The sequence below is a fragment of the Streptomyces sp. NPDC060035 genome, from assembly GCF_042736635.1.
In the GTDB taxonomy this organism is placed as follows: Bacteria; Actinomycetota; Actinomycetes; order Streptomycetales; family Streptomycetaceae; genus Streptomyces.
On sequence record NZ_JBHWVO010000034.1, the window covers coordinates 1 to 57,671 of the forward strand.

At 69.5% G+C, this 57,671-nt stretch carries 44 protein-coding genes, 1 pseudogene and 1 riboswitch (1 of these 46 running past the window's edge); of the genes and pseudogenes, 31 read left to right on the forward strand and 14 right to left on the reverse strand.

Annotated features, from left to right (window positions below):
- Positions 1-59: 59 nt before the first annotated feature.
- Positions 60-275, reverse strand: coding sequence for a DUF6243 family protein (locus tag ACFWBQ_RS33955; RefSeq protein WP_385506211.1), 216 nt, complete (start codon positions 273-275; stop codon positions 60-62).
- 581 nt (positions 276-856) lie between these two features.
- Here ACFWBQ_RS33955 and ACFWBQ_RS33960 point away from each other — a divergent pair.
- The 3 genes from ACFWBQ_RS33960 (at position 857) to ACFWBQ_RS33970 (ending at position 2,666) form a co-directional block, all read left to right on the forward strand.
- Positions 857-1,156 (forward strand): transposase family protein, encoded by a 300-nt coding sequence (locus ACFWBQ_RS33960; protein WP_385506214.1) that lies wholly within the window; start codon positions 857-859, stop codon positions 1,154-1,156.
- A 157-nt stretch (positions 1,157-1,313) separates the two neighbouring features.
- A complete protein-coding gene (locus ACFWBQ_RS33965; RefSeq protein WP_385506217.1) occupies positions 1,314-1,694 on the forward strand; it encodes an FKBP-type peptidyl-prolyl cis-trans isomerase in 381 nt (126 codons plus the stop codon).
- Positions 1,695-2,117: 423 nt separating this feature from the next.
- Positions 2,118-2,666 (forward strand): DUF4262 domain-containing protein, encoded by a 549-nt coding sequence (locus tag ACFWBQ_RS33970; RefSeq protein WP_385506219.1) that lies wholly within the window; start codon positions 2,118-2,120, stop codon positions 2,664-2,666.
- A gap of 45 nt (positions 2,667-2,711) precedes the next feature.
- Here the strand turns inward: ACFWBQ_RS33970 and ACFWBQ_RS33975 are convergent, their stop codons facing one another.
- Together ACFWBQ_RS33975 and ACFWBQ_RS33980 are read right to left on the reverse strand one after the other, a co-directional pair.
- Positions 2,712-3,620: a transposase gene (locus ACFWBQ_RS33975; protein ID WP_385506223.1), complete on the reverse strand. Its 909-nt coding sequence runs from the start codon at positions 3,618-3,620 to the stop codon at positions 2,712-2,714.
- A 182-nt stretch (positions 3,621-3,802) separates the two neighbouring features.
- Entirely contained in the window at positions 3,803-4,240 is a 438-nt protein-coding gene (locus tag ACFWBQ_RS33980) for a TetR/AcrR family transcriptional regulator (RefSeq protein ID WP_385506225.1), read from the reverse strand.
- On the opposite strand from ACFWBQ_RS33980, the gene ACFWBQ_RS33985 reads away from it, so the two are divergent.
- Positions 4,220-5,020: an oxidoreductase gene (locus tag ACFWBQ_RS33985; RefSeq protein WP_385506227.1), complete on the forward strand. Its 801-nt coding sequence runs from the start codon at positions 4,220-4,222 to the stop codon at positions 5,018-5,020. The two genes, ACFWBQ_RS33980 and ACFWBQ_RS33985, sit on opposite strands and share 21 nt — an antisense overlap.
- A 66-nt stretch (positions 5,021-5,086) precedes the next feature.
- On the opposite strand, the gene ACFWBQ_RS33990 is transcribed toward ACFWBQ_RS33985, so the two are convergent.
- Positions 5,087-5,878: an amidohydrolase family protein gene (locus tag ACFWBQ_RS33990; RefSeq protein ID WP_385506229.1), complete on the reverse strand. Its 792-nt coding sequence runs from the start codon at positions 5,876-5,878 to the stop codon at positions 5,087-5,089.
- Between the two features lie 371 nt (positions 5,879-6,249).
- A complete protein-coding gene (locus tag ACFWBQ_RS33995; protein WP_385506231.1) occupies positions 6,250-7,269 on the reverse strand; it encodes a LacI family DNA-binding transcriptional regulator in 1,020 nt (339 codons plus the stop codon).
- A gap of 213 nt (positions 7,270-7,482) precedes the next feature.
- Between ACFWBQ_RS33995 and ACFWBQ_RS34000 the strand changes: the two genes are divergently transcribed.
- Positions 7,483-8,322, forward strand: a complete 840-nt coding sequence (locus ACFWBQ_RS34000) for a phytanoyl-CoA dioxygenase family protein (protein ID WP_385506234.1) — start codon at positions 7,483-7,485, stop codon at positions 8,320-8,322.
- A 56-nt stretch (positions 8,323-8,378) separates the two neighbouring features.
- Here ACFWBQ_RS34000 and ACFWBQ_RS34005 read toward each other — a convergent pair whose 3' ends face one another.
- Both ACFWBQ_RS34005 and ACFWBQ_RS34010 read right to left on the reverse strand, forming a co-directional pair.
- Positions 8,379-10,730, reverse strand: coding sequence for an AbfB domain-containing protein (locus ACFWBQ_RS34005; RefSeq protein ID WP_385506237.1), 2,352 nt, complete (start codon positions 10,728-10,730; stop codon positions 8,379-8,381).
- A gap of 85 nt (positions 10,731-10,815) precedes the next feature.
- Positions 10,816-13,119, reverse strand: a complete 2,304-nt coding sequence (locus ACFWBQ_RS34010) for a beta-L-arabinofuranosidase domain-containing protein (protein ID WP_385506239.1) — start codon at positions 13,117-13,119, stop codon at positions 10,816-10,818.
- Positions 13,120-13,609: 490 nt separating this feature from the next.
- On the opposite strand from ACFWBQ_RS34010, the gene ACFWBQ_RS34015 reads away from it, so the two are divergent.
- The 7 genes from ACFWBQ_RS34015 to ACFWBQ_RS34045 all read left to right on the forward strand — a co-directional run bounded on the left by ACFWBQ_RS34015 (position 13,610) and on the right by ACFWBQ_RS34045 (position 22,928).
- Positions 13,610-14,695, forward strand: a complete 1,086-nt coding sequence (locus ACFWBQ_RS34015; RefSeq protein WP_385506241.1) for an ABC transporter substrate-binding protein — start codon at positions 13,610-13,612, stop codon at positions 14,693-14,695.
- A gap of 99 nt (positions 14,696-14,794) precedes the next feature.
- Positions 14,795-16,402, forward strand: coding sequence for a sugar ABC transporter ATP-binding protein (locus ACFWBQ_RS34020; protein ID WP_385506242.1), 1,608 nt, complete (start codon positions 14,795-14,797; stop codon positions 16,400-16,402).
- Positions 16,399-17,400 carry an ABC transporter permease gene (locus tag ACFWBQ_RS34025; RefSeq protein WP_385506244.1) on the forward strand — a complete coding sequence of 334 codons (1,002 nt, stop codon included), beginning with the start codon at positions 16,399-16,401 and terminating at the stop codon, positions 17,398-17,400. The genes ACFWBQ_RS34020 and ACFWBQ_RS34025 overlap by 4 nt, the downstream gene beginning before the upstream one ends.
- A complete protein-coding gene (locus tag ACFWBQ_RS34030; RefSeq protein ID WP_385506247.1) occupies positions 17,397-18,452 on the forward strand; it encodes an ABC transporter permease in 1,056 nt (351 codons plus the stop codon). Before ACFWBQ_RS34025 ends, ACFWBQ_RS34030 begins: the two co-directional genes overlap by 4 nt.
- 56 nt (positions 18,453-18,508) lie before the next feature.
- Positions 18,509-19,546, forward strand: a complete 1,038-nt coding sequence (locus tag ACFWBQ_RS34035; protein ID WP_385506250.1) for a LacI family DNA-binding transcriptional regulator — start codon at positions 18,509-18,511, stop codon at positions 19,544-19,546.
- On the forward strand, positions 19,546-20,610 hold the full coding sequence (locus tag ACFWBQ_RS34040) for an aldose epimerase family protein (RefSeq protein WP_385506252.1): 1,065 nt from the start codon (positions 19,546-19,548) through the stop codon (positions 20,608-20,610). The genes ACFWBQ_RS34035 and ACFWBQ_RS34040 overlap by 1 nt, the downstream gene beginning before the upstream one ends.
- Positions 20,611-20,903: 293 nt before the next feature.
- Positions 20,904-22,928: a GTP-binding protein gene (locus ACFWBQ_RS34045; RefSeq protein ID WP_385506254.1), complete on the forward strand. Its 2,025-nt coding sequence runs from the start codon at positions 20,904-20,906 to the stop codon at positions 22,926-22,928.
- A 43-nt stretch (positions 22,929-22,971) separates the two neighbouring features.
- Here the strand turns inward: ACFWBQ_RS34045 and ACFWBQ_RS34050 are convergent, their stop codons facing one another.
- A complete protein-coding gene (locus tag ACFWBQ_RS34050; protein WP_385506256.1) occupies positions 22,972-25,998 on the reverse strand; it encodes a carbohydrate binding domain-containing protein in 3,027 nt (1,008 codons plus the stop codon).
- A gap of 280 nt (positions 25,999-26,278) precedes the next feature.
- On the opposite strand from ACFWBQ_RS34050, the gene ACFWBQ_RS34055 reads away from it, so the two are divergent.
- The gene (locus ACFWBQ_RS34055; protein ID WP_385506258.1) at positions 26,279-26,701 is read left to right on the forward strand and encodes an acyl-CoA thioesterase; all 423 of its coding nucleotides are present in this window, start codon (positions 26,279-26,281) and stop codon (positions 26,699-26,701) included.
- Between the two features lie 14 nt (positions 26,702-26,715).
- Here ACFWBQ_RS34055 and ACFWBQ_RS34060 read toward each other — a convergent pair whose 3' ends face one another.
- Both ACFWBQ_RS34060 and ACFWBQ_RS34065 read right to left on the reverse strand, forming a co-directional pair.
- Entirely contained in the window at positions 26,716-27,306 is a 591-nt protein-coding gene (locus tag ACFWBQ_RS34060) for a YdeI family protein (protein ID WP_385506261.1), read from the reverse strand.
- A 97-nt stretch (positions 27,307-27,403) separates the two neighbouring features.
- A complete protein-coding gene (locus tag ACFWBQ_RS34065) occupies positions 27,404-30,598 on the reverse strand; it encodes an alpha-L-rhamnosidase (RefSeq protein WP_385506263.1) in 3,195 nt (1,064 codons plus the stop codon).
- Between the two features lie 351 nt (positions 30,599-30,949).
- On the opposite strand from ACFWBQ_RS34065, the gene ACFWBQ_RS34070 reads away from it, so the two are divergent.
- The 17 genes from ACFWBQ_RS34070 (at position 30,950) to ACFWBQ_RS34150 (ending at position 52,812) form a co-directional block, all read left to right on the forward strand.
- Positions 30,950-32,137, forward strand: coding sequence for a S8 family serine peptidase (locus ACFWBQ_RS34070; RefSeq protein ID WP_385506266.1), 1,188 nt, complete (start codon positions 30,950-30,952; stop codon positions 32,135-32,137).
- Positions 32,138-32,530: 393 nt separating this feature from the next.
- Positions 32,531-36,820 carry a discoidin domain-containing protein gene (locus ACFWBQ_RS34075; protein WP_385506268.1) on the forward strand — a complete coding sequence of 1,430 codons (4,290 nt, stop codon included), beginning with the start codon at positions 32,531-32,533 and terminating at the stop codon, positions 36,818-36,820.
- Positions 36,821-36,946: 126 nt separating this feature from the next.
- Positions 36,947-37,942 carry a LacI family DNA-binding transcriptional regulator gene (locus ACFWBQ_RS34080; protein ID WP_385506271.1) on the forward strand — a complete coding sequence of 332 codons (996 nt, stop codon included), beginning with the start codon at positions 36,947-36,949 and terminating at the stop codon, positions 37,940-37,942.
- Between the two features lie 187 nt (positions 37,943-38,129).
- The gene (locus ACFWBQ_RS34085) at positions 38,130-39,554 is read left to right on the forward strand and encodes an extracellular solute-binding protein (protein WP_385506274.1); all 1,425 of its coding nucleotides are present in this window, start codon (positions 38,130-38,132) and stop codon (positions 39,552-39,554) included.
- Between the two features lie 88 nt (positions 39,555-39,642).
- The gene (locus ACFWBQ_RS34090; RefSeq protein ID WP_385506277.1) at positions 39,643-40,602 is read left to right on the forward strand and encodes a carbohydrate ABC transporter permease; all 960 of its coding nucleotides are present in this window, start codon (positions 39,643-39,645) and stop codon (positions 40,600-40,602) included.
- 15 nt (positions 40,603-40,617) lie between these two features.
- Positions 40,618-41,565: a carbohydrate ABC transporter permease gene (locus ACFWBQ_RS34095; RefSeq protein WP_385506279.1), complete on the forward strand. Its 948-nt coding sequence runs from the start codon at positions 40,618-40,620 to the stop codon at positions 41,563-41,565.
- A gap of 106 nt (positions 41,566-41,671) precedes the next feature.
- Positions 41,672-43,300, forward strand: coding sequence for an alpha-amylase family glycosyl hydrolase (locus ACFWBQ_RS34100; RefSeq protein ID WP_385506283.1), 1,629 nt, complete (start codon positions 41,672-41,674; stop codon positions 43,298-43,300).
- A 95-nt stretch (positions 43,301-43,395) separates the two neighbouring features.
- The gene (locus tag ACFWBQ_RS34105) at positions 43,396-43,713 is read left to right on the forward strand and encodes a cupin (protein ID WP_385506287.1); all 318 of its coding nucleotides are present in this window, start codon (positions 43,396-43,398) and stop codon (positions 43,711-43,713) included.
- A gap of 112 nt (positions 43,714-43,825) precedes the next feature.
- Positions 43,826-44,722 carry a YihY/virulence factor BrkB family protein gene (locus tag ACFWBQ_RS34110; RefSeq protein WP_385506291.1) on the forward strand — a complete coding sequence of 299 codons (897 nt, stop codon included), beginning with the start codon at positions 43,826-43,828 and terminating at the stop codon, positions 44,720-44,722.
- Between the two features lie 47 nt (positions 44,723-44,769).
- Positions 44,770-45,414: a GNAT family N-acetyltransferase gene (locus ACFWBQ_RS34115; RefSeq protein WP_385506294.1), complete on the forward strand. Its 645-nt coding sequence runs from the start codon at positions 44,770-44,772 to the stop codon at positions 45,412-45,414.
- Between the two features lie 54 nt (positions 45,415-45,468).
- Positions 45,469-46,350 carry an ABC transporter substrate-binding protein gene (locus ACFWBQ_RS34120; protein ID WP_385506297.1) on the forward strand — a complete coding sequence of 294 codons (882 nt, stop codon included), beginning with the start codon at positions 45,469-45,471 and terminating at the stop codon, positions 46,348-46,350.
- A gap of 103 nt (positions 46,351-46,453) precedes the next feature.
- Positions 46,454-47,401 (forward strand): carbohydrate kinase, encoded by a 948-nt coding sequence (locus tag ACFWBQ_RS34125; protein WP_385506300.1) that lies wholly within the window; start codon positions 46,454-46,456, stop codon positions 47,399-47,401.
- A gap of 49 nt (positions 47,402-47,450) precedes the next feature.
- On the forward strand, positions 47,451-49,358 hold the full coding sequence (locus ACFWBQ_RS34130; RefSeq protein ID WP_385506303.1) for an acyl-CoA dehydrogenase: 1,908 nt from the start codon (positions 47,451-47,453) through the stop codon (positions 49,356-49,358).
- A 23-nt stretch (positions 49,359-49,381) separates the two neighbouring features.
- On the forward strand, positions 49,382-49,537 hold the full coding sequence (locus tag ACFWBQ_RS34135) for a hypothetical protein (RefSeq protein WP_385506306.1): 156 nt from the start codon (positions 49,382-49,384) through the stop codon (positions 49,535-49,537).
- Between the two features lie 107 nt (positions 49,538-49,644).
- Positions 49,645-49,829, forward strand: a riboswitch (cobalamin riboswitch).
- Positions 49,830-49,859: 30 nt separating this feature from the next.
- Positions 49,860-50,924, forward strand: a complete 1,065-nt coding sequence (locus ACFWBQ_RS34140) for an ABC transporter substrate-binding protein (protein ID WP_385506309.1) — start codon at positions 49,860-49,862, stop codon at positions 50,922-50,924.
- Entirely contained in the window at positions 50,921-52,003 is a 1,083-nt protein-coding gene (locus tag ACFWBQ_RS34145) for a FecCD family ABC transporter permease (RefSeq protein ID WP_385506312.1), read from the forward strand. The genes ACFWBQ_RS34140 and ACFWBQ_RS34145 overlap by 4 nt, the downstream gene beginning before the upstream one ends.
- Positions 52,000-52,812 (forward strand): ABC transporter ATP-binding protein, encoded by an 813-nt coding sequence (locus ACFWBQ_RS34150; protein ID WP_385506313.1) that lies wholly within the window; start codon positions 52,000-52,002, stop codon positions 52,810-52,812. Before ACFWBQ_RS34145 ends, ACFWBQ_RS34150 begins: the two co-directional genes overlap by 4 nt.
- A gap of 79 nt (positions 52,813-52,891) precedes the next feature.
- Here ACFWBQ_RS34150 and ACFWBQ_RS34155 read toward each other — a convergent pair whose 3' ends face one another.
- Positions 52,892-53,884, reverse strand: a complete 993-nt coding sequence (locus ACFWBQ_RS34155; RefSeq protein WP_385506315.1) for a PRC and DUF2382 domain-containing protein — start codon at positions 53,882-53,884, stop codon at positions 52,892-52,894.
- A gap of 242 nt (positions 53,885-54,126) precedes the next feature.
- Here ACFWBQ_RS34155 and ACFWBQ_RS34160 point away from each other — a divergent pair.
- Positions 54,127-54,851: pseudogene (locus ACFWBQ_RS34160) on the forward strand (adenosylcobinamide amidohydrolase).
- 149 nt (positions 54,852-55,000) lie between these two features.
- Here the strand turns inward: ACFWBQ_RS34160 and ACFWBQ_RS34165 are convergent.
- The 3 genes in view from ACFWBQ_RS34165 to ACFWBQ_RS34175 are tightly spaced (at most 37 nt apart) and all read right to left on the reverse strand, a layout consistent with a single transcriptional unit that may run on beyond the window.
- A complete protein-coding gene (locus ACFWBQ_RS34165) occupies positions 55,001-56,260 on the reverse strand; it encodes a sulfite oxidase (protein ID WP_385506318.1) in 1,260 nt (419 codons plus the stop codon).
- 37 nt (positions 56,261-56,297) lie between these two features.
- Positions 56,298-57,455, reverse strand: coding sequence for a homoserine O-acetyltransferase (locus ACFWBQ_RS34170; RefSeq protein WP_385506344.1), 1,158 nt, complete (start codon positions 57,453-57,455; stop codon positions 56,298-56,300).
- Positions 57,452-57,671, reverse strand: partial view of a bifunctional o-acetylhomoserine/o-acetylserine sulfhydrylase gene (locus tag ACFWBQ_RS34175; protein ID WP_385506320.1) — the 3' portion only. The gene runs 1,142 nt beyond the window's last position; only the last 220 of its 1,362 coding nucleotides appear in the window; its start codon lies beyond the right edge, outside the window; the stop codon is at positions 57,452-57,454. Before ACFWBQ_RS34175 ends, ACFWBQ_RS34170 begins: the two co-directional genes overlap by 4 nt.

A 57,671-nucleotide genomic window follows, 5' to 3' on the forward strand; every position in this document is an offset into this window, starting at 1 on the left:
ACCGCGTGCCGCGGTCCGGGCCCTGCTGCCGTGCGGTGCCGCCCTGCGGCGGCGGTGCGTCAGCTCTGTGCGGTGTCGTCGCCCGCCTGCCCGGCGCCCTCAGCTGCGCCTGCCTTCTCGCGCATCTTGCGCACCAGCTCCGCCTTCTTGTCGGCTGCACCCTGGCGGTCGAGGTTGCGGTGCGGACCGTTGTTCTGCCGTTCGGCGCGGGACAGCTTCTTGCGCTGGCCGCCGCCCATGCCCACGGGGTTGTTGATGTTCTTGCTCACGGTCACGGGTTCTCCCGGTAATGATGTGAAGTGATCTACGGATTCATCGGTGGGGGACGGGCGGCGACGTCGAAGGACGTCAGCGGGGGCCCATCACGCTCTCACTCGTAAATCGGCGTCTGGAAGAACATGATAATGACGTTACCCGGTTCCGTCGGCCCCGCCTACCAACCTTTTCGCCGCCCCGGGGCGGGCCGGGCCTTCGGCGAGCGCCCGGGGTCAGCCGTTTCCTTCCGGGAATCTCAGCACCGCCAGCACCCGCCGCCCGCCGGGGGCAGGTCCAGATGGGCGTTACTGGGCCGCCGCGGGCGCGTTGTCAGTGGTCGCGAGCACACTGACGGCATGAGAGATCATCTCACATGCGCCCCCACCGTTACGGGACAACCTTTAGGTCCACGAGTTGCGAGAATTGGGTTCTGGCACAGATCTTGGGGAGCCGTTGCGGAGCGTTACCCCGACGTTCGATTGCCAGGGACTGGCTCGTGTGAGGCGGCGTACGCCTTGTCGTTTGACAGTCGGAAGTGACGCTCCCTCTGGTCTCTGCCGGCCGTTGCTGCGGCCGGTTGTGAGCGGTGATGGTGCTGGTCATGCAGACCCGTGCACCGTTCTGGGACTCGCTGGTGTTCGAGGGGATCGACGATGTGGACGTCGAGGCGGTTACGGCTGCGTTCGGCACGGTCGAGGTGGTGGCGAGAGGCCGCGCGGCCCGGGCGGTGTGTCCGGGCTGCGGGCGCTTCTCGGACCGAGTCCACGACCGTTATCAGCGCAGGCTGAAGGACCTTCCGCGCAGCGGGCCACGCGCCACCGGGCGACGCCCAGGAGCCATACCCGCGGACGCGGGGAGCAGGGCCTCGCCATCATCGAGTACGGGCGCAGCGTACCGATGACGTAGCACGCCCCGTCACGCTGAGCATCGTGCTCCGTTGGGCTTGATGCGCTCCAGGAGATCAGCGTTCACGGCAGCATGATGATCTACTGCATAGAGTGACCATGCGCCTGGCTGGTCTGTAGGAGGGCTTCCGGCGGCGAGCGAATGAGGCTGCAATGAGTGAACTGACGAAGCCCGAGATCGACCTTCCGGAGGGTGACGCTCCCACCGAGCTGACAATCCGCGACCTCGTCGTCGGGGACGGGCTTGAGGCGAAGCCGGGCAGGGTTGTCCAGCTTCACTACGTCGGGGTCACCTTCGAGTCCGGAAAGGAATTCGACACCTCCTGGGACCGGGGCCAGACGTTCAAGTTCGCCGTGGGCGGTGGCAAGGTCATCAAGGGCTGGGACCGCGGGGTCAGAGGGATGAAGGTCGGCGGCCGGCGCGAGATCATCGTTCCCCCGCGCCTCGGCTACGGAAACCAGTCACCCTCGTCGTTGATCCCGGCGGGCTCGACACTCGTCTTCGTGGTGGACCTGCTCTCCGTCGCAGTCTGAGGCCTTCTGCTACCCGGCCTCTCCGCCCGCAATCAAGGCCGGGCAACACCTGCCGGCCGACCGCGACACCACACCCGTGCACCCTTCACCCGCAGCCACGGACAGAGGCACGCGCCGGCAACAACACGCATCGGTGCCCGTGATCCACAAACGGCAGACACCCCGGTAACGGGCCTGAACCCCAGCCCGGACCGCTGGCCGGCGGCCGGGGTGCCGGCGGCCATGAACCCCGCGAAACGAATCATCCGCGCGGCGACCTCACGCTGCCACTTCTGGTGGTCGCCGGGTCCCGCCCCTCGATCGCAGCCGGGACTCCTCGTCCGCTCCCAGCCGCCGCTCCCGGACCGACGCTGCCGTTCGATTGAACGGGTGGTCACGAACCCCGGCTGCCCGATTCAGCCGCTCACCTCGTAGCCTCCGCACATGACTGATGATCCGTTCCAGTGCCGCTGCGTCCTCTGCCATGACTACGGTGACCGAGACGAGGCGGACCGCGCGGATCTGACGATCATCGAGAATGTGCAGCAGCACGGATGGCACGTCCAGATGGTTCCCGAGGACGAGATCGGTCCTGGATTCGCCTACACGATCGGCCTCGCGCACACGCATGGCGGACCTGAACTCGCCATGTTCGGACTCGATATCCACGCTATGCACCGCATGCTCAACAGGCTCGGAGCGAAGTCCGCCGCGGGTGCTGTATTGGCTGCAGGCCAGAGGCATCCTGAGGTTGTCGACGGTCACCAAGTTGCGCTCAGGCAGGTCGATCTCCGCTGGTACCGGACCTTCTTCGGGCGGGCCATGGGGTTCTACCGGCAGCCTCCGTTGCCTGTGCTGCAAGTTGCGTGGCCCGATGTGAATGACCGTTTCCACTGGGAAGATCAGGCTGAGGAGAGGCATCGGGAGTCGCAGCCTCGGTTGTGGCTGCCGCCGAGGGAGCACCCTGTCGGGGTCTGGACGACCGAACTCTGACCTCTCACGTGCCAACCAGCGACAGACCAACACTGTCGCGAGGAGCTACTGGAGCAAGATCGTTTTTCGGAGTAGTTCGAATCCGGCTCGACCGTAGAGCTGCCTCTTGATCTTCTTGATGCGGTTCACGGCGCCTTCGATGCTGCCGGAGCTCCAGTCCAGGGTGAGCCCGGCCGTTACAGCGTTGAGGTCCCGGAACAGGTGGAGTGCGAAGCCGGTGAGACCGGGTAGCTGGCTGGCATCGACTGCGTCGGTCCAGGCAGAGAGCGTGCTGCCGAGGCGGTCGCTGAGTATCTCGCCGAAATCGCGGACGTGTCCGGAGGCCGTGGCCGGTTCGGGGCAGCGGGTCAGAACGTCTTTCAGGCCGGCGCGGTCCTTCTCGGTCAGGGCGTTGGGGTGACGGGTGAGCCAGCCGGTCACCTGCCGCACCGTCGGCGACCGGGGCGGCGCCTGGGACGGAGCCCCGCGCAAGGTGGCGATGTGGGCGCGGGCCATGGCGTGGGTGTCGGGAGCGTGCTCGGCAGCCAGCTCGCTGTGCAGTCGGGTGACGTTGGTGCATCCCGCGGTGAATCGCCGCTCCAGGTAGGGCTTGTAGGGGTCCAGCCTGCTGGGCCGGGGAGGGTTCTCGCGGAAGGTGTCCTGCCGGCGTGCGGCGGTCGCGGTCGCGTATCGGAGCTCGGTGTTGAGGCCCCAGCCCAGGTGCCGGGCGATCGCCCGGCGTGAGTGGCCTTGGGCGAGCAACTCGGGGACCAGTGCATGTGCTGCCTTCTTCCGCTCGGCCCGCCGGCCGACGGGCTCCGAGTCGTCCTGCGGCCGACCGGCAGCCAGTTGGGTGCCCTCCGGAAGCATGCCGCTGGGCGACGGGTTGCGCAGGCAGTCGCGGTGGGCTGCGACGCAGGTCTCCACGGCCCGGCCGAGGCCCTGCCACAGATGGAACCGGTCAGCGACCTGCAAAGCGTCGGGGGCACCGTGCCGGGGCCCTCGGCACAGGCGCCCGCCCGGTCCCGGCAGATGATCTCCACGCCGGGGTGGCGGATCAGCCAGGCGGCCAGCGGCCCGGCTTCACGTGGCGGCACTGGGTGGCTTGCTGACGTCCTGCTGCCGAACGCTTCACGGGCGCCCGCGCCTCCCCGTCCTCAGCCTGAAGGGCGGGCCTGGGTGGTCAGTCCTGGAACGACGAGGGTGAGCCAGCGTGCGCGGGCGACGGGGGGTTGCTCGGTGGGGGCGGTGGAGAACAGCAGGTAGATGTCGTTGACGGTGACGTCGGGGTGAACGTCACCGTCAGCCTGGCCGGCATGAATGAGGGTGGCTACGGCTTTGCCCGCGCGGTCCTCGTCGGCACGGTCGCCGGGCTCGGTGCCGAGGGCCTGGGCGGCGGCTTTGACGGCGCGGTCGGTCACGGACGCCTCGATGACGCGGCCGAGGAGAGTGGTCAGCTCGTCCAGGGCGCGGGCGCCGGCGGTGACGCGTGCGAGTGCAGCCTCGGCGTCGTCGGCGACACGGGCGACGTACTCGGCGACGGCGGCCGCGACCAGGTCGGTTTTGGTGGGGAAGTGCCGGTACAGGGTGCCCACGGCCACGCCCGCGGCGGCGGCTATCTCGGCTACACCGTGTACGGGGCCGCCCGCCGCGCTGATCGCCTCCAAGAGCTCGCCGACCGCGGTATCCGCCCGCTGGCGATGGACGTCACCGACGATGACTCCATGCGCGCCGGCGTCGACCGCATCACCGCCGAGACCGGCCGCATCGACGTCCTGGTCAACAACGCCGGCTACGGCTCCTACGGCGCCCTCGAGGACGTCCCCCTGGACGAGGCCCGGTACCAGTTCGAGGTCAACGTCTTCGGCGCCTTGCGTCTGGCCCAGCTCGTCCTGCCCCACATGCGCACCCAGCACTCCGGCACCGTCGTCAACGTCACCTCGATGGGCGGCAAGATCTACACCCCGCTCGGCGGCTGGTACCACGGCACCAAGTTCGCCCTCGAAGCCCTCAGCGACTGCCTGCGCCTGGAGGCAAAGCCTTTCGGCATCGACGTCGTCGTCATCGAACCCGGCGGCATCGCCACCGAATGGGGCGCCATCGCCGCCGACAAGCTGGAGAATTCCTCCGGCGACGGCCCCTATGCCGCCCAGGCCGCCGCCGTGGCCTCCTCCCTGCGCTCCGAGGCCAACGCCAGACGCAACTCCCCGCCCACCGTCATCGCCGACGCCATCGCCAAGGCCGTCACCGCCCGCCGACCCAAAACCCGCTACGCCACCGGCTTCGGCGCACGCCCCCTCATCGCCCTGCGCCGCATCCTCCCGGACCGCGCCTTCGACACACTCATCGCCCGCGCCGTCGGCCTGCCCCGCTGAGCGAACCGGGGGTACCCGCTACGCGCCGGGCGCCGTTGAATCTCGCCCGGCGCTGACCCGGCGAGGTCAGAGGCGAAAGACTCGTCGTGCGTTGCCGGACAGGAACAGCTCGGTGGCTTCCTCGTCCAGGCCCAGCTCGCTGATGTGTTCCAGCGCCTGGCCTGGGGTGATCATGGGGTAATTGGTGCCGAACAGCACCTTCCTGCGGCCACGCCCGCGCACGTAGCCGATGAGCTCGGGCGGGTAGCGGCGGGCGGTGTAGGCGCTGGTGTCGATGTAGACGTTGGCGTGCTTGTCGGCCACCGCGATCATCTCCGTGGTCCACGGGTAACCGATGTGTCCGCACACGATGGTCAGCTCTGGGAAGTCGAGCGCGACCTGGTCGATGTAGGGAATGGGACGGCCGGTCTCGGACGGGCGCAGCGGGCCGGTGTGCCCGACCTGGGTGCAGAAAGGGATGCCGAGGTCGACGCAGGCGGCGTACAGCGGGTAGTACAGCCGGTCGGTGGGCGGCAACTCCCACAGCCAGGGCACGATGCGCAGGGCTACGAAGCCGAGTTCCTCCACGGCTCGGCGCAGCTCCCGCACGGCCTGGACCGGACGGGTGAGGTCCGCACCGGCCACTCCGCGCAGCCGTCCCTCGGACTGCGCGACGAACTCGGCCACTTCGTCATTGCTGATCAGCGGCCCTTGAGGGCCGTACCAGGCCGCCGAAAGGCCGATCTCGACATCGGCCGCTGCCATCGCGGCCATCGTCACCTCGACCGGCAACGGCTCCTCCAGTAGCCCCTGCCCCGTCCACCGGCGCAACGACTCGAACATCTCGTGGTTGGAGTGACGGAGTGTGGGGTGCTGCATCCACGCATCGATGACCGGCATCAGATCTACTGCCTCTCTCCCGGCGCCACGGCCGTGCTGCAGCCACAGCGGCTAAGCGATCGCTTACCTGGAGACTAGTCGGTACGTGTCGTTGACAACTACCCCTCGAGTAGTCCCACTCCATGCGTCAAGGAGGCGGGCCCTGGCCGGGCGGCCACCTGCCCTTCGGTCTACTGGATGTCCTCGTGCGCTGATGGGGCGCCTTCAAGGCATCCAGCCATGAGGGCGCGGGCGGCTTCCGTGTGGCGAACGGCCGTGAGTTCCGACAGTCCGAAGATCGCGGCGAGGCGTCCCTGCCCGGCGCACGGTCGAACCGCCGTTGCGTGTGCGTGTCGGCCGCGCTCCGGCCGTCACACAGGGGAGAGTGCGGCGCCGGTGCTCTCCCGGGCCACCACGCGGTGCGGGACCACGATCCGGCGGGCGGGCAGCGCCTCGAGCCGGCCGAGGACGCGCTCGGTCAGACACTGCACCGCGCGTTCGGCGATCTGCTCCCGGTCCGGGGCGATCGTGGTGAGGGACGGGGCGGCGAATCGGCCGTCCTCAATGTCGTCGAACCCCATCAGCGCCAGGTCCTCCGGCACCCGGACACCCTGCTCGGCGGCTACGCGCAGTGCGCCCAGGGCGAGTTCGTCACTGAAGCAGAAGACGGCGTCGACGGAACCGGGCACCCTCAGCAGTTCACGCAGAGCCCGTGCCCCTTCCGCCCGGTGCAGATCGGCCACCTCCACCTCGGCCACCGGACTCAGGCCGGCCTCCCGCAGCCCCTGCCGGAAACCCTCGGCGCGCAGTTCGGCCGTACCGTGGCCCAGCCCGGACTGCAGGCCGATCGCTGCGATGCGCCGGCGGCCCCGCAAGGCCAGATGGAGAGCGGCATCCCGTGCGGCCCCCACGTTGTCCAGCGCCACATGGTCGATGGACCCGTCCGGCTCCAGCTCACCCAGGACGACGAGAGGCAGACCACCCGCGAGCGAGGCCAGTTCGGACGGGGACGTCGACCACGGGCTGATGATCATCCCGTCGACCTGGTGTCCCTCCGAGCCGTCGAGAAGGCGCCGCTCCAGATCCGCCCGCCCCCCGGTCCGCTCCAGGAGTACCGTCCACCCGCGCTCCTGTGCCGCGTCGATGAGCAGACCGGCCAGTGCGCCGAAGTAGGGGGAGTGGATCTCGGGCACGACCACCCCGATGAGTCCGGTGCGCCCCTGCCGGAGGTTGCGGGCGGCGAGGTTGGGGCGGTAGCCCAGTTCCTCGACCGCCGCCATGACCCGGGCGCGCGTTCCTGGCGCGACGGCCGCTGCGTTGCTCACGACATTGGAGACGGTCCGGACGGACACGCCGGCGAGCGCGGCGACGTCCTTGAGTCTCGCTGCCACGGTCGGTGGGCTCCTGTTCCTCCGTGCGGGGCGGCCGTTGGTCGCGGCCTCTGCGCTGAGCACGGTAACAGTCCCCGATCACCACCGTACGCACTCGCTATTGCCTCGTTGATTGCAACGTTGCAATATGAGTGTCGACAGGCTGGTGCGAGAGGAACGCGCTCTTTTGGGGCGGCGTTGTCCCCGCCGCCCACCGACGAGAGGACCACTGCCATGACCGAGGCCGCGACCACCGCCGCCCTGGCCCCACACCTCGACGCAGCTGTTCAGGACCTGTACACCGCGGGCATCACCGCGTGCCGGGGTGCCTTCGACCCGCAGTGGGCCGACGTGATGCGCGAGGACATCGAGAGGGCCTTCGCCGAGGCGAGGAGCCGGGAGGGCGGAGCGGTCGGGAGGGGCCCCCACCGCTTCTACGTCGAGATCCACCCCGAGCAGTTGCGGAACTTCGTGGACCTGGTCGACCATCCATGGGTGCGTGCGGTGTCCGAGGCCGTCCTCGGGCCCGATTACCGCATCGTCGAGCTGGGCTTCGACGTTCCGCTGGCCGGAGCGGTGAACCAGCCTTGGCACCGGGACTTCCCCATGCCGGACGCCACCCGGCACGGGCGCCGGCTGACGTCTCTCGCCTTCAACCTCACTGCCGTGGACACGCGCGAAGACATGGGCCCGTTCGAGATCGCGCCCGGCACCCAGTGGGACGACGACCCGCGCTTCGGCCACGGGATGTTCCCGCCCCGGGACGCCTACCCGCGCTATGCCGCCCTCGCCGAGCGCAAGTTTCCGAGGCGCGGGGACATCTCGGCCCGCTCCGCCCTGACTGTTCACCGGGGCACGGCCAACCACTCGTCCGACGCCCGCCCGGTCCTGGTGCTGGGCGTCGACGCCCCCGGCGCAGGCAACGACGCCCAGCACGACATGGCGGTGACCCGCGCGTACTGGGCTTCCCTGCCCGGGCAGGTGCGGGCCCATCTGCACTGCCCGGTGGTGGAGGAACTGACTCCCATCGTCCAGAAGCACACCATCGAAGGCCTGGTCATGGGCGACGCATGATGCCCCGAGCCCGGCGGCCTCCGGACAAGGCCGACCGCCGGGCTCAGTGGCTCACCTCAGGGCGCCCAGGGGCCGTCCACCGCCCAGGTCGTGTCCTCGGTGAAGGTGGCCGCGTTGTCCCACGCGTGACCGCCACCGGGAGTGGCCAGCCACACCTCGGAGCCGATGTGGCGCATATAGCTGCCGGGCAGATTGGCGCTCGACAGTCGTACCCCGCCCTGACCCCCGACCGCGCACCAGGTGGCATCGGCCTTGAAGAGCGCCGAGCCGTCGCTCGGGTCGCGGCGGACCCGGAAGTCCCGGTGGCGCAGGTACTCACCGGGATAGTTGCGGGACTCGAACGAATAGCAGTTGCTGTTCGCCAGGCCCGTGACGACCTTCCAGGTGGCGTCGTTCTTCAGCAGTGCGCTGCTGGCGCTGTCGACGACTGCCGTGTAGGCGAGCTCCTCGGAGTGGCGCAGGTACTTGGTCGTGTGCCCCGGAGTGGTGACCCGGAGCGACTTGTACTGGCCGGTGGGCAGGGTGACCGGCGGCGCGGGGTTCTTCGACGCCTGGATGAGGGCCTGGTTGGCGGCCTTCACCCGTGCGGTGTCGACCTTCACCACCTGGCGGTCGTAGGTGAGCAGCCCGTTCGCCTCGTTCTCGACGTCGGTGATCTCCGTGTAGACGGAGGCCGACAGCCCGGCCGGCAGCTGGCCGATGCGGATGCTGTCGAGCAGCCCGACGAACCGGTTGTTCAGCGCGGCGACGCTCGCCTGGTCCTCGTAGCTGAAGCCACCGCCCGGGTACCACTCGTGGCCCGGGACCTTGTATCCCAGCCCGCCGAACTCGCCCAGGACGGCTGCCCGGGTCGCGGTGGGGGCGGTGTTGCCGGGGCCGACGTAGATGTGGTTGTCGATCACATCGCCGTTGCCGCCGTCGACGGAGCCGCAGCAGTTGACCCCACTCATGTTGTTGACCAGCCGGGACGGGTCGTAGGCCTTCACCTCATCGGCGATCCTGGCCTGGTCGTACTGTCCCCAGCCCTCGTTCTGGTTGACCCACATGACCACGGAGGGTGAGCTGCGGTGCTGGTCGATGATCGCGTGGTACTCGGCCTCCCACTGGGTACGGGCGGCGCCGTCGGGGGTCTTCCCGGTGTCCATGGCGGGCATGTCCTGCCAGACGAGGAGGCCCAGCTTGTCCGCCCAGTAGAACCAGCGCTGCGGTTCGACCTTGATGTGCTTGCGGACCATGTTGAACCCGAGGTCCTTGTGCGCCTGGAGGTCGGACTTGAGGGCGGCGTCGGTGGGTGCCGTGTAGATGCCGTCGGGCCAGTAGCCCTGGTCGAGCGTGCCGCTCTGGAAGACGAACTTCCCGTTGAGGACGGGGCGCAGGATGTTGTCGACCTTCGCGACGGCGATGGAGCGCATGCCCGCGTAGCTGCCCACCGTGTCCACCACGGTCGTCCCGTCGAGCAGCTCGGCGCGTACGTCGTACAGGAACGGGTCGTCCGGGCTCCACAGCCGGGGATTCGGCACGGGCACGGAGATGTCGGTGCCGGGTGCCCCGGTCGCCGTACCCACGACGGTGCCTCCGCCGGAGACGGTGACCCGTGCGGTCCGGCCGCCGGCGGCTGCCGCCTGCACCTTCACCCGCAGCGTGCTGTTGCCGAGGTTCGGCGTCATGTCCAGCCGCGTGACGTGCGACGCCGCGACAGGCTCCAGCCAGACCGTCTGCCAGATACCGGAGGCCGCGGTGTAGAAGATGCCGCCGCCCTCATGCGGGTTCACGTCATTGATGCGCTGCTTGCCGACGGCCTGGCCGCCGGTCTGCGTCGGGTCGTAGACGGAGACCACGACGGTGTTCGTGCCGCCGTTGAGCTGGGGCGTGATGTCGTACGCGAACGAGTCGAACCCGCCCTTGTGGGCGCCGACCTGGGTGCCGTTGACCCAGACGGTGGTCTGCCAGTCGGAGGCGCCGAAGTTGAGCTCGACGCGTCGGCCGTTCCAGTTGGACGGGACCGTGAAGCTGCGCTTGTACCAGAGCTTGTCGTTCTCGGTGATCTTGCGCTTGATGCCTGAGAGCGCGGACTCCGCGACGAAGGGGACCCGGATCTGATCGGGGAACGCCGCGGGCTGCCCGGCATCGCGGCCGGTCACCGCGAAGTCCCAGATGCCGTTGAGGTTGGCCCAGTCGGGGCGGGTGAGCTGCGGGCGCGGGTACTCGGGGAGAGGGTTGTCGACGGGCACCTGGTCGGTCCAGGGCGTGGTCATGGGGGAGGGCTTCGGCGTCCACGCCGCGGCAGCGGCGCCGGAGGGGGAAGCACCGACACCCACCAGCGCCGTGGCGACGAGGGCCGGAATCCCGATGGCGGCAGCTAACCTGCGCCACCAGGGCCCGCGGCCGGGGACTCGTAGGGAGTTCATGGGTCGGATCTCCTTCACAGGGGGAAGCTCCCCCGCACCGGGCCGGTGCGGGGGAGCGGTGCATCAGCTGCGCCAGGAACGCGTGTCAGAGCAGCTGCCAGAGGTGGTCGTCGGTGCCGTTGTCGGCGAACTGGACGACGTGGGCGCTGTCGGCGGTGGACATGTTGTCGACGCCGAGGACCTTGCCGGAGTGACGGTTGCGGATGCGGTACCAGCCGTCGCCGTTGGGTACGAGCTGCCAGAGGTGGTCGTCGGTGCCGGTATCGCCGAACTGGACGACGTGGGCGCTGTCGGCGGTGGACATGCCGTCGACGCCGAGGACCTTGCCCGAGTGCAGGTTGCCGATCCGGTACCAGCGGTCGGCGAGCCACGGAGTCCCCTGCGGGTCTGCGGTGGGGAACGAGGTGATCCGCAGCCGTGCCGCACCCATGGGGACGAGGGTGACCTGCTCCACCGGCTCCGAGCTGCGTGCCGGGCTGCCCTGCAGCGGCGCCACCACGTGCTCGCCGTCCGCGGTCCACTCCGGGATCCGGCGGGCCCGGGCAGTCATGCTCAGCGGGGTTCCCTCGAGCGTGAACGGGTTGTCGCCGGGCGCCCTCCGCACGGCGTGGTGGCGCAGTGAGGAGGACGGCTTCCCCTCGTCCAGGACGAGCCCGTAGTTCCAGGCGCTGGTGGCGTGGACCTCGTACTCCGGGAACTGCTCGGTGCCACCGATACGCCGGTAGTCCTCGCCGATCCGGAGCGAGTAGGTGAGCGGTCCGCGGTCGACGCTCACCGAGCCGTGGTTGTCGGCCCAGGTGCGTACCGTGGTGCGCTGCGGGAAGTGCAGGGTGACCTTGTCGCCGTCTGCCCAGGTGCGGTCGATTCGGGTGAAGGCGGGGCCCGCCGGCGCGGCGATCCTGCGCCCGTTGACCTTGATGTCCGGCTCGGTGCACCAGGCGGGAACCCGTAGGACCAGGGGGAAGCGCAGGCTCTTCGGCGAGCTGAGGGACAGCGAGACGGTGTCCGTGAACGGGTAGCCGGTCTCCTCGGTGAAGGTGACCTCCGTACCGTCCGCGACCTTCGCGGTGACCTCGCAGGCCGCGTACATCGCCGCGGCCAGCCCGCCGTCCGGAGTGGCGAGCCAGAGCTCCTCGACGAAGTACGGCCAGCCCATACCGTAGTTGTGCGGGCAGCAGCGGTACTGGTCGACGCCCGGCAGATACGCCTGCATCGCGAAGCCGTTCTGGAACTGCCGTCCGTTCTTGGGCACGTTGTCCAGATCGACGCTGTTTGCGCTGGTGACGTAGTGAATCGCCTTGCCCGACGGGTCCAGCGAGGCGGGCAGCGAATTGAAGGCGAGCTCCTCGCAGCGGTCGGCCCACAGCGGGTCGCCCGTGATCCGCGTGAGCAACTGGTGGCTCGCCATGTACTCGACGATTCCGCAGGTCTCGAAGCCCTGCCGGGGGTCTCCGTGCCCTGGGCGGGCGTTCTCGTCCCCGGCGAAGCCGCCGCCCGGGAACTGCCCGTACTGGTCCATGGCCTTGCCGTACGTCCCGTACGTGTCCTGGGTGTCCTGCGGGGAGCCGCTGCGCAGGGCGTACTGGGCGGGTTCCCGGAAACCCTGCGCGATGTTGACGTTGTGCAGATTGACCAGGTTGTCGCCCCAGTCGGCACCGTACCGGTGGATCTTGTCGGCGAGATCGAGCAGGAAGGTGTCGCCGGTGCGGTTGAAGAGCCAGAAGACGCTGTCGAGGCCGTCGCCCCAGCGCAGCGCGATCCAGCTGGTGTTGAACGCCCCGGGCCCCTGGGCGTTCATGTAGCGGAAGAACCTGCTGAGGAACGGGATGATCCGGTTGTCGTCGCTGTACTCCTGCCAGGAGCGCAGGGCCTGGATCAGGGGCAGGAAGGGCCAGAAGTCCGGGCCTCCGTTGAGCGAGGTCCGCAGGGACGTCGGGCCGAAGAAGCCGTCGGACTGCTGGGTCGTGAGGATCGCGTCGATCCAGCGGCGGGTGGCTGCCAGCGCCGGCGCGTCACCGGTCACGATCGCCAGGTCGGCGTACCCGCGCAGCCAGTACGGGACCTCTTCCCATCCTCCCCGGTCGGGGCGGACCCAGCCGGATGCGTTGAAGTCGAGGAAGTGCGAGAACTCCTCGTAGCGGCCGCAGAGTCCGTCCAGCTGGAGCTGGAGCTGGCCGGCGAGCCAGCCGCGGGCGGTGACCTGCCCGGGCGGCAGCTTCAGGAAGGCTGTCGGGTGCAGCGGAGCGGCATTGGGGGAGTAGTGGCCGCCGTGCGCGGCCGCCACCTTGCTCGCGGCGGCGGTCGCGGTGGTGGCCCAGCGGCCTCCTGCGGTGGTCGCGGCAGCTGTGACCAGGGCGCCGGTCATGAGTTGTCTGCGGTTCAGGGGCATCGGTGGGGACTCCGCTTCTGCTCTGCCGGACAAAGAGGGATGCGACCGGCCCGGACTGCTCCGGCGCATGGCGAAGACGGCTGTCGCCTAGGGGGTGCCGACGCGACAACTCGCTTGCAACGTTGGAAAATTGATGTCGGCGGTATGACAGCACGCCGTCAAGCCGGTGTCCATAGGTGGCGCAACAGCTGATGCCGTACTGCCCCGCCGGCTGTGCGCCACGGACCGCGACCCGGGGCGACACATTTTGGAAACGCATCGACAACGCTCTTGCCGCCTGCGCCGCCTCGCCTATATAACGTTGTAAACCTGAGCCGCCGAGAGGCCGCACAGGCTCTCACGACCACAGTTTGCGCAGCTAGAGCCCGTCTCTGAAGCGGGTCGTGAGGAATGCAGTGCCATCTGCCGCCGAGCGGCCGATCCACCGTCCAGCCATGCCCGACCGCACGCCGAACGGCGTGCCGTCATCCCGCCAAGGAGCGTCCCGCGCATGATGACCCAGCGTCGATCCCGTACCCTCGCCGCGGCCTGCCTGCTGGCCGCCACCGCCACGCTGGCCGTTTCCGGCTGCTCGAAGTCGGAGACCTCGAACAACGCGGGCGGTGACAGCAGCCAGGGAGCCCAGGCGGCCAAGACCCCCGAAGCCAGTTCCGGTGCCGGTTGCTCGCTGCAGAGTTACGGCGCGCCCAAGCTGGACCTGAAGAACGCGGTGGTCGGCTTCTCCCAGTCGGAGAAGGAGGCCAACCCGTTCCGTATCGCCGAGACCCAGTCCATCAAGGACGAGGCCAAGAAGATCGGCGTCAAGAAGCTCCTCACCACCAACGCACAGTCGCAGCTCTCCAAGCAGATCAGCGACATCCAGGACATGCTGTCCCAGGGTGCCCAGTTCCTCATCATCGCCCCGCTGAACTCCGACGGCCTCGAGCCGGCGCTCAAGGCCGCAGCGGCGAAGAAGGTCCCGGTCCTCACCATCGACCGCAAGGTCAACTCCACGGCCTGCAAGGACTACGTGGCCTTCCTCGGCTCCGACTTCGTCGAGCAGGGCAAGCGTGCCGCCGACGCGATGATCAAGGCGACCGGCGGCAAGGGCAAGGTCGCCATCCTCCTCGGCGCCTCCGGCAACAACGTGACCACCGACCGCACCAAGGGCTTCGTCGACCAGATCAAGGCCAAGGCGCCCGGCATCGAGATCGTCGCCCAGCAGACCGGCGAGTTCGCCCGTGACAAGGGCCAGCAGGTCATGGAGCAGCTCATCCAGTCCAAGCCCGAGATCACCGCCGTCTACGCGGAGAACGACGAGATGGGTCTCGGCGCCGTCACCGCGCTGAAGGCAGCCGGCAAGAAGCCCGGCAAGGACGTCAAGATCGTCTCGGTCGACGGTACCCGCAACGCCGTGCAGGCCCTGGTCAACGGCGAGTACAACGCCGTCATCGAGTCCAACCCCCGCTTCGGCCCGCTGGCCTTCGCGACCGCCCAGAAGTTCTACGGCGGCGAGGAGATCCCCGAGAACGTCATCATCAGCGACCGCGAGTACGACGGGACCAACGCCAAGGAATCGCTCGGCGGAGCGTACTGACCGCTCCGGTCCCAACGGCCCGGCCGCCGTGGCCCTCTCGGAGGGCCACGGCGGCTCCCGGGCCCACACCCTTGGAACAGCGGAAGGCCAAGACCACTCATGGCACCACCCGAAGCAGTACCTCAGGCACCGGAGGCGGCCGTGCCCACGACCGCCGCGGTGCTCGAAGCCCGCTCGGTGAGCAAACGGTTCCCCGGCGTCGTCGCCCTGGACGATGTCTCCTTCTCCCTGCGCGCAGGGGAGACGCATGCGCTCGTCGGCGAGAACGGCGCCGGCAAATCCACCCTCATCAAGGTGCTGACCGGTGTGTACCAGCCGGACGGGGGCGACCTGCGGATGGCGGGTCAGTCGGTCAGGTTCGCCCGGCCGTTCGAGTCCCAGCAGGCCGGTATCTCCACGATCTACCAGGAAGTGAACCTCGTCCCGCTGATGAGCGTGGCGCGCAACATCTTCCTCGGCCGCGAACCCAAGAACCGCCTCGGCCTCATCGACTTCGCCCGGATGCACCGGGAGACGGCCGAACTGCTCGACGGCTTCGGTGTGAGCGTCGACCCACGCCGCCCCCTGCACACCCTCGGGATCGGCACGCAGCAGATGGTCGCCCTGGCGCGGGCCGTCTCGGTCAACGCCCAGGTCGTCATCATGGACGAACCCACCTCCTCACTCGAACCGCGTGAGGTGGAGACCCTCTTCCGGGTCATCGAGACCCTGCGCGGCCAGGGCATCGCCGTGCTCTACGTCAGCCACCGCATGGACGAGCTGTACCGGATCTGCGACCGCGTCACCGTGCTGCGCGACGGCCGCCACATCCACACCGGCGACCTCGCCGACCTCGACCGGATGCAGCTCGTCTCGATGATGCTCGGCCGCGACATGGCCGAGGTCCGCCGCTCAGGCGTCACCAACTTCGCGGCGGAGGGACACGAAGCGGCCCGCACCCCGGTGCTCACCGCGACCGGCCTGACCAGCCGCCACCAGCTCCACGACATATCCCTGTCGCTGTACGCGGGTGAAGTGCTCGGCCTCGGCGGCCTCCTCGGCTCCGGCCGCAGCGAGACGGCGAAGGCCCTGTCCGGTGCCCTGCCCCTGGACGCGGGCGAACTCACCGTCGACGGCACCGCCCTGAACCGCCTCACCCCGGCCGCCGCCATCCGGGCCGGGATCAGCCTGCTCCCCGAGGACCGCAAGGCAGAGGGAATCGTCCCCGGCCTCTCCGTCCGCGAGAACATCGTGCTCGCTGCCATGCCGCGCCTGTCCAGGGCCGGTGTCGTCTCCCGCGCCAAGCAGGACCGGATCGTCGACATCTTCATGAAGCGCCTGCGGATCAAGGCGTCGAGCCCCGAGCAGAAGGTCGGCGAACTCTCCGGAGGCAACCAGCAGAAGGTCCTGCTGGCCCGCTGGCTCTGTCTGGAACCCAAGGTCCTGCTGCTCGACGAACCCACCCGTGGCATCGACGTCGGCGCCAAGGCCGAGGTCCAGAGCCTCATCGACGACCTGGCCCGGGAGGGCCTGGCCGTCCTGCTCATCTCCTCCGACATCGAGGAGCTCATCGAGGGCGCCGACCGGATCGTCGTCCTGCGCGGCGGAGCCGTCGCAGGCGAACTGGCGGGCGAAGAGGTGGCCGAGAGCCGGCTGCTCGAAGTACTCGCCGACCATGCACCGGCGCCGGGAGACAAGGCCCCGGCCGCTCAGGAGGACCCCCGATGACCCAGGCCGCCGTCTCCCCACCCGTAGAGCCCGCGAAGCAGCCCGTAAAGAGTGCGACACCCCTGGCACGGCTGCGTGACCCGGCCTGGTACCAGGAATACGGCGTGTACGTCGCCGTGGTGGTGGTGCTGCTCTTCAACGCGCTCTTCACCGACCACTTCATGACCGCGGACAACTTCCGCACCCAGCTCGTCCAGGTCGCCCCCATCGTCATCGTCGCCCTGGGCATGGCCCTGGTCATCGGGACCGAGGGCGTCGACCTCTCCGTCGGCTCGACCATGGCACTCGCCGCCGCGTTCCTGCCGCTCTACCTCGGATACGGGCTCGTGCCCGCACTCGTCGTCTCGCTCCTGGCGGGCGCGGTCGTCGGAGCGGTCAACGGCACGCTGGTCTCCCTCATCGGGCTGCAGCCCATCGTGGCCACGCTCGCCCTCTTCGTCGGCGGCCGGGGACTGGCCCTGGTCATGGCCGACGGCCAGCTCAAGCAGATCGTCAACCCCGACCTGCTGTCGCTGGGAACCGGCTCCTTCCTCGGCATCCCGCTGGTCGTTCTGATCGCCGGAATCCTTGCCGTCGCCGTGGCCTTCCTCGTGCAGCGCACCACCTTCGGGCGGCAGATCGTCGCCGTCGGCGGCAACCGGTCCGCCGCCGCCCTCGCGGGACTTCCCGTGAAGCGCGTCCTCATCGGTGTGTACGTGCTGTGCGGCGTGCTCGCAGCCCTCGCCGGCATCCTTGCCACGGCCAGGCTCACCGCGAGCGACCCGTCCTCGCTCGGCACCCTCATGGAACTCTCCGCCATCACGGCGGTCGTGGTCGGCGGTACGCCCCTCAACGGCGGCTCCATCCGGGTGCTCGGCACCGTGGCCGGCGCCCTGCTGATGCAGCTCCTGCGCGCCACCCTCGTCAAGCACGACCTGCCCGACTCCACCGCACAGATCGCCCAGGCGGCCATCATCATCGCCGCCGTCTACGTCGCCCGGGAGCGTCGGTCCCGATGAACGAAACCACACCCGCCCCCGCAGTCCCGGCCCCCGTGGTGCGGAAATCGACCGCACCCGCGGGCGGCAAGGCTCCCCGCCCCGCCGCCGAGCCGAACACCAAGCAGCGTATCGCCGAACTCCTCCAGCGCCAGGGCGTGCTCGCGGTCCTGCTGACCGTCGTGATCGCCGCGTCGTTCATCTATCCGACCTTCGCCTCGCTGGACAACGCGCGCGGCGTGACGATCCAGGCATCGTTCCTCGCCGTGGTCGCGCTCGGCATGACCATGGTCATCATCACCGGCGGCATCGACCTGTCCGTCGGGTCGGTATTCGCCCTCGGCGGAGTCCTCGCCGCCTGGGCCTCGCAGTACGGCTTCCTCGCCGCGCTGCTCGTACCCCTCGTGGTGTGCGGCGCGATCGGGCTGCTCAACGGGCTCCTGATCGCCCGGGGCAACATGGCACCCTTCATCGTCACGCTCGCCACCCTGCTGGCGGCCCGCGGTCTGCTGCTCGCCCTCACCGACGAGGGCGCCACCACCTACCTGGTACCCAAGGACTCCGCCTTCGGCGAGCTCGGGCAGGGCAGCATCTGGGGCTTCGGCTATCCGATCCTGATCGCCCTGGTCCTGTTCGGGGCCGGCGGACTGGTGCTGCAGCGCACCTCGTTCGGGCAGACCCTCTTCGCCGTCGGCGGCAGCAGTGATGCCGCCACCCTGATGGGCCTGCCCGTCGCCCGCACGAAGATCCTGGTCTACACACTCAGCGGCCTGCTGGCCGGACTCGCCGGTGCGCTCAACGCGGCCAGGCTCTCCTCCGGTGTCACCATCGTCGGCGTGGGCATGGAACTGGACGCGATCTCCGCCGTCGTCATCGGCGGCACGCTGCTCATCGGCGGTGCCGGCTCCATCAGCGGAACGCTCTGGGGCGTCCTGCTGCTGGCCGTCATCCAGAACCTGATCAACCAGATCGGCTCGCTCAACTCCTCGTACCAGTCGGTGGTCAGCGGCGGTTTCCTTATCGTTGTCGTGGTGGCCCAGCGCTATCTGGCGCGCAGTCGCAGAAGCACCTGACGACGAACCAGCTGTTCCGAGCCGAACCACTGAGCCAAGTCGAGCCAAGGAGTGCCGTGGGCGTCAGCCTCAAGGACGTTGCGCAACGGGCGGGCGTGTCCATCAAGACCGTGTCGAACGTGGTGAACAACTATCAGCACGTCACACCCGCGATGCGCGCCAAGGTGCAGCAGGCGATCGACGAACTCGGCTACCGGCCGAACCTCACCGCCCGCCATCTTCGCAAGGGCCGCACCGGCATCATCGCCCTCGCCGTACCCGAATTCGGCAACCCCTACTTCGCCGAACTCGCCGGAGCGGTCGTCGACGCGGCCGCCCGGCACGACTACACCGTCCTGGTCGACCACACCGCAGGCCTCCGGGAGAAGGAACTCCTGGTCAGCCAGGGCTTCCGGTCCCATGTGATCGACGGTCTCATCCTCAGCCCCATCCATCTGGAGACCGAGGACCTCATGGCGCGCACCGAGACGGCACCACTGGTGCTGCTCGGTGAGCGCGAGTACGAAGCCCCGTACGACCACATCGCCATCGACAACGTGGCGGCATCCCGCGAGGCCGTGCGCCACCTCTTGGACAACGGCAACCGCAGGATCGCCTTCCTCGGCTCGCGCACCGGCCGCGAACGCCAGCCCGCGCATCTGCGCCTGCGCGGCTGGCGCGAGGAGCTGGCCGCCGCGGGCATCGAGCCGGACGAGTCCCTCGTCGTCGTCACCGACGGCTACGGCCGCGAGGACGGCGCCACAGCCATGGCATCGCTCCTGGACCGGGGAGAGCGACCGGACGCCGTGTTCGCGTACAACGACCTCATCGCCATCGGCGCGATGCGGACCATCACCGAGCGCGGGCTGAGCATCCCGGACGACATCGCAGTCGTCGGCTTCGACGACATCGAGGAGAGCCGGTACGGCACCACCACGCTCACCACCATCGCCCCGGACAAGGAGGCCATCGCCCGGCTGGCCGTCGACAGCCTCGTCGAACGCCTCTCGGGCGAACCGGTCTCCGAACCACGCCGGCCCCGTCCCGGTTACCGCCTCATCGTCCGCGAATCCACCGCACCCGGGCGTGCCTCCGCTCTTCACAAGGATCTCTGATGCCGCGCCCCACCGTGCACCGCACACCGTTCGGCTCCGCCCACGGGACGGAGACCGGCCTGTGGACCCTCGATTCCGGTACGGGAGTCCTCGCCCAGGTACTCACCTACGGTGCTTCCCTGCACCGCCTCACCGTGCCCGACACCGAGGGCACCCCCGCCTCGGTCGTACGGTCGCTCGCCACCGTCGACGACTACACGGGCAAGCACCCGTACTTCGGCGCCGTCGTCGGCCGCTACGCCAACCGCATCGCGAACGGCCGCTTCATCCTGGACGGGGTCACGCACCACATCCCGGCCAACGACCGCGGCCACGCACTGCACGGGGGCCCCGAGGGCTTCCACACCAAGGTGTGGGACGCCACCGCGGACACCTACGAGGACAGCGTGTCCCTGCGCCTGACCCTGCACAGCCCCGACGGCGACATGGGGTTCCCCGGCGCGCTCGACGCGACGGTCACGTACACCCTCGACACGGCGGGCACCCTGGCCATCGACTACGCCTCGGTCACCGACCGCGCCACGGTCGTCAACCTCACCAACCACGCCTACTTCGAGCTGGCCGGCAAGGGCGACATCCTCGGCCACCGGCTGGAGGTCGACGCCGACAGCTATCTGCCGGTGGACGGCGACGGCATCCCCCTGGGACCGCCGGCCGGGGTACGGGGCACGCCGTTCGACCTCACCGCACCGCGCGTACTGGGGGAGTCCATCGGGATCGAGGACGAACAACTGCGCATGGCGGGCGGGTTCGACCACTGCTGGGTCCTGCGCGAGACCGCCGCAGGGCTGCGACGCGCAGCCCGCCTCACCGCCCCGGACTCGGCCCGCGTCCTGGAGGTGTGGACCACCGAGCCGGGCATCCAGGTCTACACCGCCAACCAGCTCGACGGCTCGTTCACCGACGCCACCGGCCGCCGCCTCGAACGCCACGGCGCGGTCTGTCTGGAGACCCAGCACCTGCCCGACTCACCCAACCGGCCGGGCCAGCCCAGCACCGTGCTGCGCCCCGGAGAGACCGCGCGGAGCCGTACCGAACTGCGCTTCCCGCACCTGGGGGTTTAGACCGGCCGGCACATCGGGGGCGGCGTCGCGGGGCTGGGCACGCACATCTGCCGCGTTGTCGTCAATCACCATGGCTCCGCCATGCCTCAGTCCTCCGCCTTGCAGCTGCACGCACCCAGCCCCGCTCCTTCCTCCACCCCCCCATGTGCCGGTCGGTCTTAATCGATTGCCCTGTGATGCGGCTGCCTGCTGTAATTCCGGCACCAGCTGAACAATCCGGGAGATATTCATGCGCCGAGCTTCTGTGTCCACCCAGACAGGAATTGACACCTATCTCGAGGACATGAAGCTCAGTGCATACATTGAACCTGGGAATTCTGGCGCACGTCGACGCCGGTAAGACGAGCCTGACCGAGCGGCTTCTCCACGCCGTCGGAGTCATCGACACCGTCGGCAGCGTCGACGACGGCAGCACACAGACGGACTCGCTGGCGCTGGAACGGCAACGCGGCATCACCATCAAGTCCGCGGTCGTCTCCTTCGTCATCGACGGAGTCGCGGTCAACCTCATCGACACCCCCGGCCACCCGGACTTCATCGCCGAGGTGGAACGGGTCCTCGGCGTGCTCGACGGCGCGGTGCTCGTCGTCTCCGCCGTGGAGGGCGTGCAGGCGCAGACCCGCGTCCTGATGCGGACGCTGCGCCGGCTGCGGATCCCCACACTCGTCTTCGTGAACAAGACCGACCGCGGCGGTGCCCGGTACGAAGGTGTCCTCGCGGACATCGCCGAGCGGCTGTCCCGCGACATCGTCGCGATGGGTTCGGTCGAAGCCCTGGGGACCCGCGATGCCCGCACCGCACCGTTCACCGACGCGGACCCGGGATTCACCGCCGCGCTGACCGATCTGCTCACCGGGCACGACGACGACCTGCTCGCCGACTACGTCGACGACGCGACGGGCATCCCGTACGACCGGCTGCGCGCCGGTCTGGCGGCGCAGACCGGGCAGACGCTGGTGCATCCGGTGTACTTCGGCTCCGCGGCCACCGGGGCCGGCGTGGCCGAACTGATCGCGGGAATCGCCGAGCTGCTGCCCGTCACCTGCCAGGATGCCGAAGGGCCGGCTTCGGGCACGGTGTTCAAGGTCGAGCGCGGTCCTGCCGGGGAGAAGATCGCGTACGTCCGGATGTTCTCCGGAGCGGTGCGCACGCGTGAACGTGTCCGCTTCCGGGGGGACGGCGAGGACGACGACCGCGAGGGCAAGATCTCCGGCATCACCGTCTTCGACCACGGTAGGCACGAGAGCGCGTCCGCACTGACCGCCGGCCGGATCGGCAGGCTGCGGGGGCTCGGCGCGGTCAGGATCGGGGACAGGATCGGAGAGGCGGCCGGGAAGCCGGTGCAGGCCCACTTCGCCCCGCCGACCCTGGAGTCGGTCGTCTCACCCCGCCGCCGGGAGGACCGAGGGGCTCTGCACACCGCACTCGGCCAGCTCGCGGAGCAGGACCCGCTCATCGGCGTACGGCGGGACGACATCCGTCAGGAGGTCTCCCTCTCGCTCTACGGCGAGGTGCAGAAGGAGGTCATCCAGGCGACGCTGGCGGACGAGTACGGGATCGAGGTCACCTTCCGGGAGACCACGACCATCTGCCTGGAACGGCCGGCCGGAACGGGCGCGGCCGTCGAGATCATCGACCGGGACCCCAATCCTTTTCTTGCCACGGTCGGACTCCGTGTCGATCGCGCACCGACGGGCAGCGGGGTGGAATTCCGGCGGGAAGTGGAACTCGGCTCGATGCCCTTCTCCCTCATGAGAGCCGTGGAGGACACCGTGCTCGAGACGCTCGGCCAGGGAATTCACGGATGGCAGGTCACCGACTGCACCGTCACCCTGACGCATTCCGGATACTGGCCTCGGCAGAGTCATTCGCACGGGGTATTCGACAAGAGCATGTCGAGCACGGCGGGCGACTTCCGCAACCTGACACCGCTGGTGCTCATGGACGCGCTGAAGCAGGCCGGAACCACGGTGTACGAGCCGATGCACCGTTTCCGCATCGAGCTCCCGGCCGATACGTTCGGCCCGCTGGTCCCGGTCCTCGCACGGCTGCGCGCCGTTCCCCGGACTCCGCAGACGCGGGGCCGCGTGTGCACCCTGGAGGGTGAGGTCCCCGCCGCGCGCATCCACGAACTGCAGCAGCTGCTGCCGGAGATGACACGGGGCGAGGGGGTGCTGTGGTCCGACTTCGCGCACTACCGGCCGGTCGAGGGCCCCGTTCCGCAGAGGCCCCGTACCGATCACGATCCGCTCCACCGCAAGGAGTACCTGCTGCGCACCCTGCGGCGGGTGGCCGGGGGCGAGGGCGGCCGGGCATGACGGGCGCGCATCGCGCACCCGTCACGCCCGGGTTCACCTCAGGTCACTTCAGGTAGGCACCCGCGCTCCCGATCCTGCCCGGGGCCGCGTTCCTGCCGCCGAGGTCGAGGACGTACACCCGCAGATTGCCCTTGCCCGGTGCCGGGACGGCGAGCGTGCCGCCCGTCACCACCTGGGTGTCCCCGGTGACGGCGTCCTTGTAGGTGCCGTTGGGGATGCCCGTGTACGTGGCACTGCCGGTGACCGTCACCAGCGCGAAGCTGTCCGTGCCGCTCGCCGCGTCGGTGTAGCGGCGCTTGTACGCCATCGACCCGGTGATGCCCTCGGTGGAGTACTGGCCCATCTGCAGGGCCGGTACGGCCCGTCGTATCTCGTTGAGCCGCTGCACATGCTTGACCAGCGGCTTCGCGAGGGTGTCGGCTACCGTGCCGGTCGCCGAGGAGACCTTGCTGAAGTCGGATGCCTCGACGTCACCCGCGAGTTGGTCGCCGAAGTACGCGCGACCGGTCGTCGCCAGCGGGCAGGTGGGCCCGCAGTCGATCTTCTTGCCGGCCTGGAACTCGACCTCGGAGCCGTAGTAGAGCGTGGGGATGCCCCGGAAGGTCCACATCAGGGACATGTTCTCGGCCCAGGCATCGGTGCCGCCCGCGTACCGTTCGCTGCTCTTGTTGGGCCCGTAGTCGTGGCTGTCGACGTACACGACGTTGTAGGTGGCGTCGTTGTAGCTGTCGTCGGAGTCCTTGCCGTTGTTGTACGCGTTGTTGGCGTCACCGAAGTTCATGTGCATGCGCATGTCGATGACGTTCATCCCGGAGAACTTGCTGTGGTCCGGTGCGTGGTAGGCGTTGCCGTTCAGGAAGGCGTTGGTGGAGGTCGGCTGGGAGCCGGTGCCCTGCTGCTGTTCGTAGTCGTACATCTCCAGCGCGGCCTTCTCGTCGTCCGCGTTGTACTCCTTGCGTTCCTTCCAGGTGTAGAACTGCGCGGAGTGGTTGACCGAGCCGCGGTTCCACTTGTCGTTGACGAAGGCCGCGACCTCACCGAAGACGAAGAAGTTCTTCGCGGCCTCGGCACCGAACTGCTGGGTGACGCGCTCCTGGATCGCCGGCAGGAAGCGGCGGTTCCAGGTGGTACGGGGGATGTGCACGGCGGTATCGACCCGGAAGCCGTCCACGCCCATGTCGATGTACTTGTTGTAGGCGCCGATCAGGTAGTTCTGGACGGGTGCGCTCTCGGTGTTGAAGTCGGCGAGATCGTCGTGCAGCCAGCAGCTGCGGGAGTCCTCGCCCTCCCAGTTCCCGATCCAGCAGTTGTGGTAGTACGCCTTGGGGAACATGCCCGAAGTAGGGTTGGGCCACTGGCAGTTGTAGATCCGGTACCCCTCGGGCGAGGTGTACTGGGTGGGCGTTCCCCAGTTGACGCAGGTGTTGCCCGAGGGCTCGGCGGTGGACCACAGATCGCCGTTGTAGTACGACTTCCCGGACTTGGGCTCGACGGTCAGGCCGTCGTACTCGAAGCCGTCGTTCTTCTCGTCGTAGAACCAGCTCCACTGGGTGTCGCGGACTCCGTACACCGTCGGGGTGAACAGGCCCTTGGCGCCCCAGCGCGAGGAGTGGTTGTAGACGACGTCCTGGTAGATCTTCATGCCCTTGGCGTGGGCCGCGTTGATGAGGTCCTGGTAGGAGGCACCGGCGGACTCCAGCCGGGAGTCGACCTCGTAGAAGTCGTAGCCGTGGTAGCCGTGGTAGTCGTAGTCGGACCGGTTCAGCACCACCGGGGTGATCCAGACGGCCGACATGCCGAGGCCCTTGATGTAGTCGAGCTTGTTGACCAGGCCCTTGAAGTCGCCCCGGAACATGGGGTCGTTGTTGGCCGCGTTGCCCGACTTCCCGTGCTGGTTCCCGCCCCGGTTGTTGGAGGTGTCACCGTCGTTGAAGCGGGCGGTGAGCACGAAGTAGATCGGGTCCTTGCGGGGATCGGTTCCCAGCGGTTCCCCGGACGCGGGTGCCGCGGGCTTCTCGCCGGTGGTTGCGGTGGCGGCGGCCGAGGCGGCCGACACGTTTCCGGCGGCGTCGACGGCCTTGACCGTGTAGCTGTAGGCCGTCTTCTCCTCCAGCCCGGTGTCGGAGTACACCGTGGAGCCGACGTCGGTGACCATCGTGCCCTTCGTGCCTCCGGTCCGTGTCACCTGGTACTTCGTCACACCGCGGTCATCGGTGGACGGGTCCCAGGTCAGCACGACGGAGACACCGTCGGCGTCGGCGGTCACCTTCGTGGGCAGGGTCGGGGCCTGGGTGTCCGGGACCTCGGCGGCGCAGGGGTCCTCCGCGTCGGCCGTGACCTTCTTGTCCTTCACCGTGGTGAGCCCGGCGGGGACCGTGTAGTTGGCGCCGTTGTTGTTGTCCCACACCCCGTTGCCGTTGTTGAACGTGGCCAGCATCGTGGTCGCCGTGCCGAGGTCGACGGACTTCTTCACCCAGCCGGTACAGGCGGCCTCCATCCCCACGCCGGGCACGGTGGTCCATGTGCCGCCCGCCGGCTGGTAGTGCAGATTGGTGGTCGTCCAGCCGACCGTGGCGGTCGAGTAGTAGACCGCCGCAGTGTGTGTCTCATCGGGATCGGAGGTCGGTTCGGGGTCCGTACCGGTGTCTGCGCACGGGTCGCTGTGGGCCACCACGCCGTCCTTGACGGTGATGTCGCCGGTGCCCAGGGTGTAGTTCTTCCCGGCGTTGTTGTCCCAGACGCCCGAACCGTTGTTGAACGTCGCGGCCAGGCCCGAGGCGCTGCCCAGGCTGACGGTCCGCTTCACCCAGTCCGTGCACGCGGCCTCCATCGCCACGCCCGGCGCGGTGGTCCAGGAGCCGCCGTCGGGTGCGTAGTGGAGTTTGTACGCGGACCAGTCCTTGGTCTTCGTGTAGTAGAAGACGGTCGCGGTGGACTCCGAAGAGGCCGCGGGCACGGCCGAATCGGGACCCGCGGCCTTCGGCACCGCGGTCAGGAGCCCCAGCATCACGGTGGCTGCGACGGCCGCTCCCAGGGGGCGTCCGAGCAGCCGGGTGGGGGTGCGTTTCATGTGTTGTGTCTCCAGGGGAGGGCCGCGGGCGGGTGGACCGCGGCTGCCAACAGCACATCCGCTCCGCGAGCGGCTGCGAGGATCCCGCCGGAGAACCCGGACGCGCCTCGGGGTTCGGGCGAGCAGTACGTCTGGCAGCAAGCGCTGTCAGAATATTGCTGCAATCTTTTGCAGTGAGGAAGTTACCCGTGCATGACAGGCTCGTAAAGAGGTTGCGTAGAGGCAGCTGACTGCGGGGCGCAGGCGGAATGGCGGACTGCCCGCCGGCGTTCGGATGTTCATGACCTACTTCGTCGACGTGACGGTGCGCGGCTACGAGCTCGACACCCAGGGCCACCTCAACCAGGCCGTCTATCTCCAGTACGCGGAACACGCGCGCTGGGAGCTATTGCGGGCCGCCGGACTGCCCCAGGAGAAGCTGGTGGCCGACGGAGTCGGCCCGGTGCAGCTGGAAGTGACGGTGAAGTACCTGCGGGAACTGCGTGGCGGGGACAGGGTGCGGGTGAGCTGCACGTTCGTCTACGGTGCGGGCAAGACCTTCGAGGTCGTGCAGCAGATCGTCAAGGAGGACGGAACCCTGGCCGCGGACATCAGGGCCATCGGCGGCATCCTCGATCTGGCGGCCCGTCGGCTGATCGCGGATCCGGCCGGGCGTCTCGCCTCGCTGGCCGAGAAGCCGGACCTCCTCGGCATCCCCGCCTGACCGGGCCGGGCGGCTCAGCCGACCGTGCCGCCCGACTCCAGCTTCGTGATCGCCCGCGCGAGCCGGGCAGCCCTCAGCTCGGGCGTTCTCGCCTTGAGGAGCTCGAGAATCACCAGGTACCTGTCCGTTCTGCCGAGCTCCTCGAACCGCTGCGCCGCCCGGGAGCCGGCGGTCAGTGCGGCCGCGAGATCGGCGGGCACGGTGGCCTCCTTCTGCGAGGGGTACGCCGCGGCCCACCGCCCGTCCTCCTGCGCGGCCCGCACTTCGGCCAGCCCCGGCTCCCGCATCAGGCCGGCCGCCGTCAGCGCCTCGACCTTGCGTACGTTGACCTGGGACCAGTGGCCGCCCTTGCGGCGGCGCGAGATCCGCTGCAGGTAGTACTCCCCGTCGAGGGACTTGCGCTGCCCGTCGATCCAGCCGTAGCAGAGCACGGTGTCGATGACCTCGGCGGCCGTGACGGACGCGATGCCCGTGCTCTTCTTCGCGAGCTTCACCCACAGGTCCGACCGCACCCCGTGATGGCGCTCCAGCCAGGCCCTCAGTTCTGCGACCCGCTCGAAGAACTGCGGCTCCGCACCGGGTTCCGTGCCGTCGGCCATGGTCATGTCCGCCTCCTCCACGGGAATCTCCCGAGCTCCTGAGGATCACGCTAGGCGCCCTGTAGGACAGTTTCCGTCCTATAGGGCGCCCAAGCGATCGGTGTCAGGCGGAAGCGGCGAACCGATGGGTTCCCGATCCGGCGGCGAAGACCGCACACCCGTCGTCCAGGCGGAGGAACGTCGCGGAGCCCTGGCCGGCGCTGCGCTCGTCCCCGCCCGGTATCCATACCTCGGCGGTCGTGTTGGCAGGCAGGACGACCCTGAGCGCGAAGCCGTCCGCGTCCGCCTTCCAGCGCGTCGTGACCGGCCCGTACAGGGAGTCGAACCGGCCCTCGGCCTGCGTCACCCCGCCGCCCGGACGCGGCCGCACGATGATCTTCCGGAAGCCGGGGCTCCCCGGTGCGATGCCCGCGATGTTCGCGTACATCCACTCACCCACCGAGCCGTACGCGTAGTGGTTGAAGGAGTTCATCCCGGCGTCCTGGAAGCTGCCGTCCGGCCGGATGGAGTCCCAGCGCTCCCACATCGTGGTGGCACCCCGGTCGATCTGGTAGCCCCAGCTCGGGAAGGTCCGCTGCATCAGCAGCCGGTAGGCGACATCCGTGTGCCCGGTGTCGGTCAGCACCGGCAGCAGCCGCGGGGTTCCGAGGAATCCCGTCGACAGATGCCAGTCCTTCGCCTCGATGAGCGCGACCAGCCTGTCGGCCGCCGGCCCGCGGTCGCCCTCCGTCAGCAGATCCATGGACAGGGCCAGTACATAGGCTGTCTGCGTATCGCCCTTGACGCGCCCGCCGGCGGTCACATACGCGGCCCGGAACGCGTCGCGCACCCGGCCGTGGAGACTCCGGTAGGGCGCCGGGTCCTTGCCCAGTGCTTCGGCGATGCGGGCGACGAGGTCGGCGCTGTGGGCGAAGTACGCCGTGCCGATGACGTCCTTGGGCGTCTCGTCCTCGATGTTGAGCCAGTCGCCGTAGCCGTCGGCGGGCCGCAGGAGCCCGGTGCTGTGTGCCTCCAGGTACTCCAGCCACTTCAGCATCGAGGACCAGGACTGCTCCAGGACCCGCACATCGCCGTACGCCTGGTACAGCGCCCACGGCACGGTCACCCCCGCATCGCCCCAGCCCGCCGCCCCGCTGCCGACGCCCGGGAGGTCCGGGGCGACGTTCGGGAAGGCGCCGTCGGCGACCTGGTCGTCCCGCAGGTCGTAGAGCCACTTGGTGAGGAACCGCGCCGACTCCATCGTGTACGCGGCGGTGGGCGCGAAGACGTTGATGTCACCGGTCCAGCCGAGGCGCTCGTCCCGCGCGGGGGTGTCCGTCGGAATGGAGAGGAAGTTGCCGCGCTGCCCCCAGGTGATGTTGCTGTGGAGCTGGTTGAGCATGGGCACATCGGTCGTGAAGTCCATGGTGAACGGCGCCGAGGTGTGGATGACCCGGCCAACGACCGCGTCGGGGCCCGGCCGGCCGGGATAGCCCGTCACCTCGACATAGCGGAAGCCGTGGAACGTGAAGCGGGGTTCGTACGTCTCCCGGCCGCCGCCCTTGAGCGTGTACGTGTCCGTGGCGCGGGCGGTGCGCAGGTTGGTCGTGTAGATCGTGCCGTCCGGGTTCAGGACCTCGGCATGCCGCAGTCGCACTCTCGTGCCGGCCGGTCCCGACACGGTGAGTCTCGGGGTGCCCACCATGTTCTGGCCGAGGTCGAACACGAACACACCGGGCTCGGGCTCGGTCACCTCACGGGCCGTCAGTTCACGCTCGACACGGCATGCTCCGTCCACTTCGGCCACGAGCGCCGCACTGATGTCGTCCACCTGATCGGCGGCGAGCCACCCCGACGCGTCGAAGCCGGGGCGCGTCCAGCCGTCGGTCTCCAGCCGGGCGTCGTACTCCTCGCCCGCCATGAGATCGGCGCCGGTGATGGGCCCGGTCGCGGCGAGCCAGTCGGTCCCCGACACGACCCGCTCGGTGGAGCCGTCCGTGAAGGTGACCTCCAACTGGGCCAGAACGGCAGGCTGATCGCCGTACTGATGCGGCCCGAACCAGGCGATGTTGCCGGCGTACCAGCCTGTCGCGAGCGTGACCCCGAGTGCGTTTCCGCCCGGTGCGAGCAGTCCGGTCACGTCGTACGTCTGGTACTGGACACGCTTGTTGTAGTCGGTCCAGCCGGGTGCGAGCCGGTCCTCGCCGACCCGCCTGCCGTTGAGGAACACCTCGTACAGCCCGAGGGCGGTCGAGTACAGCCTGGCGCGCGCCACACGTTTGCGGCCGAGCCGGAACTCCTTGCGCAGTTGGGTGGCGGGGGAGTGTGCCACCTGTACACGGCCCCAGGGCCCGGAACCCCAGGGGGCGAGGACCTTGGCGGCGGACCATGCGCTGTCGTCGTAGGCGCCGGACTCCCAGTCCCCCGACGGCTCTTTGTCGGTGGTCCGCCAGTCGGCGCCGGTGGCCAGGGTGACCACACCGTCAGCGGTGGTCAGCTCCAGCACGCCGAGCAGTCCGGCGGGTCCCTCCTCCGCATTGGTGGCCGACACGGCGATCACCTGGACACCCGGGGAGAGCCGGGCCGTCACATCCGTCAGGACGGGCCGCTGCCAGTTCCTGGCGGGGCCGTCCGCCTCGGTGTGTGCCACCTCCACCCCGTTCACCCGGGCGGTGAAGCCGTCATCGGCCGTCATGACCAGGCGGGCGCGGGTGACACCGGCCGGAACCTCCACCCGGCCCCGGAACCACCGGGTGGCCGCGGGCGCACTGGCGGCCGGATCGCCTTCGGGGAACCAGATCCATGAGGCGCCGTCCAGTGCGGGCGTACCGGTCAGCGCGGCCGGCGCACCGATCCACCCGGCCGACCAGTCGGAGTCGGCCAGGAGCCCGGTCTCCCACCAGGACGGCTCGCTCCACGCGGAGTCCTGCCCGCCGGAATCCCATACACGCACCGACCAGTGGTAACGCGTACGGGACACCGGCTCCGGGCCTGCGTACGGGACCAGCACCGACTGGGCGGATTCAATCTTGCCGCTGTCCCAGACGTCGGGCTTCCCGAGGCGGTCCGGGGTGGTGGCGACCCGCACCTGATAGGCGGTCTGGCTCCGGCCGGGGCGGTCGGACGCGACGGGCCAGCTCAGCCTCGGACGCGGGGTGTCGAGGCCGAGAGGGTGGCGTACGTATTCGACGGTCGGTTCGGTGACACGGGCCCGGCCGGCGGCGGCCTGCGCCGGTCCGGCTGCGTGGGCGGGGGCGGACACGGCAGCGAGCGCTGCGGTGGCGGCGGTGGTGCTGAGCAGTCGTCTTCTGCTGATCACAACTCGGCTCCGTAACGACGCGGTGATGAATCGTTTCAGTCATGTGAAGCTAGGGTTGTGTTCGGTCCCTGTCAAGGGTTCCTTCGTGATCGAGGTGCTTCTGGCTTGATGGTTGAAAGCCTGCTGTGTGCAGCATTGACGTCCATGTCGGAGCGGGTCTATCTTCGCCCGCGGGAGCTTGTTGAAACCTTTCACGCGATCGGCCGAATGGGCCTGCCCCGGTACTGATCGTTGCGCTGTCCGGCTGACGTGGCTCAAGGCGCGCCCCGGATGTGGACGAAAGGTCAGGTGTTCGCACCTCGCGGACCTGTCCTTGTCCGCGATCGGCTCCTCCACGTCAAGGGAGAACGCATGCGCCTGCGCGCCCACTGGGCACCGGCCGCTCTACTGCTGATCGTCCCGCTGATCGGCACCACTTCGGCCACGGCCGACACCGGCGACACTCTTGTGCCGGTGCAGAAGTCGTCCCGGGCTGTGCCCGGTCAGTACATCGTCACCCTGGCGCCCGCGCAGACGGCGGACGTCATGGCCAAGCAGCTCGGGCTCACCACGCTGTTCACGTACAGCAAGGTCCTGCACGGCTTCGCGGCTTCGCTCACCCCTGCTCAGCTCGAGAAGGTGCGTGGCACGGCAGGCATCCAGGCCGTCGAGGAGAACAGCGAGGCCTCCGTTGCTCCCCCGCCCGCCGCGAACGGGACGGCCGGTGCCCTCGCGGCGGCCACGAGTTGGGGACTGGACCGCATCGACCAGCGGAATCTGCCCCTGGACTCCATGTACAACGCCACCCGCACGGGCGCCGGGGTGACGGCCTACATCGTCGACACCGGCATCGAATCCGCCCACAGCGAGTTCGGTGACCGGGTGGGCCCGGGCTTCGACGTCATCGGCGACGGCCGGAACGCCCAGGACTGTCACGGCCACGGCACACATGTGGCCGGCACGGTCGGTGGCGCGTCCTACGGCGTCGCGCCCTCCGCCCTGCTCGTCCCCGTTCGGGTGCTCAACTGCGAGGGGTCGGGAACCTGGGCCGGGATCATCGCGGGGCTCGACTGGATCGCAGAGAACGTCCAGAAGCCCGCCGTGGTCAACGCCTCGCTCGGCGGAACGTCGTCCGCGGCGGTCGATGACGCGTTCGACGGACTCGCCGAGCAGGGCATCCTGCCCGTCGTCGCGGCGGGGAACGAGAGCCAGGACGCCTGCAACGTCTCCCCGGCGGGCGCCGGCCAGGTGGTTACCGTGGGTGCCAGTGACGACCAGGACCGGCAGGCGGGCTTCAGTAACTGGGGCACTTGTGTGGAGGTGTACGCCCCCGGGGTCGACATCGTCTCCGCCAGGCTCGGCGGCGGATCCACCACGCTGAGCGGCACGTCCATGGCCAGTCCGCATGTCGCGGGGGTTGCCGCCCTCTACCTGGAGCAGAACCCGGCCGCGGCGCCGCAGGCGGTCACCGACTGGGTCACCGGCCAGTCGACGACCGGTGTGCTGGCGAATCTGGGTACAGGCTCACCCGACCGGCTTCTGTACACCGGCGGTCTCTGACCCCCGGTCCGGCCGATCACTGATCCTCTCCATCGGAGCGGGGTCCGCGTCCTGCGGGCCCCGCTCTGGGCTGTGCCCTGGAGCAGGCACTTTGCGGCGCCTTCCATATACGCGCAAATGGCTTGCGCTCATTGCGCTGCCTTGCAGTTTCGCTGCTTCCACTTCTTGCCCGCCCAAGTCTCCCTACCGGCTGGGGGCTTGCTCTCAAATTGCTCCTCGTGCCGGATCGCTCGGTTCTGTCCCAACGGTGGACGCTCTCGCAGTTTTCTGCAATTCTCTGACCGCAAAACGCAAATCTCATGCTCAGTGAGCGCAGAAACAGGTGTCACCGAGCCGAGCAGACAGAGCCGCGCCCTCGACGCGCTCCGCGCCGAGGCCGAAGATCGGGGACCTATGAGAGCCAAACGCTGGAGATGGCGGGTCGTTTCCGCCGCGGTCACCACCAGTCTTCTGATGATCGGATGGCCGTCGCTCGCCGCCTCGGCGGCCGACGGCCCCAGCATCGCCGCGGGCAGGGCCGCGGCGGCGAGCAGTACCGGCGAGGGACGCACCGCCCGGAGTGTGACGGACGGCAACCAGTCGACGTACTGGGAGGGATCCGGCGGCTCACTTCCGCAGTGGGTGCAGACCGACCTCGGCCCGGACTCCCGGATCGACGAGGTGACGCTGAAACTCCCCGCAGGGTGGGAGAGCAGAAAGCAGACCCTCTCCATCCAGGGGAGCGCGGACGGCACGAGCTTCTCCACCCTGAAGACCTCGGGGACGTACACCTTCAGCCCCGGTACGTCCAACAAGGTGACGATCGCCTTCCCCGCCACGAAGACCCGCTTCGTGCGGGTGAACATCACGGCCAACACGGCAGGACGCAACGCCCAGCTCGCCGAACTGGAGGTCAGCGAGGCCGAGGAGTCGTCGGTGGACCTCGCCGCCGGCAAGACCCTCACAGCGAGCAGCCACACCGAGACGTACGTGGCGGCCCAGGGCAACGACGGCAACCGGGCCAGCTATTGGGAGAGCAGGAACAACGCCCTCCCGCAGTGGATCCAGGCGGACCTCGGCTCCTCCGTCCGGGTCGACCGGGTCGTGCTGCGCCTGCCCGACGGCTGGCCGCAGCGGACCCAGACACTGAAGATCCAGGGAAGCGCCAACGGTTCGGACTTCAGTGACCTGACCGCGTCCCAGGCGTACAGCTTCAACGCCGCGGGCGGGCAGTCGGCGACCATCTCCTTCGATGCCACCACCACCCGCTACGTTCGGGTACTGGTCACCGCCAACTCGGTCCAGCCGGCCGCACAGGTCTCCGAACTGGAGGTCTACGGCCCCGAGACCGGGGACACCCAGGCACCCACAGCCCCCGCCGACCTGGCCTTCACCGAGCCGTCCACCGGGCAGATCAGACTGACCTGGAAGGCGTCCTCGGACGACACAGGCGTCACCGGCTACGACATCTACGCCGGCAACACGCTGCTGACCGGTGTGGCGGGCAACGTCACCACGTACACCGACACCAGGCCGGCCGACGAGAGCGTCTCCTACTACGTCCGGGCCCGGGACGCGGCGGGCAACGAGTCGGGCAACAGCAACACCGTCACCCGCACGGGTGGCTCCGGTGACACGCAGGCACCCACCGCCCCCTCGGGACTGGCCTTCACCGAGCCGTCCACCGGGCAGATCAGGCTGGCCTGGCAGGCGTCCTCGGACAACAAGGGCGTGACCGGCTACGACGTCTACGCCAACAACGTGCTCCGCAAGAGCGTGGCCGGTGACGTCACGACGTACACCGACGCCCAGCCGGCCGGCGCCACGGTCACCTACGTGGTGCGGGCCAAGGACGCGGCCGGCAACATATCCGTCGCGAGCAACTCCGTGACCCGTAACGGTTCCACGACCGTCGCGTCCAATCTCGCCGTCTCCAAGCCGATCACCGCATCCTCGGTGATCCACACCTTCGTCGCGGCGAATGCCAACGACAACTCCCTCACCACCTACTGGGAGGGCGCGGGCGGCAGCTACCCCAACACCCTCACCGTGAAGCTGGGCTCCAACGCCGACACCGAGAGCGTCGTCGTCAAGCTCAACCCCGACAGCATCTGGGGCGCACGCACCCAGAACATCGAGGTTCTCGGACGGGAGCAGAACGCCACGTCCTTCACGAGCCTGGCCGCCGCCAGGAACTACGCGTTCGACCCGGTGACCGGCAACACGGTGACGATTGCGGTCACCGCCAGGGTCGCCGACGTCCAGCTGAAGTTCACCTCCAACACCGGGTCCGGAGCCGGTCAGGTCGCCGAGTTCCAGGTGCTGGGCGCTCCGGCCCCCAACCCGGACCTGCAGGTCTCGGCAGTCGGCGCCTCCCCGGCCGCGCCGGTGGAGTCCGACGAGATCACGCTGTCGGCGACCGTGCGCAACACGGGCGCCCTCGCCGCGCCCGCGGGCAAGCTCGACTTCGAGCTGGGCGGCTCCAAGGTCGCCACCGCCTCGGTGGGCGCTCTGGCCGCCGGTGCCTCCGCACAGGTCACCGCCGGTATCGGAGCGCGCGACGCGGGCAGTTACACGCTGGGCGCGGTCGTCGACCCGGCGGGTTCGATCATCGAGGAGAACGAGACCAACAATCGCTACACCAGCAGTGCCCCGCTGGTCGTGAAGCCGGTCTCCAGCTCCGACCTCGTCGCGAGCGCGGTCACCACCTCGCCGTCCGCCCCGGCCGACGGCGACACCGTGACCTTCTCCGTCGCTCTCAGGAACCAGGGCACCGTGGCCTCCGCGAGCGGCAGCCACGGCATCACCCTGCAGCTGATCGACGCCAAGGGCGTCACGGTCAAGACCCTCACCGGCGCGCACAGCGGCGCCATCGCGGCGGGCTCCACGACGCCGCCGGTATCCCTCGGCACCTGGACGGCGGCCAACGGCTCGTACACGGTGAAGGTGGTGATCGCCGACGACGCCAACGAACTCCCGGTGAAGCGCGAGAACAACACCCGCACCGAGTCGCTGTTCGTCGGACGCGGCGCCGACATGCCGTACGACATGTACGAGGCGGAGGACGGTGTCACGGGTGGTGGCGCCAGGGTGGCCGGACCCAACAGGACCGTCGGCGACATCGCCGGCGAGGCGTCCGGACGCAAGGCGGTCACTCTCGACAGCACCGGCAACTACGTCGAGTTCACCACGCGGGCGTCCACGAACACCCTGGTCACCCGGTTCTCCATCCCGGACTCCGCGGGTGGCGGCGGCATCGAATCGAAGCTGAACGTCTACGTGGACGGCACCTTCCTGAAGGCCATCGACCTCACGTCGAAGTACGCATGGCTGTACGGGAACGAGACCGGACCCGGCAACTCCCCGGGTGCGGGAGCGCCCCGGCACATCTATGACGAGGCGAACGTCATGCTGGGCAGGACCGTTCCGGCGGGCAGCAGGATCCGGTTGCAGAAGGACGCGGCCAACACCAGCACCTACGCGATCGACTTCGTCAGCCTGGAGCAGGTCGCCCAGGTGGCCAACCCGGATCCGGCGACCTACACGGTGCCCGTCGGCTTCACGCACCAGGACGTCCAGAACGCCCTCGACAAGGTCCGGATGGACACCACAGGTGCTCTCGTGGGTGTCTACCTGCCGGCCGGTGACTATTCCACGGCGAGCAAGTTCCAGGTCTACGGCAAGGCCGTGAAAGTCGTCGGCGCGGGTCCCTGGTACACCCGGTTCCATGCTCCGTCCATGCAGGACAACACCGACATCGGGTTCCGTGCGGAGGCCAGTGCGAAGGGTTCGTCGTTCTCGAACTTCGCGTACTTCGGCAACTACACCTCCCGCATCGACGGACCGGGCAAGGTGTTCGACTTCTCCAACGTCTCGGACATCCTGATCGACAACATCTGGAACGAGCACATGGTGTGCCTCTACTGGGGCGCCAACACCGACAACGTCACCATCAAGAACTCCCGGATCCGCGACATGTTCGCCGACGGCATCAACATGACCAACGGATCCACCGACAACCACGTCACCAACAACGAGGCGCGGGCCACCGGGGACGACAGCTTCGCACTGTTCTCGGCGATCGACGGTGGCGGCTCGGACATGAAGAACAACGTGTACGAGAACCTGACGTCCATCCTCACCTGGCGGGCCGCGGGTGTGGCCGTGTACGGCGGGTACGACAACACCTTCCGCAACATCCACATCGCCGACACCCTGGTGTACTCGGGTATCACGGTCAGTTCACTGGACTTCGGCTATCCGATGAATGGATTCGGGACCGGCCCCACGGCGATCGAGAACGTGTCGATCGTGCGGTCGGGCGGGCACTTCTGGGGGTCGCAGACCTTCCCGGGCATCTGGCTGTTCTCGGCCTCCAAGGTGTTCCAGGGCATCCGGATCTCCCATGTGGACATCGTCGATCCGACGTACAGCGGGATCATGTTCCAGACGAACTACGTCGGTGGACAGCCCCAGTTCCCGATCAAGGACACGGTGCTCACCGACATCTCGATCACCGGAGCACGCAAGAGCGGTGACGCGTTCGACGCGAAGTCCGGATTCGGGCTCTGGGCCAACGAGATGCCCGAGACGGGCCAGGGCCCGGCGGTCGGCGAGGTCACGTTCAACGGGCTGAAGCTGAGCGGCAACGCCCAGGACGTGAAGAACACCACCTCCACCTTCAAGATCAACATCAACCCGTAGGAGGTACGCGGGAAAGGGGCAGGAATGTGAGGGGGTGCCTCGCGGCTTCCGTGAGGCACCCCACCTGCGTACACTCTTTGCATCGATAAGTCGGCTGCTTGCAAGATTTGCGCTAGCGTTGCGGTCATGACGCGACGACTTGCCCAGGTGGCGAAGAAGGTAGGGGTCAGCGAGGCCACGGTCAGCCGGGTGCTCAACGGCAAGCCCGGAGTCTCGCGGACGACCCGCGAATCGGTGCTGACGGCACTCGATGTGCTCGGATACGAGCGGCCGACCCAGCTGCGCGGCGAGCGGGCCCGGCTCGTCGGCCTCGTCCTGCCCGAACTGCAGAACCCGATCTTTCCGGCGTTCGCCGAGGTGATCGGGGGCTCCCTCGCGCAGCAGGGGCTCACGCCCGTGCTGTGCACCCAGACCAAGGGGGGCGTCTCGGAGGCCGACTACGTCGAGCTGCTCCTCCAGCAGCAGGTGTCCGGTGTCGTCTTCGCGGGAGGGCTCTTCGCACAGGCCGACGAGCCGCACGACCACTACCGGCGGCTCGCCGACCGCCGCATCCCGGTCGTGCTGATCAACGCGTCCATCGAGGGGCTGGACTTCCCCTGTGTGTCGTGCGACGACGCCGTCGCGATCGAACAGGCGTGGCGGCACCTGGTGTCCCTCGGGCACGAGCGCATCGGCCTGGTGCTCGGCCCCTCCGACCACGTCCCCTCCCGGCGCAAGCTGGCCGCCGCGCTCGCCCTCACGGGAGCGCTCCCGCCGGAGCGCGTCGAGCGCTCCATGTTCTCCCTGGAAGGGGGCCAGGCCGCGGCCTCGCGCCTGCTGGAGCGGGGTGTCACCGGGATCGTCTGTGCCAGCGACCCGCTGGCGCTCGGTGCCGTGCGCGCCGCCCGCAGGAGGGGTCTCGCAGTCCCCTCGGACGTCTCGGTCGTCGGCTTCGACGACTCCGCGTTCATGAGCTGCACCGAACCGCCGCTGACCACGGTCCGTCAGCCCATCGAGGCGATGGGGCGGGCGGCCGTCGAGTTGCTCTGCGCGCTGATCCAGGGTGGCACCGTGCCGCCCGGCGAGCTCCTCTTCGAGCCGGAGCTGGTGGTCCGCGGTTCGACTGCGCAGGCGCGCAACTGACAGGCGTCGAGGGCGGATCGCTGTCCGTGGCGGTGGGTGCGGGCTGCTCCGGATGCGGAGGGCTGTCAAACATTTACGAAGACTGCGCGAGATATTGCGTTCACATGTCGGCGGTGGTTGAGTAAGCCGCGCCCCGGCAGAGAGTTCGCCGAGGGCCTTCCATGCTCATGCCCGAAGGGGACCACCGATGAGAAGTGCTGGGTTCCGCCGTTCTCGCACACGTCGAACCTCCGCCGCCGCGCTCGTCACCGCACTCGCCCTGACTGCTCTTGCCTCCTGTGGCACGAGCAGCAGCAACAGCGAGGACGACGAGAGCGGTTCCGGCAGCGGCTCGTCCGATCCGTCAGCACCGCTGGACCCGAAGGCCAAGGTGACGCTGTCGATCGACTGCATGCCGCCGGCCGCAAAGGCCGCGGAGCTACGGGAGTGGAAAGAGGACATCAAGGCGTTCGGCAAGATGTACCCGAACGTCAAGATCAACGGGAAGTCCACGCCCGGACAGTGCCTGGAGCCGCCGCGCTTCACGGCGATGCTCAAGGGCAAGTCGCAGCCGGACGTGTTCTACGCCTACTTCACCGACCTCCAGCAGGTGCTGGACAACGACGGGGCGGAGGACATCTCGGCGTACGTCAACGACAAGTCCGTCCCGGCGCTGAAGGAGATCCAGCCCCAGGTCCTCGACGTGGCCCGCAAGGACGGCAAGCTCTACGCCCTGCCGACCAGCAACTACACCATGGGCCTGATGATCAACCGGAAGCTGTTCACGCAGGCCGGCCTGGACCCGAACACCCCGCCGGCCACGTGGGAAGAGGTCCGCGCGGCGTCCAGGAAGATCGCGGCGCTCGGCAAGGGCATCGCCGGCTTCGGCGAGTACAGCGCGGGCAACAACGGCGGGTGGCACTTCGCCGCGACGCAGTACGGCCTCGGCGGCGACGTGGTGGACGCCAGTGGCAAGAAGGCCGCCTTCAACGACGAGAAGGGCAAGCAGGTCCTCCAGCAGCTGCACGACATGCGCTGGGAGGACAACAGCATGGGGCAGACCCAGCTGCTGAAGTGGGGCGATCTGCAGAAGCAGATATCCACCGACAAGCTCGGCATGTTCCTGGCCGCCCCCGACGACATCACGTACATGGTCCAGCAACTCGGTGCCACGTACGAGAGCTTCGGACTCGGGCCGATCCCGGGCGCCGAGGCCACCCTCTTCGGCGGCAACAACTACATGATCAAAAAGGGCAGTTCGCCCGACAGGATCAAGGCAGCCATCGCCTGGCTGAACTTCAAGACCCTCTCGCCCGGCAAGGGACAGTTCGACTGGGCCCGCACCAAGGCCGACCAGCTGCCGGTCGGGCTGCCGCAGCCGAACTTCTTCACCGGTGAGAGCAAGACCAAGGACGACGCCGCCCGGGCCGCGAACGCGACCATGCCCATCGAGAACTTCAAGGCCTTCATGGACAACCCCGTCCAGGGCAAGGCCGAGCCGCCGAAGGCACAGGAGATCTACAAGATCCTCGACGTCGCGATGTCCGGAGTGCTGACCAACAAGGACGCCGACATCGACAAGCTGCTCTCCACCGCGGAGCAGCAGGTCAACCAGGTTCTGGCGAACCAGTAACGGACGCGCGGGGCCGGGCCGCGCGGACCCGGCCCCGCAATCCCGACCGTCCGACTGCGAGCGATTGCACCGGCACCGAGGAGACACCATGTCGGCCCCTACCCTGTCCACGAGCAAGGCGAGTCCGCCACCGCCCGGACCCCGCCGCCCCGCCGGGCAGGCCCCCGCCCGCGAGGCGTTCGTGCGCGCCCTGCGCCGCAACATCTCCGCGCACGGCTTCCTGATCGGCGCGGTTCTCTGCTTCTCGTTCTTCTCCTGGTACCCCATGGTCCGGGAGTTCTTCCTGGCCTTCCAGAAGACCGAGGACGGACGTACGACCTGGGCCGGCTGGTCCAACCTGAGCTACGTCTTCAACGACCCGGCCTTCTGGCAGGCCTGGCGCAACACCCTGCTCTTCACCGTCCTGGCGCTCCTGCTGGGCTTCGCGGTCCCGTTCGTCATCGCCGTCGTACTCAACGAGTTCAGGCATGCGCAGGGGTATCTGCGGCTGCTGGTCTACCTGCCGGTCATGCTGCCGCCGGTCGCCTCCGTACTGCTCTTCAAGTACTTCTACGACCCCGGCTACGGACTCTTCAACCGCATCCTGGAATTCCTCCATCTGCCCGCCCAGCAATGGCTCCAGGACCCCGACACCTCGATGCTCTCCGTCGTCATCGCGGCCACCTGGATGAACATGGGCGGAGCCACCCTCATCTACCTCGCCGCACTCCAGGGGATCCCGGGCGAGCTGTACGAGGCGGCGGAACTCGACGGCGCCGGACTGCTGCGCAAGATCTGGCACGTCACCATTCCGCAGACCCGGCTCATCCTGTCGCTCCTGCTGCTCATGCAGATCATCGCGACGATGCAGGTATTCACCGAGCCCTTCCTGCTCACCAACGGAGCGGGTCCCGAAGGCTCCACCACGACCGTCGTCTACCTCATCTACCAGTACGCCTTCAATTTCAACAACTACGGCAGCGCGGCGGCTCTCGGACTCGTCCTGCTCGTCGTCCTCGCGGGATTCTCCGCGGTGTACGTACGGCTCAGCCGCAACAGTGAAGACTAGGACGGGAGTACGAGGATGGCATCGAACACGCTTGTCTCCCGGCGAGGTGCCGGCGGGCGCGGAGGAGGCCCCCGCGAGGCGGACCTCGGCCGCCAGCGGACCCTGATCTCACCCGCTCAGCTCGGCCGCCCCCGTGGCAAGGCCCTCTACTGGATCGTCTTCGCCGTGGTGATCGCCGCCTTCACCATCGCGTTCCTCGGGCCCCTGTACTGGATGGTCACCGGGGGACTCAAGACCACTCAGGAAGTCGTACAGAGCCCGCCCACGGCCTTCCCCACCTCGATCCACACGGAGAACTACTCCCAGGCGTGGAACGTGATGGACCTGTCCCGGCTGCTCTTCAACACCCTGTACTACGCGTTCGGCGCGCTGGCCTTCCAGCTGATCTTCGACGTGGCCGCCGCCTACTCGCTCTCCAAGCTGCGCCCGGTCTTCGGCAAGGTCATCCTCGGCATGATGCTCGCCACCCTGATGATCCCGGCGACCGTCCTCGTCGTACCGCAGTACCTCACCGTGCTCGACGTGCCGATCGTCGAGCGCAACCTGCTCAACTCGCCCTGGGCCATCTGGCTGCCGTCCGTCACGAACGCCTTCAACATCTTCCTGCTGAAGCGGTTCTTCGATTCCATCCCGCGCGAACTGCTCGACGCCGCAGCCATCGACGGCGCTTCCCCCCTGCGCACCCTGCGCTCCGTGGTGCTGCCGATCTCCCGGCCGATCCTCGGTGTCGTCTCCATCTTCGCCGTCGTCGGAGTCTGGAAGGACTTCCTCTGGCCGATGCTCACCCTGCCCGACCCGAGCAGACAGACGCTCAACGTGGGCATCTACTCACTGGCCAGCGGAGTTCCGGAAAACGTCCTCATCGCCGCGCTCACCATCGCGTCGGTCCCGACGCTGCTGATCTTCCTTCTCTTCCAGCGCAACATCATGAGCGGTCTCACCGCGGGCGGCCTCAAGGGCTAGAAGTACCCCTGCCGTCTCCCACAAGCACTCCGCCGCCGGTCCTCCCACCACGCGCCCCGTGTCCGGGGCCGGCGGCGGAGTACCACCTGCCCGAAAGGATCGCCACGTGGCAGCCATCCGTCCGACCGAGGCCACCGCAACCTGGTGGCGCGACGCCGCCATCTACCAGATCTACGTACGCAGCTTCGCCGACGGCGACGGAGACGGCACCGGCGATCTTGCGGGAGTACGGGCCAGGCTGCCCTATCTCGTGGAACTGGGCGTGGACGCCCTCTGGTTCACCCCCTGGTATCTCTCACCTCTGGCCGACGGCGGCTACGACGTGGCCGACTACCGCGCCATCGACCCGGCCTTCGGTCATCTCGCCGAAGCCGAGAAGTTGATTGCCGAAGCCCGTGAACTGGGCATACGCACCATCATCGACATCGTCCCGAACCATGTCTCCGACCGGCACAGCTGGTTCCGGGCGGCACTCGCAGCGGGCCCGGGCAGCCTCGAGCGCGATCTCTTCCACTTCAGGCCCGGACGCGGCGAGAACGGTGAGATCCCTCCCAACGACTGGGTCTCCGAATTCGGCGGCACTCCCTGGACCAGGCTCGACGACGGCCAGTGGTACCTCCACCTGTTCGCTCCCGAGCAGCCCGATCTCAACTGGGCGCACCCGGCCGTCCGCCAGGAGCACGAGGACGTCCTGCGCTTCTGGTTCGAACGGGGTGTGGCAGGTGTACGGATCGACTCGGCGGCCCTGCTCGCCAAGGACCCCGCCCTGCCGGACTTCACCGAGGGCGTCGACCCCCACCCGTACATCGACCGCGACGAACTCCACGGCATCTACCGCTCCTGGCGCGCCATCGCGGACGAGTACGAGGGCATCTTCGTCGGCGAGGTGTGGCTTCCCGACTCCGAGCGCTTCGCCCGGTACCTGCGCCCCGACGAACTGCACACCGCCTTCAACTTCACCTTCCTGGCCTGCCCCTGGGACGCCCGGCTGCTGCGTGCCGCGATCGACGACACCCTCGCCGAGCACGCACCGGTCGGTGCCCCCGCGACCTGGGTGCTGTGCAACCACGACGTGACACGCACCGTGACCCGGTACGGACGCGAGGACACCGGCTTCGACTTCGCCGCGAAGGTCTTCGGTACCCCGACCGATCTGGAGCTCGGCACCCGCAGGGCCCGGGCCGCCGCCCTGCTCTCGCTGGCACTGCCCGGCGCCGTCTACCTCTACCAGGGCGAGGAGCTCGGCCTTCCGGAGGCCGACATCCCGCGGACGCGGATCCAGGACCCCATGCACCTGCGCTCGGGCGGCGTCGACCCGGGGCGCGACGGCTGCCGGGTGCCGCTGCCGTGGTCCGACCAGGAGCCGCACGCGGGATTCGGGTCCGCGGAGGAACCCTGGCTGCCGCAGCCGGCATCCTGGCCGTCCTACGCAGCCGGTCTGCAGAGCGGCGATCCCGGCTCGATGCTCAGCCTGTACCGCGAAGCCCTGAGGCTGCGCCGCAGTGAACCGGGCTTCGCCGCGGACCCCGCGGAATCGGCGGACGGACAGCTGAACTGGCTGCCGTCGGAGCCCGGAGTGCTCGCCTTCACCCGGCCCCACGGCCTGATCTGTGCCGTGAACCTGTCCGGGGCTCCGATACCACTCCCCGACCACGCCGGGATACTGCTGACCAGTGTCCCGCTGGACGGCTCCGGCCTGCTGCCCAGTGATGCGGCGGCCTGGCTGCGGAGCTGATGTCGCCGCCGGGGCGGGCCGTCACCGTACGCACCCGGTGGCGGCCCGGCCCGAGGTGGATAGCGGGGGAGCGGAGGCTGCGGCACAGTTGTTGTATGGATGATCTCAACGCTCTGGCCGACGAGCACCTGACCGCAGCCCGCGCCAACGCGCACGGGCGCAGCGCGCACCTGCTGCTGCGGCAGGAACCGCTGCGGCAGACGGTGATCGCACTCACCTCGGGATCCGCCCTCGACGAGCACAACGCACCCCCCGCCGCATCGCTTCAGGTGCTGCGCGGCACGGTCCGGCTGACCGCTGCCTCCGGGGACGTGGAGCTGACGGCGGGCGGGCTGCACCCGATTCCCCAGGAGCGGCACGGGCTGCTGGCGCTGGAGGACGCCGTGGTCCTGCTGACAGCTGTCAACGACTGAGCCCCCCTGGAATACACCTGCGGGAACGAGGCATGAGAGAAAGGTGGCAGCCGGGCCGTCCTGTGCGGACGTCCGGCCCGCCGATCCTTCCTTCGTCCCCCGGAGTACCAGCGTGCCCAGCAGGACCGACGCCCCCGCCGCGGATCACACCGCGCCCCCGCCCGGGCGCACCGCACCGCCGAGCTGGCGCACCGCTCTGCGCCGTACTCCCGTCTCGGTCTGGAACGACGACCTCTCCGACTGGGCCGCGGCCCTCACGTACTACGCCATCCTCGCGCTGCTCCCCGCGCTCCTGGTCACCGTGTCCGTCATCGGCCTCGCGAATCCCGGCGCCACCAACGCCCTGATCGCCGACATCACGGCCTTCGCGCCCGCCGAGTCCGGGGCGGCGCTGCGCCAGCCCCTGGAGGCGGCCACCCACGAGCGCACTGCCGTCTGGCTGCTCGCGGCCACCGGGGGCGTGAGCGCCGTGTGGTCGGCCTCCAGCTACCTGGCGGTCTTCCGCAGAGCGCTGCACGCCATGCACAAGGTGAAGGACACCAGGCCCGCCCTGCGTCAGGCGCACATCATTGTGCTGTCCGCGATCGGACTGCTCGTCCTGCTGATGGCCAGTGCCTTCGCCCTCGTCCTCACCGGCCCCCTGGCGCGCTGGTTCGGGGACCGGACGGGCCTGACCCATGCCGGTCAGGCCCTCTGGGCCGGTCTCAAGTGGCCCGTACTGCTCTGCCTGGTGGCCTGTCTGATCCTGGTCCTCTTCAGTACCGGCCCGCGTACCGCCCGGGGCGTGCGGCGCGGGCTGCCGGGCGGAGTGCTCGCGGCGTTCCTGTGGCTGTTCGCCTCGGCCGCATTCGCGCTGTACGCCACCCACATCGGCAGCTACAGCCGGTTGTACGGTTCGCTGGCCGGTCTGGTCGTCTTCCTGATCTGGACCTGGTTCACCAACCTGGCGCTGCTGGCCGGCGCACAGTTCAACGTCGAACTGGCACGCGTGAAGGGTGGGGGGAGCTGAGGGGCCCGGCCCTTGTGGGAGCGCTCCCAGGTGGGCAGGATGGGGCAATGAACCAGGCAGCACACGTACGTCCCTACCGGCCCGGCGACCGCGAGGCCCTGGCGGAGATCTGCGTCCGCACGGCCGACAACGGCGGTGACTCCCGGCATCTGTACCCCGACCCGGAGCTGATGCCGGCCCTGTTCGCGGCGCCCTATGCGTACCTCGAGCCTGAGCTGACCTTCGTCCTGGACGACGGATCCGGGCAGGCGGTCGGCTACGTCCTGGGGACCGCGGACACGCGGCAGTTCGTCGACGCGTTCCGTAAGGTCTGGCTCCCGCAGGTGACGGAACGCTTCCCCGAGCCCGACGGGACGCCGGGCACCCTCGCCGAGGAAATGGCTGCTCTCCTCTACCGCCCCGAGCGAATGATCCTTCCCCAGCTGGACGGACACCCGGCGCACCTGCACATCGACCTGCTGCCGCCATGGCAGCGCAAGGGGTACGGAAGGGAGCTGATGGGCTTCTTCCTGGACGCGCTCCACGCCAAAGGCGTCCCGGCGGTCCACCTGTCCATGCTGACGTCGAACATCCCGGCCAGGGCTTTCTACGACCGGCTCGGATTCCACGAGATCGAGGTCCCGGATCCGGGGCCGCTCGCCTATCTGGGGCGTTCCACGGAGGGTAGGGGCGGCGACGGGCTGGGCAGGTAGTCAGGTGCGAGCCCTGGTGAGGGCCGGGGCAGTCGGTGCGGAGGAGTGAGACACGTGACGGAGCAGGGTGCGTGGAGGTTCGCGGACGACCGGGGGCAGCTGCTGGCGGCGGAGCTGCGCCCTTCGCGCGTGCTCGCCTACGTCCAGGCCGGGGCGACGCTGTGGGACCACGGCGTACGCCCGGAGGGGATCTTCGGCTCCGGCCATGACGGTGCGACGCCCGACCGGGCGAAGACCGGCTCCCTCCCGCTGGATGCCGTCGACTACCGGGGTGCGGGTGCCGGCCTGGATGTGGAGACCCTGTTACGCGGACGGCCGGACCTGGTCGTGGCCGTCAGCTACGGCCACGGCCAGGTCTACGGGCTGGACCCGGACACTGCCAAGCAGCTGGAGGAGCGGGTCCCGGTGGTCGTGATCGACGTGGGTCAAGCGCGCACACTGGACCGCATAGCCGAGCGGTTCGCCGAGCTGGCGCACTCGCTCGGCGCTGAACCGGCCCGGGGTGTCGCGCAGGACCTGGAGGCCGCCAGGGAACGGCTGCGCGCTGTGGCCGCAGCCGTTCCGGACGGCCCGCGGGTGGTGGCCCTGTCACCGGCCGGCCAGGAGCAGACGCACATCGCCCGCCCCCCGCTGTGGCCCGAACTGCGCGTCCTGGCCGAGCTCGGGGTCAACCTCGTGTCACCGGCCGCGGGCGGGGGAGTCAACTGGTCCACCACCGACTGGGCGGAGGCGGCGGCGCTGCGGCCGCACGTCGTCCTCGCGGACGTCCGGTCGAACGCGACCCCGCTCGGCGAGATCGGCGCACCGAAGTGGCGGGCGGCCACGGAGGAAGCGCGGATCGTCCCGTGGAACCCGGAGCCCCTGTGCAGTCCACAGGCCCACGCCCGCTTCCTCGCACTGGTGGCGGACGCCGTGGAGGGTGTACGGAACGGCTGAGCAGGTTCCCCCAGAATTCTGCAGAATCGACGGCAGTGTGTCCGGCAGCCACCGCGTGCCGGGGCACCTCCGTCGGCGCCACCCCCCCCAGGAGACCTTCCTCATGCTCGACAGACTCGCTCTGCTGGTCATCGGCGAATGCGTCGCCGACATCGTCCGGGCGCCGGGCGCGGCAGACCAAGTCCACGCGGGCGGCAGCCCGGCGAACGTCGCGTACGGTCTGGCCCGGCTGGGCCGGAGCACCACCTTCCTCACCCAGCTCGGCCAGGACGCGAACGGCCGGCTCATCGGGGACCATCTGGCCTCGGCAGGGGTCCGTGTGCGCACCGACAGGAGCAGCGCGCCCACGCCGTCCGCCGCCGTCACCCTGGACGACACGGGCCGGGCCACGTACACCTTCGAAATCACCTGGTCGCTGGCCCCGATGGCACCGGAGCGGCCGCCGCACCATGTGCACACCGGGTCGATCGCCGCCGTCATGGAGCCAGGGGCAGCAACTGTCCTTGCCGCCGTCGAATCACTCCGGGCAGCCGCGACCGTCAGCTACGACCCGAATGTGAGGCCGGAGCTGATGGGAGATCATGCCGAGGCCGTAGGGAAGGTCGAACGCTGTGTCGCGCTCAGCGATGTGGTCAAGGCGAGCGACGAGGACCTGGCGTGGCTGTACCCGGGTGAGACACCGGAGGAGGCAGCCGAGCGGTGGCTGCGCTCCGGCCCCGCGGTCGTCCTCGTCACTCGGGGAGCCGACGGGGCGCTGGCGGTCCTTCCCGGTGCGACGGTGAGCATCGACGCGGTGCCCGTCCGGGTCGTCGACACCGTGGGCGCGGGCGACGCGTTCATGTCCGGCACCCTGCACGCCCTGGCAGCGCAGGGATTGCTCGGGGAGGGCGGCCGTGCACGGCTGCGTTCACTCGACACGGAGACGCTGGGCGATGTGCTGCGCCACGCGGTGGCATCGGCCGCCGTGACCGTGGCACGGGCCGGCGCCCTTCCGCCCGACGAGGAGGAGCTTGCGGCCGGACTGACCGGGGCACCTGTCCCAAAGGCTTGAGGATGCCGTCGCCGGTGTCCTCCCGCCCGCCCCGGTCGTTTACTCCTTCATGACCGTGACCCTTACCGACACCGTCCACCCGTCCGCAGCCGATCTGCTGACCGGAGTCCTCCTCGGAGCGGACTTCCGCCGGGAGCACGGCTTCTGGCAGCGGCTGATCAGCACAGAACCGTTTCGCCGGCCCGGGGGCGGCACCCCCGACGAGCGCCTCCGTCTCGCCTACGACCGGTTGCGGATCCTGAACAGGTCCCTCGACAGCGGAGCCCGCCTCGCCGCCGACCCACGCGCGCTCGCCGCCCTGCACGAGTGGCTCGGCCCGGTGGACCCCGCGCTCACCACCGTGGCGGGCATCCACTACAGCCTCTTCCTCGGCAGCCTCCTCGACCACGACGCCGGCACGGACCGCGACCTGTCCGACTATCTGGGGATGCGACGCATCGGCACCTTTCTCTGTACGGAGGTGGTCCACGGCAACGACGCGGCGTCCCTGGAGACCACCGCGGCGTACGACCGTGAGCGCGACGGGTTCGTCCTGCACACCCCGCACGCGGGGGCACAGAAGTTCATGCCCAACACCAGCCCGGCGGGAGGACCGAAAACGGGGCTGGTCGCCGCACGTCTTCTCGTCGACGGTACGGAACACGGGGTACGCCTCTTCCTGGTGCCGCTCACCGACGACGCCCAGGCGCTTCCCGGCGTACGGATCCGGCGGTTGCCGGCCCGGATGGGCAGCCCCGTGGACCACTGTCTGACCTCGTTCGACCGGCTGTTCGTGGGGCGGGACGCCCTGCTGGGGGACCGCAGAGGTATCGGCGGGGACTGCGTGCTCAGCAGTACTCCCGCCGACCGGCGGCGCCGCTTCCTGACGTCCATCGGCCGTGTGACTCCCGGGAGGATCTCCATGAGCGCCAGCGCGGTGGGCTCCGCCCGCGCGACGCTTGCGGTCGCCGTCCGCTACGGCGGCCATCGCTTGATCTCCGGTGCCCGGGGCACCGGGCGGATTCCGGTGAGCGCCCACCGGACCCACCACGGGCCGCTCGCCTCGGCCATGGCCACGGTCTTCGCCATGAGCCTGCTGCACCGCAGGGCCCTCGACCGGTGGGAACGCTGCACCGATGAGGACAGGGCGGAGGCGGAGCGGCTGGTGGCGGTCGCCAAGGGATGGATCACCTGGAAGTCCCGCGCGGTGATCGTCGAGTGCCGTGAACGCTGCGGCGCCCAGGCGCTGTTGGAGAACAACGGCATGACGGAGCTGGTCACGGGAGTCGAAGGCGCCATCACGGCCGAGGGCGACAATCTCGCCGTCCACGCGAAGGCGGCGGCGGACATGCTCTTCGCCGCCGGACCGGCTCCGGGGGACACCTCGCCGGACCGGGCCGGAAACACCTCGGCGGACGGGGCCGGGAACACCCCGGTCGACCGCACCCCCGGTGAACTGGCCGACCCCCGGTTCCTCGGCAGGCTCCTCGCGGCGGTGGAGGAGATCTGGTTCACCCGTGCCAGGAAAGGTGCGCTCCGGGCACCGCACGGTGACGCGCTCGCGCGGTGGAACGCGGCCTCCGGGGCCGCGCTGCGCGGCGTCGAGGCCCACGCGTACCGGCAGGCGGCCGAAGGCTATGCCGAGGCGCTGGCCACGCTGCCCGAAGGCGCCGCCCGGGAGCGGCTGGCCGAGCTGGAGCGGCTGTTCGCCCTCGAGTGGGTGGCACGCAACAGCGGGGATCTGCTGGTGGCCGGTCTCCTGACCGCCGAGCAGGTCGACGAGCTGCCCGAGGCCACCGAGGAACTGATCGCTGCCGTCGCCGCACACGCACCCGAACTGGTCGAGTCCTTCGCGCTGCCGGGAGAGCTGCTTGCCGACTGGCCGATCGCAGGACCGGACTACGCCGACGCGTACGACGACCCGGAGGGCCCCTGGCGCAAAGGCCCGGCCGAGCCGTCGATGCCGGCCGCACTGTGAGCGACCGACGAGCCGGCCGCACTGTGAGCGCCCGACGAGCCATCCGTACGCCACCCGGTGGTGCGGCCGGGGCCCGGCGTGTGCGCGAGGCCGTCGAGATCCTCGGCCTGCGGGCCGTGCTGCTCGCGTACTGGGGCACGACATCCGTGCTCGCCCGCCGGCGCAGACACCGCAGGTGAGAGCCGGAGAATCGGTTCGCCGCAGGTCCTGACCCAGCAAGGGGCCGGTGCGGGGGGACGCCCCACCCGTCGTACCGGCCACGGCCCCAGGTCTCCGTGCCGCTGCGTGATAGCTTGCAGAAGCCAGTCACACTCCAAGTGGAGTCAGGGAATCCGGTGCGAAACCGGAGCTGACGCGCAGCGGTGAGGGGGACGGGCGGGGCCACGGCCACTGGACACCCTCGGGGTCCGGGAAGGCGTCCCGTCCGGATGAACCCGAGTCCGAAAACCTGCTGGCACCCGCTCCCGTACGGGGAGCGGTGCTCGGTACCGGGCTCCGCGCATGAGCCCCAGGACGCAGAGGGACCCATTGCCACCGATAGCCAGCACCGTACGCCGAACCGCCCTGCTCACGGCGGGACTTGTCCTGCTGTCCGGGTGCGGCGACGGCGAATCCGCCGCACCGGCGCAGGACAGCAGCGCCGGGTACCCCGTGACGCTGAAGAACTGCGGACGCACCGTCACCGTCCCGGCGGCCCCGCACCACGCGGTCTCCCTGGACCAGGGGTCGACGGAGATCCTGCTCTCGCTCGGCCTCGCCGACCGGCTGGCGGGCACCTCCACCTGGACCGACCCGGTGATGAAGGGCCTGGAGAAGGCCAACGCGAACGTCCCCCGTATCGCCGATAACCGGCCCTCCTCGGAGAAGGTTCTCGACAAGGAACCCGACTTCATCAGCGCCTCGTTCGAATCGACCCTCGCCAAGGGCGGCGTCGCGCCCCGCGAACGGTTCGAGGACCTCGGGGTCCCCACCTATGTCTCGCCGGCCGACTGCACGGCCAAGGACAACAGCGGCAGCGGCGACGGATCCCGTACGAAACCGCTGACCATGGAGAGCGTCTACACCGAAGTACACGATCTGGCCGAGGTGTTCGGAGTCAAGGAACGCGGTGACGAGCTCGTCGACCGACTCCGGGCTCGTATCGGCAAGGCGACCGCCGGCATCGAGTCGTCGGACGCCACCCTGCTCTACTGGTTCGCCAACGCCGAGGCGCCCTACCTCGCGGGCTGCTGCGGAGCGCCCGGCATCATCACCGAGGAGCTCGGCGCGAGGAACGTCTTCGACGACACCCACGAGGAGTGGCCCCGGATCAACTGGGAGACCGTCGCGGACCGCAACCCCGACGTCCTGGTCATCGGTGACCTGACCCGCAAGTCGCAGACCGCCGAGAGTGCCGAGAAGAAGATCCAGTTCCTGGAGTCCAATCCCGCCACGAAGAACATGGACGCGGTCCGGCACAAGCGCTACGTCCTCCTCAGCGGCCAGGCCCTGAACCCCTCCATCCGTACCGTCGAGGGCGTGGAGCTCGTGGCCGCAGGGCTGCGCACCTTCGGGCTCGCGGGGTGACCGACACCCAGCAGGCCGCAGGCGTACGTGCACAGAAGGCACCGGTACCCCGAGCGTCCGGCGTCCGTGTCCTGCGCGACGGCCTCCTGTGGAGCTGCGGGACGGCTCTGCTGCTCCTGTCCGTCGCGGTCGCCGTCACCATCGGGCCCGCCCGGATCTCGGTCCCGGACGTGTGGTCCGCGGTGGCGGCCCATCTCGGTCTCGGGGACTCGCAGCTCACCCCGATCCGGGACGGCATCATCTGGAACCTGCGCATGCCCCGCACCCTGCTCGCCGCGGTGTGCGGGGCCGGACTCGCGGTATGCGGCACGGTGATGCAGTCCTTGCTGCGTAACCCGCTCGCCGACCCGTTCGTGCTCGGTGTCTCCTCCGGGGCGTCCACCGGAGCGGTCGTGGTCGTCATCCTCGGGGCAGGTGGGGGAGCGGTCTCGGTCTCGGCCGGTGCCTTCATCGGGGCCCTCTGCTCGTTCGCCCTCGTTCTGCTGCTCAGCCACACGCTCGGCGGGACGACCGACCGGGTCGTCCTCTCCGGTGTGGCGGCCATGCAGCTCTTCTCCGCGCTCACCTCCTTCGTCGTGATGACCGCTGCCGACGCCGAGCAGACCCGCGGCGTGCTGTTCTGGCTGCTCGGCTCCCTGAGCGGGGTCGGCTGGACCGATGTGTGGATGTGCGCCGCGGTGCTCGCCGTGACGCTGCTGATCTGCCTCGGACACGCCCGTACGCTCGATGCCTTCGCATTCGGCCAGGACGCGGCGGCCGCCCTCGGCGTCCATGTCGCCCGCACCCGGATCGTGCTGCTCTGCACGACGGCGCTGCTGACTGCGGCGCTCGTGAGCTCGGCGGGCGCCATCGGCTTCGTCGGCCTCGTCCTGCCGCACGCGGCCCGCGCGCTGACCGGTTCGGGCCACCGGCGCCTGCTGCCGGTCACCGCGCTCGCGGGGGCGGTGTTCCTGGTCTGGGTCGACACGCTGGCGCGCACCGTCCTCGACCCGCAGGAGGTGCCGGTCGGAGTGGTCACCGCCCTCATCGGGGTGCCCGCCTTCGTGCTGGTCCTGTACCGGACCCGGAGGACCTCATGACCGCCGCCACGGCCGAGGGACTGCGGGCCGAGCGCGTGACGCGGGAAGCGGGCGGGCGGATCGTCCTCGACGGCGTGGACATCGCGCCTCCGCCCGGCGCCACCGTCGGACTCCTCGGACCGAACGGATCCGGCAAGTCCACACTGCTCCGCATCCTGGCCGGCGTCCTCGGGCCGGGCGCGGGAGTGGTCACCCTCGACGGCCGCAGCCTCGCGGAGACCGGCCGTCGCACGGTCGCCCGACGCGTCGCCGTGGTCGACCAGCACGCAGTCACCCAGGTCGAGTTGAGTGTCCTGGACGTCGTACGCCTCGGCCGCATTCCGCACCGCCGTGCCTGGTCGGCGCCCGGCCGCGAGGACGAGGACGCCGTGCGCGAGGCACTGGAACGCACCGGTCTCGCCGATCGCGCCGAGCAGTCCTGGCACACCCTGTCCGGCGGTGAGCGCCAGCGCGTCCAGATAGCCCGTGCACTCGCGCAGCAGCCGCGCGAACTCCTCCTGGACGAGCCGACCAACCATCTGGACATCCAGCACCAACTGGAGCTGCTGTCCCTGATCTCCGCCCTGCCCGTCACCGCTGTGACGGCGCTGCACGACCTCAACCTGGCCGCGATGTTCTGCGACCGGATCACCGTGATGAAAGAAGGACGGGTGGTCGCCTGCGGAACGCCCGCGGAGGTGATCACCGGGGAACTCATCGCCGACGTCTACCGGGTACGGGCGGTGGTGACGCCGGACGGGCCGGACGGCAGGCCTTCGGTGCGCTTCCTGCCGGGGCCGCTGCGGGCGTCCCGGCCTTCGGATGACTGATGGCGAAGGGGCGGGCCCACAGTCGTCCGGGGCCGCCCCTCGCTGCTGTCGCGCGGCCTGTCGCCGCTGAGTGAGGGGGTCAGCGGCGGCGTCCCTGGCCGAACTCGCCGCCCGTGTCCTTGCCGCTGCCCATGTCCTTGCCGTCCGCGTAGTCGATCTTCTCCTTGCGGAGCTCGGCGGAGACTTCCTTCTGTTCGGTGACCTTGTTGGTTTCGAGACGGACCCGCTCCACCGGGACGGCCTCCTTACGGACGGTGGCGCGCTCTGCGTGCAGGGTGACTTCGACGTCCTCTTCGCCGATGCCCGTCGTACCGGTCGACTTCTCGCCCGGCCGCATGGGTTCACGCACCACGCGTACTTCCTCGTGGGACACCGGCACCGTCCGGGTGACGTTCTCGGTCACGACGTACTTGTGCAGGTGTGCCTTTCCGCTCTCGTACTCCTCCGTACCGACGAGGAGCTGTTCCTCGGAACGGACCATCTCCTCCCGGCCTCCGGCGCCTGCGGCGGACCGTTCGGCTCCGGCTCCGGCGAGCGGGCGCGACGTGGAGGACGTCTCCGTGTCGCGGTGCCTGCCCATGCCGGCGCCCGTGGTGGCCGCTGTGCCCGTGGCACCGGCCGTTGTCGCCTTGCCCGTTGGCTTGGTGCGGGCCGCCGCTCCGGCCGCTCCCGCCGCTCCGGCGGCACCCATGGCTGCCGTTCCGGTGCCGGACGTGGTGCGCGCGTCGCCGCCCATGCCCGCGTTGGCTTTCCTGGTCAGGCCGTAGTGCCGATAGAGCTCCTCCTCCTCGGCCACGGAGAGATGCGCGTCGGCGTCCACCCTGGGGGCACCCTTGACGCGGTCCTTCGCGTGCGAGACATGCAGGTCGGAGCCCACGCGGCGGGCTCCGGCCAGTGGTACGAAGCTCTCCTTCATGCCGAACATGCCGGTCTTGACCGTGATCCAGTCGGGCTTGCCGGTGTCGTCGTCGACGTACACCCGCCCTACACTGCCGACCTTCTCGCCGTCACTGTCGTAGACGGTCAGACCGTCGAGTTCTCCGGAATCCGTGAAACCGTCAGCGGCTCCCATGGCCGATTCCTCCTCGCCCGGGCGCGTCCTGTGGGTGGGTCCAGCAGGGGAGGCGCGTCCGGTTTCCATCGCGCCTCACCCGGTTGGACGCTGCAACTTCCCGGCTCGGGCAGGGGGCGGCCCAAAGGACCCGGGGTCGGCGGTGGCCCCGCGCAGCGGCTGTGTCGGCCCCTGCGAAGCATTACGCCATTCGGGTGAGCACCCTCCTGGGTGCACCGGAGATGCGGCCCCTCCCCACACGTATGATCGACGCGCCGTTGCCGACCGTCGGGCGGCCTGTCCTCGGGGGTGCTGCGCCATCGGTTCCGTACGTATCCGCCTCCCCGGACAGCGCGGGGAACTGCTGGCCAGGCAGGAGGACGGCCTCCGTCTTCACCACCTGGTCTGGCGGCTGGGACCCGGCTGGCGGGTGTGCAGCAGCGCCGTCCTGGGCGGCGGTATCGGACCGCGGGCATGGATTCTCAATGCGCAGGTACCGGGCGGATACCCAAGGCCGGACCCTGACCGGCACCTCGCCGAGATCGCCGCGGCCGAGGACCTCGGCGGCCCTGGGGCCGGTCTGATGACGGCCGCGGACGTCACCGCCTGCACCGTCGCGGCCGACGGGGGCGTCACGGCCACCGTCACCAGCGGCCTCGGGGTACGGGGATGGGCCGCGGCCCCGGCCGCAGGCACAGACGGCCCACTGCCGCCCGGCACGGTCAACATCGTCGTCACCGTCCCGGTGGCCCTCTCCGACGCCGCCCTGGTCAACGCCGTGGCAACGGCCACCGAGGCCAAGGTCCAAGCGCTCGTGGACGCCGGACTCGACTGCTCGGGCACCCCCACGGACGCCGTGTGCATCGCCGCGCCCGACCCCGGGGCGCAGGCCGGGGAACCCTTCGGCGGCCCGCGCTCGCGCTGGGGATCACGACTCGCCCGGGCAGTACACCGCGCCGTTCTCGAAGGGGCACTGCGGCAGGCTTGAGTCCCGTCGCCCGGGCGATCGGTTCACCCGTGCGGAGGCGGCCGGACACGGCTGCCCAGGACATGATCGCCATGGACTATGCGGACGCGGCTGCCCAGGACGTGATCGCCCCGTACTGTCCGGGCCGCGCCGAACCGCGAAGGGCAGCGTCATGCGACCGTCACCGGGTGCCGCACCACCGCGTCGAAGAGGTAGCCCTGCGTGTTGTGGGCCGTCGTCGCCGGCTGGGTGCGGCCCGACCGGTCCGTCGCCCGTGCGAGCAGTACGGCGGGCCCGGGCTCCTTGGGGACCCAGTCGGCCGACCAGCGGACCCAGCTGCCGCTCCTGGGCTCGTCGCGCAGCCGTGCGGGCCGCCACCGGGTGCCGCCGTCGGTGCTGACCTCGACCGAACGCACCGGTGCGCCGCCCGACCAGGACCGGCCGGTGAGCAGGTGCCTGCGGTGGGCGGCGAACGTGGCACCCGGCGCCAGCTCGAAGGCGCTCTTGAGTGTCTGCCGGGTCAGCGGATCGCTGCCCTCGGACGGATAGCCGGGGCCGAACAGCCGGTACAGGCCCGTGTTCCACGGCGTCAGCAGCGGCTCCGTGGACACCTCGATGTCGCCGACCCACTTGATGTTCGCGATGCCGACCCAGGACGGGACGATCAGCCGGACCGGATGGCCGTGGTCGGGCGGCAGCGGCTCGCCGTTCATCTCGTAGGCGAGGAGGACGTCGTCCAGTGCCTTCGACACCGGCAGCGGTCTGCGCACCCGCCCCAGATTCGTCCCGTCGCTGATGACCTCCGCGTCCAGGCCACGCGGCAGCACGTCGACCGCGTCCCTCCCGATCCCCGCCAGCCGCAGCACATCGGCGAGCCGCACCCCGCGCCAGCGCGCCGTACCGATCGCGCCGAGGGTCCAGGCGGTGCCGCTGACCTGCTGGTTCTGCTGCGAGGCAAAGTAGCTGCGGCCGTTGCCCGCGCACTCGACGAACGCGGTACGGGTGACGGACGGCAGGGCGCGCAAGGCATCGTAGGAGAAGTCCACCGGCCCGCCCGTCAGCCCGCTGCCCCAGACCGTCAGCTTCCAGTCCGCCGCCTCGATACGGGGCGTCGCGGTGTGGTTGCGGACGAAGAATCGGTCGGCGGGAGTGAGCAGCCCGGTGTCGCGCAGCGCGGCGAAATTCGATTCGGCGTTGGTGCCGCGCACCGTGAACAGCTCCGGCGGCAGTGGCTTCACCACCCCCGCCAGGGTCCCCGCCGCGTGGGCGGGCGAGGCCGCGGCCGGAATCAGCGGGGCAGCAACCGACGCCGCCACGACCAGCTTCAGGAGATCGCGGCGGTCGATCCCGGCCGATCTGGCATCACCGCTGGACCACTGACGCAGTCTCAGCCGGTCGTACGCGGCTTCGGACGGCTGTACGGAACTCATGAGCGCTCCAGGGAGGGAGGGGATGGGCAGGAAGTGGTCACGATGCGGGCAGCAACTCCCTTACCAGGTCGCCCACATGGCCGGTCTCGATGAGGAAACCGTCGTGCCCGTAAGGTGATTCGATGACCCGGAGGCGGTCCGCGCAGGGCAGCAGCGCCGCCAGTTCCGCCTGCTGCGACGGCGGATAGAGCCGGTCCGAGTCGATTCCCGCGACCAGTGCGGGCATGCCCGCCCGGCGCAGCGCCCGCGCGACACCGCCGCGGCCCCGGCCCACATCGTGTCCGTTCATCGCCTCGGTGAGTGTCACATAGCTGCCGGCGTCGAAGCGGCGCACCAGCTTGGCGGCATGGTGGTCGAGGTACGACTCCACCTGATAGCGCCCGCCCTGCGACGGAAGCTCACCGGGCTGAGCCTCCCGGCCGAACCGCGCCCCGAGCTCCGCCTCGCTGCGATAGGTGACCTGGGCGATCCGCCGCGCCTGGCCGAGACCCCGGTGCGGACCCGAACCGGGCTGGGCGTCGTGGTACCGGCCGCCCCGCCAGCCCGGGTCGGTGCGGATCGCGGAGATCTGCACGCTGCCCCAGGCGATCTGTTCCGCCGACGCCGCGGCCGGGGTGGCGAGCAGCAGCAGCGATCCCGTACGCTCCGGCCGGCTCACCGCCCATTCGAGGGCACGCATGCCGCCCATCGAACCGCCGACGACCGCAGCCCAGCGCCCGATGCCGAGGGCGTCCGCGAGCGCGGCCTCGGCCGCCACCTGGTCACGGACCGTCAGATACGGGAAGTCGGACCCCCAGTGGGCGCCGTCGGGCCGCAGGGAGGACGGACCGGTGCTGCCCTGGCAGCCGCCCAGCACGTTCGGGGCGACGACGAACCAGTGGTCGGTGTCGAGCGCCCTGCCCGGCCCGATCAGGGCGTCCCACCAGCCCGCGCTCGGATGCCCGGGCCCCGGGGGGCCTGCCGCGTGACTGTCACCGGTCAGCGCGTGCAGGACCAGCACCGCGTTGGTGCCGCCCGGGGCCGGCCGGCCCCAGGTCTCGTACGCGAGCCGTACGCCCGGCAGTGCGGACCCGGACTCGAGCCGGAGCGGGCCGCCCAGCGCAACCCAGGACCGGCGGCCGGGTGGATCCCCCTCCCGCCAGCCTCCGGCGGCAGGCGGGAGAGGGAGTGCGGGGGACGTGGCGACCCGGTTCAGGACGCCGCCTTCGCGGCGCGGAATCCAGCCTCGAGATCGGCCTTGAGGTCGTCCACGTTCTCCAGGCCCACCGAGAGCCGCACCAGCCCCGCGGTGGCGCCCGTGGCGGCGAGCTGCTCCTCGGTCAGCTGGCTGTGCGTCGTGGAAGCCGGGTGGATGATCAGGCTCCGTACGTCGCCGATGTTGGCGAGGTGGCTGAACAGCTCGACCGCGTCC

Coding starts and splice junctions, on each gene's coding strand:
- ACFWBQ_RS33960 (WP_385506214.1), top strand. CDS start 857: ATGCAGACCCGTGCACCGTTCTGGGACTCGCTGGTGTTCGAGGGGATC.
- ACFWBQ_RS33965 (WP_385506217.1), top strand. CDS start 1,314: ATGAGTGAACTGACGAAGCCCGAGATCGACCTTCCGGAGGGTGACGCT.
- ACFWBQ_RS33970 (WP_385506219.1), top strand. CDS start 2,118: ATGACTGATGATCCGTTCCAGTGCCGCTGCGTCCTCTGCCATGACTAC.
- ACFWBQ_RS33990 (WP_385506229.1), bottom strand. CDS start 5,878: ATGCAGCACCCCACACTCCGTCACTCCAACCACGAGATGTTCGAGTCG.
- ACFWBQ_RS34000 (WP_385506234.1), top strand. CDS start 7,483: ATGACCGAGGCCGCGACCACCGCCGCCCTGGCCCCACACCTCGACGCA.
- ACFWBQ_RS34005 (WP_385506237.1), bottom strand. CDS start 10,730: ATGAACTCCCTACGAGTCCCCGGCCGCGGGCCCTGGTGGCGCAGGTTA.
- ACFWBQ_RS34010 (WP_385506239.1), bottom strand. CDS start 13,119: ATGCCCCTGAACCGCAGACAACTCATGACCGGCGCCCTGGTCACAGCT.
- ACFWBQ_RS34015 (WP_385506241.1), top strand. CDS start 13,610: ATGATGACCCAGCGTCGATCCCGTACCCTCGCCGCGGCCTGCCTGCTG.
- ACFWBQ_RS34020 (WP_385506242.1), top strand. CDS start 14,795: ATGGCACCACCCGAAGCAGTACCTCAGGCACCGGAGGCGGCCGTGCCC.
- ACFWBQ_RS34025 (WP_385506244.1), top strand. CDS start 16,399: ATGACCCAGGCCGCCGTCTCCCCACCCGTAGAGCCCGCGAAGCAGCCC.
- ACFWBQ_RS34030 (WP_385506247.1), top strand. CDS start 17,397: ATGAACGAAACCACACCCGCCCCCGCAGTCCCGGCCCCCGTGGTGCGG.
- ACFWBQ_RS34040 (WP_385506252.1), top strand. CDS start 19,546: ATGCCGCGCCCCACCGTGCACCGCACACCGTTCGGCTCCGCCCACGGG.
- ACFWBQ_RS34050 (WP_385506256.1), bottom strand. CDS start 25,998: ATGAAACGCACCCCCACCCGGCTGCTCGGACGCCCCCTGGGAGCGGCC.
- ACFWBQ_RS34055 (WP_385506258.1), top strand. CDS start 26,279: ATGACCTACTTCGTCGACGTGACGGTGCGCGGCTACGAGCTCGACACC.
- ACFWBQ_RS34060 (WP_385506261.1), bottom strand. CDS start 27,306: ATGACCATGGCCGACGGCACGGAACCCGGTGCGGAGCCGCAGTTCTTC.
- ACFWBQ_RS34070 (WP_385506266.1), top strand. CDS start 30,950: ATGCGCCTGCGCGCCCACTGGGCACCGGCCGCTCTACTGCTGATCGTC.
- ACFWBQ_RS34075 (WP_385506268.1), top strand. CDS start 32,531: ATGAGAGCCAAACGCTGGAGATGGCGGGTCGTTTCCGCCGCGGTCACC.
- ACFWBQ_RS34080 (WP_385506271.1), top strand. CDS start 36,947: ATGACGCGACGACTTGCCCAGGTGGCGAAGAAGGTAGGGGTCAGCGAG.
- ACFWBQ_RS34085 (WP_385506274.1), top strand. CDS start 38,130: ATGAGAAGTGCTGGGTTCCGCCGTTCTCGCACACGTCGAACCTCCGCC.
- ACFWBQ_RS34090 (WP_385506277.1), top strand. CDS start 39,643: ATGTCGGCCCCTACCCTGTCCACGAGCAAGGCGAGTCCGCCACCGCCC.
- ACFWBQ_RS34095 (WP_385506279.1), top strand. CDS start 40,618: ATGGCATCGAACACGCTTGTCTCCCGGCGAGGTGCCGGCGGGCGCGGA.
- ACFWBQ_RS34105 (WP_385506287.1), top strand. CDS start 43,396: ATGGATGATCTCAACGCTCTGGCCGACGAGCACCTGACCGCAGCCCGC.
- ACFWBQ_RS34115 (WP_385506294.1), top strand. CDS start 44,770: ATGAACCAGGCAGCACACGTACGTCCCTACCGGCCCGGCGACCGCGAG.
- ACFWBQ_RS34125 (WP_385506300.1), top strand. CDS start 46,454: ATGCTCGACAGACTCGCTCTGCTGGTCATCGGCGAATGCGTCGCCGAC.
- ACFWBQ_RS34130 (WP_385506303.1), top strand. CDS start 47,451: ATGACCGTGACCCTTACCGACACCGTCCACCCGTCCGCAGCCGATCTG.
- ACFWBQ_RS34140 (WP_385506309.1), top strand. CDS start 49,860: ATGAGCCCCAGGACGCAGAGGGACCCATTGCCACCGATAGCCAGCACC.
- ACFWBQ_RS34150 (WP_385506313.1), top strand. CDS start 52,000: ATGACCGCCGCCACGGCCGAGGGACTGCGGGCCGAGCGCGTGACGCGG.
- ACFWBQ_RS34155 (WP_385506315.1), bottom strand. CDS start 53,884: ATGGGAGCCGCTGACGGTTTCACGGATTCCGGAGAACTCGACGGTCTG.
- ACFWBQ_RS34165 (WP_385506318.1), bottom strand. CDS start 56,260: ATGAGTTCCGTACAGCCGTCCGAAGCCGCGTACGACCGGCTGAGACTG.